Source organism: Brevundimonas sp. 2YAF1 (assembly GCF_052114745.1).
Taxonomy (GTDB): domain Bacteria; phylum Pseudomonadota; class Alphaproteobacteria; order Caulobacterales; family Caulobacteraceae; genus Brevundimonas.
The window spans coordinates 111054-165751 of record NZ_JBFRFI010000004.1 but is presented as its reverse complement, the minus strand read 5'-3'; the positions used below and the strand labels follow the sequence as shown (position 1 = coordinate 165751).

Genomic DNA, 54698 nt, shown 5'->3' with positions numbered 1-54698 from the left:
CGGGGGCTTTCTGGCGCTCGCGCTGTTGACGACGATCATTGCGGTCGCCGCCGATACGGCCAGGCTGAACGCGTTCGGTTCGGGTCGGTTCGTTGCCTGCGCGGCTTGCATCAGCGCCGGGTTGGTCCTGGGCGACGGCGAATGCGGGGCTCAAGGTCATGACGGCGAGGCCGGCTGCGATGCCCAATGCGCGGCTGAAACGTTTGATGGTCACGAAAAAGGGCTCCCTCGGCCTCTGCTGATGGCGAAAGCCTTGGCGGGGTCTTTCGGTTCGGTCAAGCGCCGCTACGCGTGACGCCTCTGGACCGGAACCGCGCAATCGGGTTTAACCTGCGAGGGTTGCGATTGGAGACGGACTTGGCGGACGGCGCGATAAGCGATGGGGCGGCGACGACCGCGCGCGGTCTGACCTATCCGTCAGGGCCGCCGCCGGAGGCGGGTCAGGCGGTCGAGGTCGCGCCGGGCGTGCTGTGGCTGCGGCTGCCGCTGCCGATGACGCTGAACCATATCAATGTCTACGCCCTGGCGGACGGCGACGGCTGGACACTGGTCGACACCGGGCTGAAGACCGAGGCGGCGAAGGCGGGCTGGGAGGCGGCGTTGGCGGGGCCGTTGGGCGGCAAGCCGGTCAAGCGGGTGATCTGCACCCATATGCACCCGGACCATATCGGCCTGGCGGGCTGGTTGTGCGCGCGTTTCAAGGCGCCCCTGCTGATGTCGCGGCTGGAGTATGTGACGGCGCGGATGCTGATCGCCGACGAGGGCCAACCCGCGCCGGATTCGGGCGAGCTCTTCTATCGCGCCGCCGGGTGGAACGACGAGCAGATCGCGCGCTGGCGGACGGGATACGGCGGCTTCGGCAAGGCGGTGGCAGCTATGCCCTCGGCCTATCAGCGGCTGTCCGAGGACGATGTGGTTCGCATCGGCGACGGCGACGGCGACTGGCGCGTGGTGATCGGCGAGGGGCATTGTCCCGAACACGTCTGCCTGTGGCGCGAGCGCGACGGCGTCATGTTGTCGGGCGATCAGATCCTGCCGCGCATTTCCTCGAACGTCTCCGTCTGGCCGACCGAGCCGGAGGGCGATCCCCTGGGCGAATGGCTGCGTTCGCTGGCGGCGCTGAAGGCGCGCTTGCCCGGGGACTTGTTCGTCCTGCCATCGCACGGCGAGCCCTTCTACGGCGTCACGACCCGGCTGGAGGCCTTGATCCGCGGCCACCAAGTCGCGCTGAAACGGCTGGAGCGGACGTTGAAGACGCCGTCGCGCGCCGTCGACGTCTTTTCCGCCTTGTTCGCGCGCCCGGTGGGCGACGAGGTGCTGAGCATGGCGACGGGCGAGGCCATCGCTCACCTGAACTATCTGGCCCGCGAGGGGCGGGCCCGACGAGACCGCGATGAGGCGGGCGTCGATTGGTGGACACTGACGGAGGCTGGACGATGAGCGAACACATCAAGGTCGATCTGGACGGCGGCGTCCTGACCGTCGCCTTCGATCGGACGGACAAGAAGAACGCCATCACCCAGGCCATGTACACGGCGCTGGCTGAAGCGACCGAGCGGGCCAAGGTCGACGACGCCGTGCGGGTGATCCTGTTCCGCAGCGAGGGGGATTCCTTCTCGGCCGGCAATGACATCGCCGACTTCATCGCCCTGGGCTCGCAGACCAGCGGCGATCTGGTCGAGATGGGCGTGTTCCGTTTCCTGAAGTCGCTGGCCGATCTGGACAAGCCGGCGGTGGCCGCGGTGCGCGGCCGGGCGGTGGGCATCGGCCTGACCCTGCTGCTGCATTGCGACATGGTGGTGGTGGCTGAGGACGCCCTGTTGTCTGTTCCCTTCGTCAACCTGGCCCTGGCGCCCGAGGCGGCGTCGTCCCTGCTGCTGCCGGCGACCATCGGCCATCAGCGCGCGTTCGAGCTGTTCGCTCTGGGCGAGGCCATCGACGGCAAGACGGCCCTGGCCTGGGGCATCGCCAACCGCGCGGTGCCGGCCGATCAGGTCGACGCGACGGCGCGTGAACTGGCGGTCAAGCTGGCGGCGCGCGCGCCCAACTCCATCCGCAAGACCAAGGCCCTGATGCGCGACGCCGAGACGCTGTGGTCCCTTATGCAGCGCGAAGCGCAGGCCTTCGGGTCGCAGATGCGCAGCCCCGAGGCGATGGAGGCCTTCATGGCCTTCAGCCAGAAACGGGCGCCGGATTTCTCCAAAGCCGGCTGATTCACGCAAACGCGATTGATTCGAGAGGGCAGGGGGTTTAGGCGCCGCAGATGAATGCTGTCGCCGCCCCAGTATCTGCTGAATCCGTAACGCCAGTCCGCATCGTGCGAGAACGATCGGGCGACGCCGCGGCCGTCGACGCCCTGGTGCTGGCGGCCTTTGGTCCTGGCCGCTTCGCCAAGACAGCCGAGCGTCTGCGCGAGGCGGCGGCCCTGGCGGCGGGCTTCTGCGCCTTTGAAGGCGAGCGCCTGATCGGCTCGGTGCGGCTGTGGTCGATCACGGTGGGCGAAGCGCGATCCGTCTTTCTGGGGCCGATCGCCGTGGACGCCTCCAGCCGTCGCGGCGGACTGGGCGCGGAACTGGTGCAGGCCTGCATCGAAGAGGCGAAGGCGATGAAGCTGGACGGCGTGCTGCTGGTCGGTGATCCGCCCTATTTCTCGCGCTTCGGCTTCCTGCCGGCACCCTACGCCGTCCTCGCGGGACCGGTGGATCGCCGGCGCGTAATGTGGCTGCCGATCACAGAGGTTGAACCGGTCGGCGCGGTCCATCCCGTCGCCTGAGGGCCTGTCCGGCCTTCCTTTGCCGGTCGGCGCGCCCCATAGTTCGCTTATGACGAACCCCGCGACATCGTCCGGCCTGTCCGGCGTCGCCGAGGCCGCCCGCCAGGCGCCGGGCCGCGGCTTGCCGCCGGTCCATCTGTGGCATCCCGAACATTGCGGCGACATCGACATCTTGATCCGCGCCGACGGCGTGTGGATGCACGAGGGCTCGCCCATCGGCCGGCCCGCCCTGGTGCGGCTGTTCTCGACGGTGCTGAGGAAGGACCTGGACGGCTATCATCTGGTCACGCCGGCGGAAAAGCTGAAAATCCGGGTCGAGGACCTGCCATTCCGCGCCGTGACCATGCAGGCGGCGGACGGCGTGCTGAGCTTCACGACCGATGTCGGCGACAAGGTCGAGGCGGGGGCGGAGCATCCCATTGTCGTTGAAACGGATGCCGTGACCGGTGAGCCGGCGCCGCGCGTCCATGTGCGGGCCGACCTGTGGGCGCGGATCGCCCGTCCGGTCTTCTATGAGATGGTCGAACGGGCCGAGGCGGTGGAAGGGGGGCTGGTTGTCCGATCCGGCGACGCGATCTTCGCCTTGGGACCGCCCGGACTTGGGTTAGAAGCGGCGGGGCTGGAATGAGCTGCGACAGTCTGAGGAAACGACTGGAGGGCCGTCTGGACCCGGTGGCGTCGTGGACGCCCGAACGGACGGCGATCCGGTCGGATTACGACCTGAACCCCAGCGCGGCCCGACCGGCGCGTGAGTTGCGGCCCGCCGCCGTCCTTGTGCCGATCATCGTCCACGCCGACGGGCCGACCGTGCTGATGACGCGGCGCTCGGACAGTCTGGCCAGCCATACCGGCCAGATCGCCTTTCCCGGCGGACGATTGGACCCCGGCGAGACGGCGGGACAGGCGGCGCTGCGCGAGGCGTTCGAGGAGGTGGCTCTGGACCCCGGCGTCGTGGAACTGCTGGGGCTGGGCGATCCCTATGAGACGGGGACCGGGTTTCTGGTCACCCCGGTGGTCGGCTGGCTGACGGCCCCGCCGCTGGTCGCGCCCTCGCCGGATGAAGTCGCCGAGGTGTTCGAGGTGCCGTGGGACTTCCTGATGGACCCGGTCAATCACCGTCGCGACTATTACGACCCCGAAGGCGGCGCGCGGCGTTGGTTCTGGGCCATGCCGTTCGAGGAGCGCTACATCTGGGGCGTGACAGCGGGGATTTTGAAGGGGTTGTTCGGACGGTTGTACGGCGACGAGACCGAGCCGCTGTCGGCGGCGGCCGAGGACGCGGCGTGAGCCATCCTTTGCAGGGGCGGGGGCTGGAAGGACAGGCCTGGCTGACAGCCTCGGCGACCCGCGCGGTCATGGCGGCGCTGGCGGCGGCGGGCGGGCCGGACTGCGCCCGCTTCGTGGGCGGCTGCGTGCGCAACGCCCTGATCGGCGCGCCCATCGACGACATCGACATCGCCACGACGCTGACGCCTGAGGCGGTGGTCGCGGCGTTGAAGGCGGCGGGGTTGCGCTCGGTTCCGACCGGGATCGAGCACGGCACGGTGACGGCGATTTCAGAGCGTCAGCCGTTTGAGATCACCACATTACGCCGGGACGTCTCGACCGACGGACGCCGCGCCACGGTGGCCTTCACCACGGACTGGGCCGAGGATGCGGCGCGGCGCGATTTCCGCCTGAACGCCCTCTATGCCAACGCGGACGGCGTCATTCTGGACCCGACGCGACAGGGGCTCGACGACGCCATGGCGGGGCGGATCGTCTTTGTCGGCGAACCGGAGGGGCGCATCCGCGAGGACTATCTGCGCATCCTGCGCTTCTATCGCTTCTACGCCTGGTACGGCCGGGGTGCGCCCGATGCGGCGGCGGTCGCGGCCTGTGCGGCCCTGGCCGAGGGCGTCGAACGCCTGTCGGCCGAGCGGGTGTCCAAGGAACTGCTCAAGCTGCTGGCCGCGCCCGATCCGCGTCCGGCGGTGCGGTTGATGGCCGAGGCGGGGGTGTTGGGGCGGGTATTGCCCGAACCTGCCGACCTGACGCTGCTCGAAGCCATGACGGGTCTGAGTGGCGATCCGGTTTTGCGCCTGTCGGCGCTGCTGCCCGCCGATCCGACGAAGGTGGCGGAAGTCGCCCGAGGACTGCGCCTGTCCAATGCCCAGCGCGACCGTCTGGTCGAAGCCGTGGCCGGAGACGCCCCGACGACGCTGACGGATCCGCAGGCGCGGGCGGCGATCTATCGCGACGGGCTTCAGGCCTTTGAAGACCGGGTCATGCGGGCCTGGGCGGCGGGCGGGGATGAAGCCGGGGCGCGGCGTCTTCTGGCCTCGGCTAGGGACTGGACGCGGCCGTCTCTGCCTGTCGGCGGGCGCGATCTGGCGGGGCTGGGGCTGACGCCGGGGCCGGAGACGGGACGGCTGCTCAAGGCCTTTGAGGACGGCTGGATCGCGGACGACTTCCCCGACCACGGTCACGAAGAGCGGCTCAGGGCGCTGTTGTCGCCGCCAGCGTAAACCGCGGATGACCGGGCGATGATCCGAGCCGGCCTTGCGGTCCGGTTTCGTTCCAGCAGGGCCAGATCGGGCGAGCGCCGGACCCGATCGATGGTCATGCCTGCGGGGGCAGGCAGGGCCGAGAGGCAGGCGCCGCGCCGGGAGCGGGCGCACGACGCGGATCGCCGCTTGGCGATATCCGAGCGGGGCGTCGTCTGTCGACGGCTCTGCGAGCCCGACACGAAACCTCGCGCGCAACCGGACGGGCCAATCCCGGGGATTTGCCGGGTTTGCCGCGCGCCGCCCGCCTTCAACACGCCGGGGCGCCGGGCCTGAGCAGACTGATCCTCCAACCTTTGGAGATCATTCGATGAGCGACGACGCCAGCGCGCGGCTGGGCCTGCCCTATCTGGCGGCGGGACAATTGCAGAAACATGTGACGCTGAACGAGGCGCTGACGCGCCTGGACGCCCTTACCCAGACGGCGGTCGTCAGCCGCACGACCGTCGCCGAACCCCCCGCGCCTGCTGACGGCGCCCTTTATATCCTGCCGTCCAAGGCGACGGGCACGCACTGGGGCGGGCGACCGGCGGGAAGTCTTATGCGCGCCGAAACGGGCGGGTGGGTCGTCGTGGCGGCCCCCGACGGCGTGCTGGCGGTGGTGCTGGACAGCGAGGAGGTGCTCGTGCGCCGGGGCGGAGCCTGGGCCCCCCTGTCTTCCGGCGCGACCGCGCCGGTCACGGCCCTGCAGAACCTGACCCGGCTGGGCGTGAACACCGAGGCCGACGCGACGAACGTGGTGGCTGCCCGGCTGAACAAGGCGCTTTGGACGGCGCTGGAAAGTGAGAGCGGCGGCGACGGCGACCTGCGCTTCACCTTTAACAAGCAAGGGGCGAGCCGTGTTCTATCCCTGCTGTTCCAGAGCGGATGGGGCGGGCGGGCCGAATTGGGCCTGGTCGGCGACGACGACCTGAGGCTCAAGGTCAGCGCCGACGGCGCGACGTGGCGCGACGCCTTCTCCGTGGACCGGACCACGGGGCGAATGACCTTCGCGCGCGGGGTGGCCCGAAGGGAGACCACGGTCCTGACGACCAGCGGAACCTGGACGCCGCCTGCCTGGGCGCGCTGGGTCGAGGCGGTTTGCGTGGGGGGCGGCGGCGGCGGCGGTTCAGGCGGGACGGGCTCCCTGGGAACTGCGCGTTTCGGCGGCGGAGGCGGCGGCGCGGGCGGCGTCTCCCGCGGGCGTTGGCCGGTCGACGGCCTGACGGGCGGCCTTGTCGTGGCGGTCGGGGGCGGCGGCGCGATGGGAACCGGCGTCGGCGGGGCCGGCGGCGGGGGGGCGTCGAGCACAGTGTCGCTGGGCGGCGCGACGATCCTGACGGGCGAGGGCGGCAAGGGCGGGAACGGCGGGGGGGCGTCGTCCGGGCTGGGCGGCGCGGGCGGCGCCGGGCTGGTCCGTTCCAATGCGGGCGGAGATTCTTCCAGCGTGGCCGTCGGCGAGGCGGGACAGGCGCTCAACCGGCCCGACGGTCCGGGCGGCGGCGGAGCGGGCGGGGGAATCACCCCGACCAACGCCCCGTTCAGCGGCGGTTCCGGAGGCGACGGCGCGGCCCTGCATGTGCGCGCCGCGGGCGGCCTGGGGCGCGCGACGGCTGGCCTGTCGGGACAGGCGTCGCCCGTGGCGGCGCTGTCCTGGGCGGGCGGCGGCGGCGGAGGCGGCGGCGGCGGCGATACCTTCGGCGCCGGCTCTGCGGGCGGGGCTGGCGGCCTGTACGGCGGAGGCGGCGGAGGCGGAGGCGCAGCCTTTTCGGCCTCGGGCGTCGGCGGCGCGGGCGGAGCCGGCGTCGTCTGGCTGACGGCGATCGGATGAACGCCATGACGCGATATTTCGACCGGATCGTTGAGGCGGAGCTGCTCGACATGGAGGTCTGGAGCGCGCCCGAGCGCCTGACCCCGGATGACTGTTTCGACCAGTTGGGCGCGGACTGGCGCAGGCCGACCGCCCCGCAGGATCAGGAGGAGGAAGGATGAGCGATACGAGCTTGGCCGAAGGCCGCTGGCTGTGGCGGCGGCTGTATGTTTTCGTCGCCAGCGCGGCGCTGTGGTTGTTGCTGGCGAGGGCGGTGGGACGCACGGCGCCGGCCGACCTGCCGCGCGTGGCGGATGGCCTGATGGGGCTGATCGCCCTGATGCTGGTCCTCTATCTGGTGGCGCCGACGGCCCAGCAGATGATCGCCATGCTGGCCAACCTGCACCTGCGCCTGGCGACGCGAGGGCGGCCATGACTTTCCGTCTGTCGCAGCGCTCGCGCACCCGGCTGCAGGGCGTCCATCCCGATCTGATCGCCGTGGTCGAGGAGGCGATCCGCCTGACCGATGTGGATTTCATGGTCACCGAGGGGTTGCGCGATCCGGCGCGCCAGGCGGCGCTGGTGAAGGCAGGGGCCAGCCGCACGCTGAATTCGCGGCATTTGACGGGACACGCCGTCGATGTCGCGGCGCTCATGGATGGAGAGGTGCGCTGGGACTGGCCGCTGTATGGCCGCATCGCCGCAGCCTTCAAGGCGGCGGCGCGTCAGAGGGGCACGCCCCTGACCTGGGGCGGCGACTGGACCCGGTTGCGCGACGGCCCCCATTTCGAACTGGATCGCAGAGTCTATCCATGAATCGGGCCGTTAGCTGGGTCATGACCTGCGGCGGATCATGCGAACCCTGACGCCCGCGGCATCTGGCCGGTCGTGCCGGAGCTGGCGGATCCGGAGGCCGCCTATATGCGCCGCGGCGGATTTTGCCGGGCGACCGGGCAATTTTTGCCGGTTTGGCGCGGCGAAGGCAAAAATTGCCGACCCATCCAGCATGGTTTATCAAAACTAACGACGTGAAAACAATGATTTATCGGGCCGGTGCGGGGCGGGCCGTTCTGGCCTCGTCCTTGCTCTTGGTACTGTCGAGCAGAAAGCTCCCGGCAGCCAAAATGGCGTCGGACATCGTCGAAGACAAAGGATGGCCAAAATGGCTAACAGCATCAACACGAACGCTGGCGCTCTCGTCGCTCTGCAAAACCTCAACGCGACCAGCCGTGACCTCAACGTCACGCAAAACCGCGTGAACACGGGCATGAAGGTGTCTTCGGCCAAGGACAATGGCGCTATCTTCGCCATCGCCACCAATCAGCGCGCCGAAATGGGCGCCCTGGACGCCGTCAAGCAATCGATGCAGCGCGGTCAATCGATGGTCGACGTCGCTCTGGCGGCTGGCGAGGTAGTCGTGTCGGCCCTTAGCGAAATGAAGGCGCTGGCCGTGGCGATCGAAGCCGGCGGCAGCACGGAAACCGTCGCGGCTCTGCAGGCGGACTATGACGCCATGCAGACGGAAATCGACAGCGCCCTCGCGGGTGCGAACTTCGACGGCTCGAACCTGTGGACGGCCGGCGAAAACGTCATCACTGACACCAAGGCGACCGCTTTCGCCATCGGCGGCGTCACGGCTGACGGCACCCCGGCCGGCGCGACCGCCGCTGAAGTTGAAGCGGCGATCACCGCCTTTACCGCAGACATGGCGAAGCTGGGCACTCAGTCCAAGTCGCTGGAACGCCAAGTGACCTTCACCAGCAAGATGCAGGACGCCCTGGAAGTCGGTATCGGCAATCTGGTGGACGCTGACCTGGCCAAGGAAAGCGCCAAGCTGACCGCCCTGCAAACCAAGCAACAGCTGGGCGTGCAGGCGCTGTCGATCGCGAACCAGTCGAGCTCGGTTCTGCTCGGCCTGTTCCGCTAATAAGACGTTGCCGGGGGCGGGCCGAAAGGCTCGTCCCTGTCCGCACGTCGGGAGACAGGAGGCGCGGCCTGGCCGCGCAATAGGGAAATGGCAGACAATGTCGCAAAAGTACCTGGAGTAGCCTTCATTAATCCTGACGCCCTGGGCCAGGGTGTCGAAGTTCAGCGGCCGATTCAGCACGACAACGACGCCGGACGTTACCGCCTCACCATCGAGGAGGGGCCGAACGGCTTCATCTACAAGACGCGGGATCGGATCACCGGCGAGGTCATTCGTCAATTGCCTCGCGAAGACGTCGTGAAAATGCGCCACAGCCCGGCCTATGGGCCGGGTGAGTTGATCAAGACCAGGGCCTGATCGCCAAGTGGCTTGGACCGCAGCGCCGCCGGCTTGCCGGACGGCGTCGCGTTCGTTTCTGCGCCGTTAACCATACGCTCAGGAATCAGCGACATTCTGGCGCTCAGAATTTGAACTGGGGCTAGAAGCCATGACCAACAGCGTTCTCACCAATGCCTCGGCGCTCATTGCGCTCCAGAACCTCAATTCGACCAATAACAAGCTGGCGATGACCCAGAACCGGGTGAACACCGGCCTGAAGGTCCAGGGCGCCAAGGACAACGCCGCGACATGGGCGATCGCCCAGAACCAGCGGGCGGACACCGGCGCTCTTGAAGCCGTCAAGACCAGCATGAACCGGGCGACGTCGTTGGCCGACGTGTCGCTGGCGGCGGGCGAGCAGATCTCGGACCTGCTGATCGAGCTGCGTCAGAAGGCGACGTCGGCCGCGGATCCGTCCGCCTCGGCCGCCTCGCGCAAGGCCTACGACGATGAGTTCCAGTCGCTGCTGAAGTCGCTTGATTCCTTCGCCAAGAACGCCACCTTCGACGGCGAGAACATTCTAGACGGCGCCAGCGCCACGCCTCTGGATTTCCTAGCTAACGTCGCCGCCACTGAAACCATCACCATGAACCGGCAGAACTTGTCTCTGGCTGGTCTGGGTCTGGGCGGCACTCTCGATCTGACCAGCGCCGCCAACGCCGAAACGGCGCGTGCGCTCGTTGTGACGGCGCTGGACACCGCCAGCGCCAGCCTGGCCGAACTGGGCGCCCAGGCCAAGCAGATCGAGAAACACACCACCTTCGTCGGCAAGCTGATGGATTCGCTGGAAGTCGGCATCGGCAACCTGGTGGACGCGGACATGGCGCGAGAAAGCGCCCGTCTGCAGGCGCTTCAGGTGCAGCAGCAGCTTAGCGCCCAGGCGCTGTCGATCGCCAACCAGGCGCCGCAGATCATCCTGTCCCTGTTCAAGGGCTGATCTATCTGAACTGGCGGGACGCGCCGTGCCCGAGTGAGATCGGGGGCGGCCCGCGTCGGCTGGGGCGTGGCATCAGCCCATACAGGCTGGCCAGTCTCAGGATCATCCAACGCAGATACGACATGGGCTCATACCCCTTGCCAGTGACCGGCGGATAACGTCGATCAACCGTCGCCGTTCCGGGGTGATCTTAAACAGTTCGTTACCGAGCGTACGGCACACTTCCGGCGGGAGCGCATCAGCCTGTGATCAACAACAGCTATCTTCTCGGAATGTACGGGCTGGCGCCGACGACCTCGGGTTCGTCGGGCGCGGCCTCGACCGTGAAGAAGCAGCCGACCGCGCCGTGGAACGCCTCGGTCAAGCCGCAGGCCCAGTCCGACCTGCTGCGCACAGCCCTAAGCGGACGACGCTTCATCAATGAAGCGACGACGTCGCTGGATATGCAGAGCGTCTCGTCGGGCGATTATCGCAAGATTTTCGCCATGTATCAGGGGCTTTCCATGCTGGAGGCCATCACCCAGCGCGCGGGTCAACGCGGCGTCAGCGCGTTGGAAAACGGTCAGCTTTCCAAACATTTCGATGCGGGCATGGCGGAACTGTCCGCCTTTCTTCGAGACTCGACATTTGACGGGCTGCGGATGGTCGAGGGGGTCTCGGCGACCAAGGCGCAGACGGGGGCCGGCGTCGCCCGCGACTCGGCGAAATACATCACCGGAGCGATTCATACCGGGGCCGTGACCGACGCGGTCGCCGCCTTCCAGGGCGACGTGCAGTTCAACATTACCGTGAAGTCGGTCGCCGGCGTCCAGACCATCGCCATCGACCTGGACGATATGGGGACCGAGCCGCGTACGCTTCAGTCGGTTGTGGCGCACATCAACGGCAGGCTGGAGGCGGCAGGGGTCCAGACCCGCATGAGCCGCGAATTGCTGCCGTCCGAACCCCGCGTCATCAAGGCCGGCGACAAGACCATCACCTTGCCCGCCGGCGCCGACAAATGGGCGTTGAGCGTTCAGGGCGTTTCGGCCGAGACCGTCAGCTTCGCGCCCGTGGCGTCGGCCGACGCCGTCTATGTGGTGCAGGGCGTAGGAAACGCCGGCGGTCATAATGTGCTGAAATTCCAGGAAGGCGCTGCCAATGCAACGGGCGCGGCCTTCTGGGTGGATGGGCAAATCGGGCAGTCATCCTTGCCGGACGGCGTTGAAATCGTCCGTGCCAGCGCTGTCGGTCCCGACGGCTCGATGTGGATTGTCGCCGACGTCAGCGCGGGGAACTCGACCCAGCCGATCAAGGGCCAGGGCGACGTCGTGCTGATGAAGCTGGATTCGGCCGGACAGGTGGTGATCAGCCGCGCGCTGGGCGCCGCGTCGACCGCCAGCGGCTACGCCATTTCCGTGGGCGCTGACGGCCGCGTGGCCGTGGCGGGCTCGGTCATCGGCGCGCTCGAGCCCGGCGCCGCGGGCGCCGCCGCCAATCTGGCCGACAGTTTCGTGACCGTGTTCGACGCCAAGGGCGTGGAGCAGTGGACCCAGCGCCGTGGCGCTAAGGCGGCGGACGAGGCGACGGCGGTGTCGTTCGGCGCTGACGGCCGCGTCTATGTCGCCGGACGTTCGCAGTCCGCCATGCCGGGCGCGATCGCCACGGGCGGCTGGGACGGCTACGTTCAGGCCTTCAGCGAAACGCAGGTTCACAGCCTGGCGCCGATCACGGCGACCGCCAGCGGCGTCACCCAGTTCGGCACGGCAGGCGACGACAACGTCCAGGCCATGACCGTCGACGGCGACAAGCTCTTTACAGCCGGGATCGAGAACGGCCGCATGGTCGTGCGCCGCTTCCAGATCGACGCGACGGGCGCGCCGACGTTGTTGTCCACCCGCGATCTGGGTTCGGCGGGCAGCGGTGAAATCAGCGGACTGTCCGTTGTGAACGGCCAGGTAGTCGTCGCCGGCGCCACGCGTAATCAGGCGCTGGATATCGGTCAGGTCAACAACGCCCATGCCGGGGGCTTTGACGCCTTCGTCGCGGTGATCTCCGATGGTCTGACGGCCTCGGCGAACGACCGGTTGACCTATTATGGCGGGGCGGGCGACGATTCCGCCGCCGACGTGAAGATCGTGGACGGCAAGGTTTGGCTGACCGGGGTCTCGGACCGCGCCATCGGCGCCAAGCCGGAGGACCCGACCTCGGGCTATCTGGCGCGTCTCGACCCGTTAACCGGCGCGGTGGAGTGGGAGCAGATCTGGTCGGGCGCCAACGGTCAGGCCGCGCCCATGACCATCGCCGTTGCGGCGGGCGGGGCCAGCGTGCTGGACCGCTTGGGTCTGCCGCAGGGCGAGATTCCGCATGCCGATTCCAAGAAGCTGATCGATGTGACGGCGCTGCGGACCGGTGACCGCTTCTATGTGACGTCGTCCAGCGGCCGCTCCGTCGCCGTGACCATCGACGCCAAGGAAACCCTGCAGACCCTGGCGCGCAAGATCGAGACGGCCTCGGGCCGATCCCTCAAGGTCACGGTCAAGACGGACAAGGACTACGCCACCGGCATGGATGGCGACGCCAAGGTCACGTCGGGCGGCGTTCAGCGCCTGTCCATCGCCTTTGCCGACGGCCGCGACGGCGCCGTGCTGCGGGCGGGCGAGGCGGGGCGCGACGCCCTGGCGGCCCTGGGCCTGACCCCAGGCTATATCGGCCCCAAGAGCAGCGACCTGAAGACCTTTGGCCTGGACCTGCCCACGACGCTGAATCTGCGCGACGCCGATGCGGTCAAGCGGGCAAATGACAAGCTGGGTGCGGCCATCGTCACGCTGCGGAGCGCCTACAGGTCGTTGGCGCCGAAGAGCGCGACGCACGCGGTCACGGGCGAGGCTCCCGCCTATCTCAAGGCGCAGTTGGCCAACTATCAGGCCGCGCTCGCACGACTCACAGGCTGAGCGAGAGGAACCGCGCTTTAGGTTGACGCGTGGCGCGTCGCCGGGGTTATTGGGGCCATCATTGGCGTTGAGTCCCGCATGGCCCTTCCTAAAGACAATCGTACAGTCCTGATCGTCGGGGGCGGCCTGGCCGTCGTCGCGGCCGTGGCGGCCGCCCTGGTGTTCAGCGGCGGACGAGGCAAGCCGACCGAGCCGCCGCCGGCGTCGCAAGGCGGTCTGACCATCGATCTGGCCGAGGCGCCGTCGCTGGAGCCGGCGCGCGAGCTGCGTTGTTTCGTCAATGGCCAGTTTGTCGGACAGGCCACCCTGGCGGACTGCGCCCAGCGCAACGGCGTCGCCACCAGCGCTCTGGACGTAGGGCTGGACGCCACCGGCGCCCTGGCCGCTGCGCCGACCGCCGCCTTCGCGCCGCCGCCCCAGCTTCCGGCCAATCCGGCGGTCGAGCCCGCGCCGACCGATCATGGGACCGAGGTCGTGGAATCCGGCCGCCCGGCGCCGGCCGCCGCCACGGCCTGCCTGCGTCATACGGGATCGGAGTGGCGGTCGATCGGCAACGGCATGAGCATGGGCGCCTGTGTTCAGGCCCTTTACGCCGGGACATGCCTGCGTCCGGGTGAGGCCGAGTATGGACGCTGGGGCGACACGAGCCTGCGTCTGGTCCCGCGTCGGGTCGAACAATCGAGCGACAACAGCCGCTTCCGCACCCTGGCCCAACAGGACCGCAACTGTCAGTTCCCGGAGCTGGGCCGATGAGCCGCAAGACCGTCGCTTCCGCCGTCGCCCTGGGCCTTGTGGGCCTGACCGTCGCCGCCTGCAGTCCGAAGGCCGTCCAGGCCCCGCGCGACGAGGGCGTCTGCTATCATGTCATCCCGGCCGAGGACGGCAAGTCCGCCCCCCAGATGAACGTCGTCGCCCGCGATCAGCCACAGATCGAATTCTGCGCCGCCCGACTTGAAGAAATGCGCCTGCGCTTCCTGCGCCTGGGCGGCAACAACCGCGACATGATCGGCGCCTATCAGGGGCAGTTCATCTTCATTGACCGGGGCGGGGTGGCCTTTGGCAAGACCCTGACGGGGCAGCGCTTCTTCGCCTTGACGCGGACCGGCGACGGCCGCCTGGCCATTCCAGGCGCCATCCAGCGCGAGATCGACGGTCGCCCCGTCGCCGTCGCCCCCAAATAGAATTCTCGCCCGCTCGGGCGTGAACAAAACTGGAACATTCCGTCGGGATCCGCTAGGGATCGGCGGCAAGAACATAAAAGGACATCGGTCATGGCGGGCAGCGTCAACAAGGTCATCCTCATCGGCAACCTGGGCAAGGACCCGGAAATCCGCACGCTGAACAGCGGGGATCGGGTCGCCAACCTGCGTATCGCGACCTCGGAACAGTGGCGTGACAAGGCCACCGGCGAGCGCAAGGAAAAGACCGAATGGCACGCGGTCGTCATCTTCAACGAGAACATCGTCAAGGTGGCCGAAAACTATCTGAAGAAGGGCTCGACCGTTTACATCGAGGGCTCGCTGCAGACCCGCAAGTACACTGACGCCCAGGGCGTCGAGAAGTACTCCACCGAGATCGTGCTGCAACGCTTCAACGGCCAGCTGACCATGCTGGGCGGCCGTAACGACAGCCAGGGCAACAACCAGGGCGGCGGCTATGGCAGCGGTGGCGGTCGCAACGACGACGACTACTCCTCGGGCTTCTCGACCGGCGGCGCCAACAAGCCCTCGGGTCCCAAGGAAAGCTACGACCTGAACGACGACATTCCGTTCTAAGGTCCGTTCGACCCAACGATCAGGCCGCGTCTTCCGAAGGGAGGGCGCGGCCTTTTTCTTGGCCACGGCGCCTTGGGGGCGCAGGATCGTCATGCTCCGCTCATCCCGGCGGACGCCGGGATCCAGTCCTTTGGCTCAGACTTGAGCCGTATGCCGACGTGGCGCGGGGGGCTCTCACTGGGTCCCGGCGTCCGCCGGGATGAGCGGTTGGGGGGAAGCCTCGGGCCAGTCTCGGTCAGCGGGCGAAGCGGCCCCGCGCGGCGGCGGCGCTCAGAGCCTGGCGGACGGCGGCGGTCAGTTCGGTCAGGGTCTGGACCTGTTTGACGCCGTAGGCCTGGGCCGTGATGTCGACGTTGCCCTTGCGCCAGAAGCCGTCGGGGGCCAGCACGATCAGCTTTCCGCCGCGCGCGTGCAGGCCCATTTCCAGCAGGCTGATGGGGCTTTGGGTGCCGGGCGCGAAATACATGACGATGACGTCTGCGGATTCCAGCGCGGCCAGTTCCCATTCGACCTGACGGTGGAACTCGGGTTCGTCCGCCTCGGGGCGCCAGTTCGGGTTCCAGTCGGGGCGGCGGGGGTTAAGGATCACCACGTCCATGTCGGCCAGGGCCGAGGTCATCGCCGCCTGCCAGTCGGGCGCGCCGCCCATATCGATACTGCCGCCCAGGAAGACCCGCGGGCGGCTGTCGTCGATGGGCAGGGGCTGGGGCGAGACCACGGCGGTCGGTCCCTTGGCGCTCTGCGCCAGCGCGGGCGCGGCGCTCAGGGCGGCGACGGTCATCATCAGGGCGGCCAGCGTGCGGTTCATCGATCCTGCCTCGTTTCGCGAAGTGGCGGGGGCATAGCATCCCGTCGCGCACAGGGCAGGGCGCCAGGGTGGAAATGGGGATGGAAAAGAGCGGTCATCGAACGTGACGGGCCTTTCGCGCCCGCCTGTGGCATCAGGTCGCGGTGTCCAGCCAACGTCATTCCCCGCTCAGCCTGCTCGAGATCGGCGCCATCATCGCGGTGATGCTGATCTGGGGCGTGAACAACGCCGCCGCCAAGGTCGCGACCGAGGTCATGCCGCCGCTGATGGTGGGAGCCTTGCGCTTCGCCATCGCCGCCGCCTGCCTAGTCTGGTTCGTGCGGCCGCCCTTCCCGAACTGGAAGAGTCTGCTGATCATCGCCGTGGTGGGCGGTCCGATCCACTATGGGCTGATCTATCTGGCCTTCTGGCTGGCTCATGACGTCAGCCCGGTGACGGTCTCGACCCAGTTGTGGATTCCGCTGACCTCGCTGTTCGCCTTCCTGATGCTGGGCGAGCGGATCTCCCGGGTGGCGACAATCGGACTGGTCATCGCCTTTGTCGGTGTGGCTTGGATGACGCTGGACCCCCACGCCTTGCAGGACTGGAAAGCCATCATGGTGGGCGCCGCCGGCGCCTCGGCCTGGGCGCTGACGACGGTGATCGCGCGGCGCACCACCTCCATACCGCCGCTGAAGATGCAGGGGCTCTTGGCCCTGATGGCCTTCCCGGCCCTGACGCTCGGGTCGGCCCTGTTTGAGACGGGTCAGTGGGAGGCCGCGCAGGTCGCGCCGCCTCTGGTCTGGGGCACCCTGGTCTGGGCGGGGCTGATTTCGTCGGTATTTGCGACCAGTCTGGTCTTCTGGCTGGTGCAGCGGCGCGAGGCGGGGCGGGTGACGCCCTACCTGCTGGGCTCGCCGATCGTGTCCATCCTGATCGGCTGGCTGTGGATGGACGATGTGCTGACGCCGCAAATCCTGACCGGCGCCGCCATCGCCTTGGGCGGCGTCGTGGTCGTGACCTTGGCGGAGCGCGGCCTGCGCGCGGGCGCCGCCAAGGCCTGACCGTCGATCTTACTGGGCGCCGAGGACCGCGCAGGCCACGCGGTCGCCCGCACCGCCGATGGGCTGGCTGCTGTGGTCGTCGGGATTGGCGTGGATCACCAGGGCCGAACCGTCGGCGTCCCACAGCCACTGGCCGGGACCGTCCTGGCTGATGCGAGCGCGGGTGGTGAAGAACTCGCCATAGGCCGAACCGTCGGCGGCGGCGTAGAGGTTGGGCAGGTCGCCGTCGTCAGGACCTTGGGGGTTCAGCAGGCCATGCGCCTTTTTCGGGTCGCCGTGGTTGATGTGGGCGCCGGCTGAGGTGAAGGGGGCCGCGCACTGGCCCGTGGCGTGGATGTGGATGCCGTGCCAGCCGGGCGTCAGGCCCGTGGCCTCGACCTTGATCAGCAGGCCGGTGGGCCCTTGCGTCAGGGTCGCCTGGCCGATTTCGACGCCTTGGCCGTTGATGATGACGGCCTGACCCGTCTGGCCCGGCGTGGCGCGCGCCATCATGGCGGCGTGGTCCATGCCGGTCTGGCCGTGGGCGGCGTGGTCCATGGCGGCGTGGTCATGAGCCGGTCCGGGGCTTTGCGCCGAGGCGCTTGCGGCGATCAGGGAGGCCGCGACGGAGGCGGCGAGGGCGGAGACGGTCAGACGCATGGTTTTCCTGTCCTTTTGGGCATGGGGATATCACCGGCGTTTCTTTGCCACCACGGTCCCCGGATGCTAGAAACCGGAATAGCGGATCACGTTCCGATTCCGGCCATTTAAAGCCTGATTTCCTTGACCGACGACAGCTACGACAACGCCGCACCTTCGGCGCCCGGCGACATCTCCATCATCACGATCGAGGACGAGCTGAAACGCTCCTACCTCGACTACGCCATGAGCGTGATCGTCAGCCGCGCCCTGCCTGACGCGCGCGACGGTCTGAAGCCTGTTCACCGTCGCATCCTCTATTCGATGCACGACCTGAACATGACGCCCGAGCGGTCGTATTCGAAGTGCGCGCGCGTCGTCGGTGACGTGCTGGGTCGCTTCCACCCGCACGGCGACGCCTCGGTCTACATGGCCCTGGTGCGGATGGCGCAGCCCTTCTCGATGGGTCTGATGCTGGTCGACGGTCAGGGCAACTTCGGCTCGGTCGACGGCGATATGCCGGCCTCCATGCGTTACACCGAGGCCAAGATGGCCCCGGCGGCGGTGGCCTTGCTGACCGACATCGACAAGGACACGGTCGATTTCCAGCCGAACTACGACGAGAAGGAATTGGAGCCCGTCGTCCTGCCGGCGCGGATTCCGAACCTGCTGGTCAACGGCGCAGGCGGCATCGCCGTCGGCATGGCGACCAACATCCCGCCGCACAACCTGGGTGAGATCGTCGACGCGGCCGTGGCGCTGCTGGACAACCCCGACATGGGCGACGAGGCCCTGCTGGACATCGTGCCCGGCCCCGACTTCCCCACGGGCGGCGAGATCATGGGCCGCACCGCGCCGCGCAATGCGCTGCGCGACGGGCGCGGCTCGGTCATCGTGCGCGGGCGCGCCACGGTCGAGGAGATCCGCAAGGATCGCGACGCCATCGTCATCACCGAACTGCCCTATCAGGTGAACAAGCAGACCCTGATCGAGCGCATCGCCGAAATGGTGCGCGAGAAGCGTCTGGAAGGCATTTCCGACGTCCGCGACGAGTCCGACCGTCTGGGCATGCGGATCGTCATCGAGCTGAAGCGCGACGCTTCGGGCGACGTCATCCTGAACCAGCTGTTCCGCTACACGGCGCTGCAAAGCTCGTTCGGCGTCAACATGCTGGCGCTGAACCACGGCCGTCCCGAGCAGATGGGCCTGCGCAAGCTGCTGGAGCTGTTCCTCGAGTTCCGCGAAGAAGTGGTCATCCGCCGGGTCAAGTTCGAACTGGCCAAGGCCCGCGACCGCGGCCACGTCCTGGTCGGCCTGGCCGTCGCTGTCGCCAATATCGACGAAGTCATTCACATCATCCGCTCTTCGGCCGATCCGGCGGAAGCGCGCGAGCGGCTGCAGGCCAAGTCCTGGCCCGTCGGCGACATGATCGCCCTGGTCGAACTGATCGCCGATCCGCGCTCCGTGCTGATCGACGGCGACAAGCTGAACCTGACCGACGAACAGGCGCGCGCCATCCTGGCCTTGACCTTGTCGCGTCTGACCGGCCTGGGCCGTGACGACATCTTTGGCGAGGCGCGCGGCCTGGCCGACACCATCCAGGGCCATCTGACCATCCTGTCGGACCGCGCCAACGTCATCGCCATCATTCGCGAAGACCTGCTGGTGGTGAAGGGGCAGTTCGCCGTGCCGCGTCGCACCCTGATCGGGGAAGGCGACGCCGAGATGGAGGACGAGGACCTGATCCCGCGCGAGGACATGGTCGTCACCGTCACCCACGGCGGCTACGTCAAGCGTGTCGCCCTGAACGCCTATCGGACCCAGCATCGCGGCGGCAAGGGCAAGTCGGGCATGACGATGAAGGACGAGGACGCCATCACGGGCGTATTCTCGGCTTCGACCCACACGCCGGTCCTGTTCTTCGCCACGAACGGCAAGGCCTACAAGCTGAAGACCTGGCGCCTGCCGCTGGGCAACCCGCAGTCGCGCGGCAAGGCCTTCGTCAACCTGCTGCCCATCGAGCCGGGCGACAGCATCATGAACGTGCTGCCGCTGCCCGAGAACGAGTCGGAGTGGGACAACTACGACATCATGTTCGCCACCCGGTCCGGCGACGTACGGCGTAACAAGCTCAGCGACTTCGCCACGGTGAACCGCGCGGGCAAGATCGCCATGAAGCTGGAAGACGGCGACCGCATGGTCGGCGTGGCCATCTGCAACGCCGAGGACGACATCCTGCTGACGACCCGGCTGGGCCGGGCCATCCGGTTCAAGGCGGACGACGTGCGGGTGTTCAAGGGCCGGGATTCGACCGGCGTTCGCGGCATCCGTCTGCAAGCCGGCGACGAGGTCATCTCCATGGCAGTCCTGGGCCGCGTGGACGCTTCGCCGGAAGAGCGCGCCGCCTACGTCAAGCACGCCAACGCCATGCGCAAGGCGACGGGCGAGCACGAAGACGAAATCCCGGTCGAGGCCGACGATGAAGCGGTGGCCGACGCCGCCCTCAGCGTCGAACGCATCGCCGAACTGGGCGCGGCCGAGCAGTTCATCCTGACGGTCACGGAAACCGGCTTCGGCAAGCGGTCCTCGGCCTATGAGTATCGCCGCACGGGTCGCGGCGGGCAGGGGCTGACGGCCCACGGCTTGGGCGGTCGTGCCGGCACGCGTCTGGCCGCGGCCTTCCCGGTCGAGGACTCGGACGACCTGATGCTGGTCACCGATGGCGGCCAGATGATCCGCACCCCGGTCAGCCAGGTCCGCATCGTCGGCCGGTCCAGCCAGGGCGTGACCATCTTCCGCACCGGCAAGGACGAGAAGGTCGTCTCGGTCGAACGCCTGCCCGACTCGGGCGCCGATGATGACGCCGACGGCGTGGACGAAACCGCGATCGAAGAGGGCGGCGAGGGCTGAGTCTAATCCTCCGCTCATCCCGGCGGACGCCGGGATCCAGTCCTTTGGCGTCAAGTGCGGCGTCGACCAAGGGCGAACGGCGGCGCGAATTGCTCTCACTGGATCCCGGCGTCCGCCGGGATGAGCGGAGGTTTGAGGTTTGCATGACGGCTGAAATGCAGATCGACGGCCGGCCCGCCAGCGCCGCCGACCTGGGCCATTTCGCCCTGTCCAACTACGGCGCCTTCACCTCGATGCAGGTGGAGGGCGGCGGGGCGCGCGGGCTGGACCTGCATCTGGCGCGGCTGGAGGCCGAGGCGGTCGAACTGTTCGGCGTCGCCGTGCCCGAGGCCACGCTGCGCGCCCGGATGCGGCAGGCGCTGGATGGGCGTTCGGGCCGGTTCAGTCTGCGGATCAACCTCTTCTCGGACGCCGTCAGCCTGCGTGCGCCCGGCGCGATGGTCGAGCCGCGCGTTCTGACGACCTTGTCGCCGCCCGCCGCGCCGCTCACCACGCCTCTGCGTCTCCAGACTCAGGTCTATGCGCGCGAAGTCCCGCATCTGAAGCACGCCGCCACCTTCGGCCTGACCCGCGCTCGGCGTCAGGCGGTTCTGGCTGGGTTCGACGACGCCCTGTTCGTCGACGCCGACGGACGGATTTCCGAAGGTTCCATCTGGAACATCGGCTTCGTCCAGGGCGATACGGTGGTCTGGCCCGAGGCGCCGATGCTGGCGGGGACGGGGCAGGCGCTGCTGGAGCGAGGGCTGACCGACGTCGGGTTGAGGTCTGAACGACGGGGCGTGAAGCGAAGCGACCTGGCCCGGTTTGACGGCGCCTTCATCTGCAACAGCGCCACGCCCGCCTGCGCGGTCGCCTCCATTGATGCCCACGACTTTGCGGATGACCGCAGCCTGGTTCAGCGATTGGCGACAACCGCAATCAGCCAACCGCTGCAACCGCTCTAACGCGTGTAGCTTGACCCCTGTCCTGTTCGTCCCATCATCATCGCGGGCAGGGGAGAAAAACGATGAGATCGGGACTTTGGCGCGGGTTGGCCTTGGCGGCGCTGAGCCTGGCGGGATGCCGAACGGCGCCGTCGCCGCCCGTCGTGGCTGAGGCGATCACCCCCTGTCCGAAGCTGGAGGCCAATGTGGTCTTCTCCTGCTGGTGGTCGGGCGATGATCGGCCGCTGAGCCACTGCGTACTATGGAAGGACAATGCGCCCGGTTGCGGCCTCGCGCCCAAGGCAGTCGCCTATTTCAATCGCGGCGCGCCGGGACACAGGGACGAGGGGTATCGTCCGGACGGAGGCTGGATGGGCATCTCCATCTTCGAAGATGAACTGGGGCGTGTGGGGCAGCGGTCGGAGAGGTCCACAGGTGAGCGTTTCCTGAGCCACCATTCGGAATCGCCGCTGATCGTCGCGGCTCGTGAACCCTTGCCGCCGCGCTGGCCACGTTGGCCGGCGGGACTGGAAGGCGGGCCCGAACAGCGGAGACCGCAATAGGGTCGACGTGGGGGTCGGCGTTGCTCGTTCAAAACCCGGTTATGACCGCGACGCTTGACCTGTTCCGGGTCCGTCGCACCTGCTAAACCGACGCGATGATGGGGAGCGACACCATGCGGATCGGGCTTTATCCGGGCACCTTCGACCCGGTGACCAACGGTCATATGGACATCATCGGCCGGGCCGTGAAATTGGTGGACCGCCTGGTGATCGGGGTGGCCCAGAATGACGACAAGGGGCCGCTGTTCACAACGGCCGAGCGCGTCGAAATGATGAAGGCCGAGGTCGCGCGTTTCGACGCCGATATTCAGGTGCGGCCCTTTTCCAGCCTGCTGATGCATTTCGCGGAAGAGGTGGACGCCAACGTCATCGTTCGGGGGCTGCGCGCTGTCGCGGACTTTGAATACGAGTTCCAGATGACGGCGATGAACCAGCGCCTCAACAGCGACATAGAGACCGTGTTCCTGATGGCCGATCCGCGCCATCAGGCCATCGCCTCGCGGCTGGTGAAGGAGATCGCCCGTCTGGACGGCGCGATCGAAAGCTTTGTCAGCCCGGCGGTCGCCGCCCAGGTTCGCGCCAAGGTGCAGCGCTAGATTTCAGGATACCGAATGAACCTCAAGATGCTTCTGGCCGCTGCTGCGGTCTCGATGATCGCGGGCGGCGCGGTCGCTCAAACCGCAGAATGGCGCACGGTTTCGCCTGACAATCTGCTGGTGATCGACACCTCCAAGGGCCGGGTTCTGGTCGAACTGGAGCCGCGCGCCGCGCCGAACCACATCGAACGCATCCGCACCCTGACCAATCGCGGCTTCTATGACGGGCTGAAATTCCACCGCGTCATCCCGAACTTCATGGCCCAGACCGGCGACCCCGAGGGCACCGGCGCGGGCGGCAGCGACCTGCCCGACGTCAAGGGCGAGTTCAGCTTCCGTCGCGGGCGCGACAGCGGCTTCGCGCCGGTCGAGAATAGCGGCCCGGGCCTGCGCGGGATCATGGGCAGCTTGCCGATCACGACCCAGCCGGACGCCCAGATGTTCGTCACCGCCGACTTCAAGACGACGGCCAGCGGCCTGTTCTGCCCCGGCGTGGCGGGCATGGCGCGGGCGGGATCGCCTGACAGCGCCAACAGCCAGTTCTTCCTGATGAGCGGCCAGAACGACAATCTGAACGGCGGCTACACGACCTTCGGCCGGGTGGTTCAGGGTCTGGACGTGGTCAAGGCGTTGAAGGCGGGCAGCGACGCCGAGGACGGCAAGGTCGCCAACCCGGATGTCATGACCAAGGTGCAACTGGCTTCGGCCCTGCCGGAGAGCCAGCGCCCGACCGTGCGCGTGGCCGTGCCCGGTTCGGCCGCCTTCAACACCGCTGTCGAGGCCGCCCGGGCCGCGCGCGGCGCCCAGTTCGGCATCTGTGACGTGCAGCCGGTCGTGCAGATCGCCGGCGGCTGAGTTTTCTGATCGGGGAGGGACGGCGATGCGCTTTTCAACGGGTCTGGCGGCGGCGGCCGTCATGATGCTGGCCGGTCCGGCGGCGTGGGCGCAGGAGGCGGCGCCGGCTTCGACCGCGACCTTCGCCGCGACGGAGTGGCGCACAGTTGCGGCCGAGAACCTGCTGGTGATCGACACCAACAAGGGCCGCATCCTGGTTGAACTGGCCCCCGAGATCGCGCCGGGCCATGTCGAGCGCATCCGCCTGCTGGCGGGGCGCGGCTTCTATGACGGCCTCGTTTGGCATCGGGTGATCGACCAGTTCATGGCCCAGACGGGCGATCCCCTGGGCACGGGCGACGGCCAGAGCCCCTATCCCGACCTGAAGGCCGAGTTCACCTTCCGCCGCGACGGTCAGACGCCGTTCACGGCCGTGGCCGCGCCCGCCGGGGCGGCGCTGGGCTTCCTCCATTCCCTGCCGGTTCAGACCCAGCCCGACGCCCTGATGGCCACAACGGCGGATCACAAGGTCCACGCCTGGGGTCTCTACTGCCCGGGCGTCGCCGGCATGGCCCGCGACGAGGCGCCCGACAGCGCCAACAGCCAGTTCTTCCTGATGCGTCAGCCCTACCCGGCGTTGGACAAGCGCTACACCATCTGGGGCCGCGTGGTGGCGGGGCTGGACGTGGTGCGGGCGCTGAAGGCCAGCCCCAATCCGGACGGCATCGTCACCGGCCCTGACCGCATGACGCGGGTGCGTGCGGCGTCCGACCTGGCCGAGGCCGAGCGGCCGACGGTTCAGGTGCTGGATACGACCTCGGCTCGGTTCCGCGCATTGGCGGACGCGGCGCGTCAGGCCAAGGGCGCGGACTTCTCGGTCTGCGACATCGACCTGCCGGTTCAGGTCGCCGGAGCGGCCGCCGCCTGATCGGCAGAGCCGGAGCGGCCCCGGCGACGGCGTCGGCGGGGTTTCTGCCGGTCTTCGCGCATCCGTTGCAGCAGCAGACCTTCGCGCAGGCCCCGGTCGGCGACCCGCACGCGCTCGCACGGCCAGGCGCGCTGCACCGCTTCCAGAATCGCTGCGCCCGCCAGGACCAGATCGGCGCGGTCAGGGCCGATGCAGCTTTCCGCCGCCCGTCCCGAGGGACCCAGGCCCTTTAGCCGCAGAGCCGCCGCCTCGCAGTCGCCGCGCGTCATCCACAGGCCGTCGACCAGATCGCGCTGATAGCGGCGCAGGCCCAGATGGATGCCGGCCAGGCTGGTGATGGCCCCCGACGTGCCGACCATATGCACCCGCCCGCTCTCGAACAGGGGGCGCACTGAGGCGTCGTTCGGTCCCCCGGCGGCCAGATGTGCGCCGACGTCGGCGACCATGGATTCGTACCAGGTCTCGGTGTCGTCGGACGGCTCAGGGTGGCGTTCGGCCAGGGTGACGACGCCCAGCGGCGCCGACATCCAGCCCTTGCTCTCAAAGCCCCGCGCGCCGCGCTTCATCCAGGACAGTTCGGTCGAGCCGCCGCCGACGTCGATGACCAGAACCGCCTCGGCCTTGGGATCGAACAGGTTCAGGCAGCCGGCGACCGATAGGCCGGCTTCTTCCGCCGGGTCGATGATCTTGAGTTTTAGCCCGGTGCCGCGACGGACCCGTTCGATGAAGGCCTGGCCGTTGTCGGCGGCGCGGCAGGCCTGGGTGGCGACGGCGGTCAGGCGGCTGGCCTCCAGACCCTTGCGGGCCACCCGCTCGGCGCACAGGGCCAAGGCGTCATAGGCCCGGTCCATGGCGCGGTCGTCCAGTCGGCCGGTGCTGGACAGGCCTTCGCCCAGACGCACGATGCGGCTGAAGCTGTCGACCACCCGAAACCCGTCGCGCGCCGGGCGCGCGATCAGCAGGCGGCAGTTATTGGTCCCCAGGTCGAGCGCGCCATAGAGGGGCGCATCACGACCGGAAGCCCCCGAATCGCGGGACTTCGTGGGCTGGGACCTCGCGTCGCGCCGTGCGGGCGCGCCAGGGGTCTCCGGCATGGGCCGAGCTTTCATGTGGGCGGTCCAAAACGGCGCCCGTCCCGATCAGCGTAAACCGGGAGCAACGGCCACGCCAAGTCCTTCCTGTCGGAAAGATGAACGGATCGCGATGCATCCGCTTCAACTTGCGGAGCGTATTGGATGCAGCATGACCCAGGTTCACACAGCCCGGTTCGGCCTCGGACAGATCGTCCGGCATCGCGACCACGCCTTTCATGGCCTGGTCATGGATGTGGACGCATCCTACGCAGGCCCGGCCGAAGAGACCGGCGTGGTCGCCAGCGATCAGCCCTTCTACAGCATCCTCGTCGCCGACGCGGCAGGCGGCCTTATCGCCTATGCCGCCGAAGAGGCGCTGGAGGCCAGCCCCGAGTCCGAGCCGCTGTCCCCCGACGACGAGCGACAGTGGTTCACCATCGACTCGCACGGTCGCCACGCGCCACGCTCGCAAACGCTGCAATAGCCGTGCGTGACGGCGGCGGGATCGCGCGCTAATCTGCCCGTAACGGCCGTTAGAGCCGAGAGGAGCGTTCCCATGTCCGATTTCGAACACGTCTTTGAAGCGCCGCCCGAAGGCGCCGCCGCCGACTGGACCATCCCCCAGAACTGGGCGGCTTACACCGACGTCGAGCACGAGACCTGGAACACCCTCTACGCCCGGCAGATGAAGATCCTGCCCGGCCGGGCCTGCGACGCCTATATGCGCGGGCTTCAGGCCCTGGACCTGAACATGGGCGGCATCCCCGACTTCGCGGTGATGAACCCCAAGCTGCAGGCCCTGACCGGCTGGACCGTGGTCTGCGTGCCCGGTCTGGTGCCTGACGATGTCTTCTTCGACCATCTGGCCCATCGCCGCTTCGTCTCGGGCCAGTTCATCCGGAAGCCGGATCAATTGGACTACCTGCAGGAACCCGACATCTTCCATGACGTCTTCGGCCACGTGCCGATGCTGACCGACCCCGATTTCGCCGCCTATATGGAGGCCTACGGCAAGGGCGGGCAGCGAGCGGCGTCGCTGGGGATGCTGGACAAGCTGGCCCGGCTGTACTGGTACACGGTCGAGTTCGGCCTGATGCAGGACCCGGCCGGGCTTCGCATCTATGGCGCGGGCATCGTCTCCTCGGCGACTGAGAGCGTCTTCGCCCTGGAGAACGCCTCGCCCAACCGCCTGGGCTTCGACCTGGAGCGGGTGATGAAGACCCTCTATCGGATTGACGACTTCCAGCAGGTCTATTTCGTCATCGACAGCATTGACGAACTGAAGGCCGTGACGCTGCAGGATTTCGGTCCGATCTACGCGCGGCTGAAGGGGGCGGAGGACCTGCCGATCGAGGCGATCCTGCCGAGCGACAAGGTCTTCACGCGTGGGACGCAGGCCTATGCGGCCAAGGGCGGGCGGTTCGCGGCCTGACGGCGGCTTTCAGAAAAACAGGGTCTGAATAGTCTGAATCGTCTGAAATCCTCCGCGCCGCTGCCTGAGGGGTCATGATGGCGCGGGGCGGGAGGACGGCGAGGAAATGCGTTCAGGACGCACGCAAACCCCATGTTTTTTAGGGATTGCGACGCCGAGTTATGACGCCTTGGTGTTCCTTCTCCCCTCGGGGGAGAAGGTGTCGTGCGGAGCATGACGGATGAGGGGGCCATAGGCCTCAGGCTGAACCTCGTGTCCGTATCGAACCTACCCCTCATCCGAGCGGCTCCGCCGCCCACCTTCTCCCCCAAGGGGAGAAGGGTTTCAGCCGCGCTGGAACGGATAGAAGTCCGGGCCCAGCGCCAGGATTCCCGTCAACTCGTCCAGGGCGCCGCGCGTCTCGTCCAGCAGGGCGGGGTCGGCCAGGTCGCTGGCCGTCAGGGTCTCGCGATACCAGCGCGTCGCCCAGGTCGAGAGGCGGGCGTGCAGGGCGTCGGTCATCCGCATGGCGGGGTTGGTCGCGGCCAGTTCCTCGTCGGTCAGGACGACGCGCAGACGCAGGCAGGCGGGGCCGCCGCCGTTGCGCATCGACTGGCGCACGTCGACGTATTCCACACGACCGATGGGGCCGTTGGAGGCGGCGAGGCGTTCGGCGACTGCGTGGCTGCGGGCGTTGTCGCGCGTCTCGGTCGGGCAGATCAGGGTCAGGCGATCCTCGCCCGGAATCTGGATCAGCATGGAGTTGAACAGATAGGAGCTGATGGCGTCGGCCAGCGGCAGGTCGGCGGTCGAGACCTCGACGAACTGCGGCTCGAACAGGCCGTCGGCGGCGCGGCGGATGGCGGCCTTGGTCGCGTCCGTGTCTTCGAAGGCGAGTTCGTGGAAGAAGAGGGTGTCCAGGGCGCCGACGCAGACCACGTCATTGTGGAAGGCGCCCCCCACGATGGCGGCGCGCGACTGCTGGGCCAGAACCGGGCGACCAGCTTCGTGGCGGCGGACGACGGCTTCGGACGCTTCGCGCGTCTGCCGGGCGGGGAAGCGGCCGTCCCAGGGCGCGAAGGCTTCGCGGCCCCAGACCAGCAGATTGACCCCGCGCGCGCCGTGGGAGGCGCAGAGGCGGACGTGGTTGGCGGCGCCCTCATCGGCCAGATGGGCCACGGCGGGCAGGGCGTCATGGACGGCGAACCGCGTCGCGTCGGGGAAGAGGGCGTCCAGCGAGCGCTTCGTCTGGTGATGCTCCAGCGAGCGGTGCAGGTTGGTATGCAGGTTGGCGGGGGTGAAATGCACCCGGCCGTCGGCGGCGTCGGCGCTGGGCGTCACCGTCGCGGCGTTGGCGGCCCACATGGGCGAGGCCGAACAGGCGGCGGCGGCAAACGCCGGGGCATCGCGCCAGGCCTTGGCCAGGACGGTCTTGTCGGAGCCGGTGAAGCCCAGGTGGCGCAGGAAGGGGACGTTCGGCCGTTCGTGCGGCGGCAGGACGAACTGGGGCAGGCCCAGGTCGGCCAGCCGCTTCATCTTGTCGAGACCCTGCAACACCGCCGCGCGCGGGTTCGACGCCTCGCCCTTGTTCAGGCTGGAGGCGAGGTTGCCCGGCGACAGCCCCGCATAGGAGTGGGTCGGCCCGATCAGACCGTCGGCGTTGGCTTCGATGGCCTTCATGCGTCCTTCTCCCCTTGGGGGAGAAGGTGGGCGCTGAAGGCGCTCGGATGAGGGGGGACGGCGGCGCCATACCTAATCATCCGGGACCTTGAGTTCGACCTATCAAACATGGCGCTCACACCCCTCATCCGTCTCGCTCCGCGAGCCACCTTCTCCCTCAAGGGGAGAAGGAAGTTAGCGCAAGCCCTTGATCTCGCTTTCGATGTTCTTGACCGCGCCGGCCTCGAAGCTGGCGACCGGGTAGGCGCAGTAGTCGGCGGCGTAGTAGGCGCTGGGGCGGTGGTTGCCGCTGGCGCCGAGGCCGCCGAAGGGCATGTCGCCGGCCGCGCCGGTGGTCGGGCGGTTGAAGTTGACCACGCCCGCGCGGATGCGGTTGATGAAGCGGTCCCAGTTCTTCGCATCGTCGCTGACCAGACCGGCGGACAGGCCGTATTTGGTGGCGTTGGCGGCGGCGATGGCGGCGTCGAAGCTCGGGACGCGGATGACCTGCAGGAAGGGGGCGAACATCTCTTCGTCCAGCACGTTCAGGCCGGTCACGTCGATGATGGCGGGGCGGACGAAGGCGCCGGGCAGATTGTCCACGGGGCCAGAGGCGCGGATGACCTTGGCGCCCGCGTCGATGCGCTGTTGCAGGGCGGCGAGGGCGTTGCTGGCGGCCGTTTCCGAGATCAGCGGCCCGGCGTAGGGCTCGGGATCGCTGTCCCAGGGGGCGAAGTTCAGGCGGTCGGACAGGGCGGCGACGGCCTCGACGACAGCGTCGCCGGCGGCGCCTTCCGGCAGGATCAGGCGGCGCGCGCAGGAGCAGCGCTGGCCGGTGGTGACGAAGGCGGACTGGACCACGATGCCGGCCACAGCCTCGGCGTCACGTGCGTCCCAGACGACCAGCGGGTTATTGCCGCCCAGCTCCAGCGCCAGGATGACGTGGGGATCGTCGGCGAACTTGCGCCGGAAATGCGCGCCTGCCGCGCCCGAGCCGGTGAACATCAGGGCGTCGATGGGCTGATCCAGCAGGGCGGCGCCGGTGTCGCGTCCGCCTTGAACCAGGTTGAACACGCCCTTGGGCAGGTCGGCGGCGTCCAGGCATTCGGCCATCAACTGGCCGGTCAGGGGCGTTTCCTCGGACGGCTTGAACACGACCGTGTCGCCCGCCAGCAGGGCCGGGACGATGTGGCCGTTGGGCAGGTGGCCGGGGAAGTTGAACGGGCCGAGCACGGCCGAGACGCCGTGCGGGCGGTGGCGCAGGGTGGCGCGACCGAAGGCGGTGTCGCTGCTGCGTTCGCCAGTGCGTTCGTCATAGGCGCGGATCGAGATGTCGACCTTGCCCGCCATCGAGGCCAGTTCGGTCTTGGTCTCCCACAGGGCCTTGCCGGTTTCGCGGCTGATGGCCTCGGCCATTTCGGGCGCGCGCTCTTTCAGCACGGCCTGATAGCGTTTGACCGCGTCGATGCGGTCTTGACGCGGGCGGTCGGCCCAGTCGGGGAAGGCCGCGCGAGCGGCCTCGACGGCGGCGCCGACCTGTTCGGTGGTGGCGGCCTCGCCTTCCCAGACGGTTTCGCCGGTGGCGGGGTTGGTGGAGGTGAAACGGGTCATATCAATATCCGCTCATCCCGGCGGACGCCGGGATCCAGTGCTTTGGCCGCATCGAAGCGGCCGGAGAGGTGACGAGGTCGAATTGGCAGAGGAAGCGTGCGGGGCTCTCACTGGATCCCGGCGTCCGCCGGGATGAGCGGGAAACCCCGAGGATTACGACTTCACCCGAACCGTGGCGCCGTCCTTGATATTCAGGGCGGCGGCGACGTCGGGGGTCATGCGGGCGAGATCGCCGTCGACCAGGACGCGGGCGCGGACGGCGCGGAAGGCGGCGACGCTGTCGGTCGAGACCAGGCTGGGCAGGTCGACCTCCACCGCCTTCTCGATCCGGGCGGTCAGGACGCGGGCGTCGCGGACGGTGCGGATGTTGTCGCGGCCGCAGGCCACGGTCGGGCCCGCGTCGAAGATGTCGATCAGGCCGTTGGGGCGGAAGCCTTCGCTTTCCAGCAGGGCCATGGCCGGCACGCCTTGAGGGTGGACCTTGCCGATCACGGCGCGGGCGGGCTCGGGCAGCAGTTCGACATAGATGGGGTGGCGCGGGGCCAGATCGAGGATGAACTGCTTGTCGGTCGAGCCGGTCATGCGGTCGGCGTCGTCGAAGTCCATGGGGAAGAACTTGTGCGCTACATGGTCCCAGAAGGGGCAGTAGCCGTCGGGCGTGAAGACGCCGCGCAGCTCGGCCAGGACGTTGTCGGCGAACAGGTCCGGCTCGGCGCCGATCAGCATGTAGCGCGACTGGGCCAGCAGGCGCCCGGCGCCGCCCTTGCGCCGGTCGGCCTTGAGGAAGAGAGAGCCGACCTCGGTCCAGCCGGTGCACTCGTTGACCAGCACCAGGGTCTGTTGGGTCATCTTCACGCCCAGCGACGGCGACTGGACGGTGTTGTTGACCACGCGGAACGAGAAGAAGGGGCGCTTCAGCCCCACGGTCGCCTTGACCGAGCCTATGCCGTCGATGTCGCCCGTGTCGCCGTCTTCCAGCATCAGGGTGTACCAGGCTTCCTGCGGTGGGACGCGCCCCTCGAAGCTCTTCTGGCTCAGCTCCAGCCGCTCGCTCAGCACGTCGGCGTCTTCCGGCAGGCTGGTGAAGCCGGGGCCGGACAGGATGGCCAGTTCAAGCAGGTGATGGAGGTCGGCCGGGCCGGCGGGGCGAACAACGAGCATCGGTTACAGGGTCTCCAGTCGGAGCTGCTTCAGTTTCAACGCGTCGATCTCGCCCGAGGCGATCTTGCACAGGATCAGGGCGGACAACTGGGCGCGCTCGACGAAGCTGGCGGGCCAGGCGAACTCCTGATCCGAGTGGATGTCGCCGCCGACGACGCCCAGGGTGTCGACATTGGGCAGGCCCGCGGCGTGCAGGTTGTTGCCCTCGCACACCCCGCCCGAAGGCTTCCAGGCAATCGTCTGGCCCAGCAGTTCGCCCGCGTCGCGGACGGCGTGGAACAGGGCGGTCTGGCTGGCGTCCATCGGCTTGGGCGCGCGGGTCATGCCGCCGTGCAGGTCCAGGGTCAGGCCGGGGAAGGGGGGCTCGGCGGCGATGGCGCGCACCGTGGCGTTGATCCAGTCGGAGGCCGCCTGATCCGGCACGCGGACGTTGAAGCGGACCACGGCGTTGTCGGCGACGACGTTCAGCGGGCCGCCGCCGGCGATCCTGGCGACGTTGACGGTGACGCCGTCGCGCTGGCCGTTCAGGGCGTGCAGACGGGCGGCGATGATGGCCGCGCCCGCAACCGCGTTGGCGCCCTCATGGAAGGCGCGGCCCGCGTGGGCGGCGCGACCGGTGACGATCAGGTGGAAGTTGCCGCTGCCCTTGCGCTCCCCAGCCAGCGTCCCGTCCGGCAGGGCGGGCTCATAGGTCAGGCCGACATGGCCGCGCGCGCCGAGGTCAGCCAGCAAAGGGGCCGAGGCGGGCGAGCCGATTTCCTCGTCGGGCGACAGCAGCACGGTCCAGCCGACGCGGGCCTTGTCCGGGTGGGTCTCGAAGGCTTCCAGCGCGGCGAGCATGACGCTGATGCCGCCCTTCATGTCGGCCACGCCGGGACCGTTCAGGGCGCCGTCGGCGCGGGCGACGACGGTCTGGAAGGCGCTGTCGGCGGGAAAGACGGTGTCGTAATGGCCGGTCAGGACGACCTGGATCGGAGCCTCGGGCCGGGCGGTGATCTTCAGACAGTCGGCGTAGGATTCAGGGATCACGGCGCCGCTGTCGGCCACGGTGGTCGAGGCCTGGGTCGGCACGCGCACCACCTCGGCGGGCAGGCGACGCGCCTCGGCCTCCAGCACGTCCAGCATCCGCGCCAGACCGGCGGCGTTGCGACTGCCGGAGTTGATATTGGCCCATGCGATGGTCCGCGCGACGATCGCGTCGCCGCGCGCCGCAACATGGTCGAGCACGGCCTGGTCGTGGGGTTCGATCCGCATAACAGCGACCCTAGACGCGGCCAGACCAAAGGTGAAGGCGAGGCTGTTTCTCGCTCACGGGCTTGGGAAATGGGGGCGGCGCGGGATAGGTTTGCCGCCGCATTCTAGGAGTCGCGCATGAACCGTCGTTTCGTCTTCCCCAATCCGTTCGGTCCCGTCGATTCGGGTTCGACGGCGGCGGCGATGGCGCGCCTCAGCGGCTGGGGCTTCTGGCTGTGGGCGGCGGTAGGGCTGATACAGGCGGCCCTGGTCTGGTTCAGCCCCGACACCGGCCAGGCGGCTTTCCGCGGGGCGACGACGGGGTTCGCGGTCTTCTTCGCCGGGGCCGCCGCCGTTCTGGGCCTGATGCAATGGCGTCATCCCAACCGAGTCATGCCGGTCTTCGGCCTGGCCTGGGCGCTTTATGAACTCAGTTCCTTCGGCGTCAGCCTGCTGGTCGGCGCGCCGCTGGGCGTGGCGGGCGTGCCGGTATGGGGCAGCGCGGTGGCGGCCGTCGCCATGCTGGTCTGCGCCGTCCTGCACGTCGGCGGCCTGCGAGGCTCGGCGGCGCTGGCGCGGCACGACCTCAAGGCCTAGGTGAGGGCTTCAGACAGGAGCTTCGCCATGACCGTGACCATCTTCCACAATCCGAAATGCGGCACCTCGCGCAACGTGCTGGCCATGATCCGCGAGAGCGGCGTGGAGCCGACGGTGGTCGACTATCTCAAGGCGGGGTGGGAGCCGGCGACGCTGGAGCATCTGGCCTCGGCTTCGGGCGCGGGTCTGAAGGGCCTGCTGCGCAAGAAGGAAGCCAAGGCGGCGGAACTGCTGGCCTCGGACGCCGACGACGCGGCCGTCCTGGCGGCCATGATCGAGAACCCGAACATCGTCGAGCGCCCGATTGTCGAGACGCCGAAGGGCGTAGCCCTGTGCCGTCCGTCGGAAGCAGTCTTCCCGCTTCTGGACAACCCGCCCGCTCGATTCGTCAAGGAAGACGGCGAGGTCGTCGGCGGCTGATCAGTTCGAGTTGCGGTTCCGGTTCGGACGGCGGTCGCTACGGTCGCCGCCGGGGCGGTCGCTTTCGCGGCGCCAGCGGATCGACAGGCTGGCGTCGCCTTCGCCGCCGACCTTGGAACTGACCGCCAGATTGCGGCGCACCTGCCATTCGACGTTGACCGCCGCCCCGCCCTGGCCGCCGCCGATGACCTCCAGATAGACGTTATCGGTGATGTAGCGGCCGCCCGCGACCGTCAGGCTGGACGCCTCGCCGCCGAAGGACAGGCGGTCCAGTCCGGCCAGTTCGCGCAGGTTGCCGATGACGTCGAAGCCGCCGCCGCCAGCCAGCGACGCCACGGCCGAGGCCAACTGCGCCGCCTCGAAGCCTGACAGCTGAGACGCCGAGCGGCCGAAAAGCACCTGCGACAGAATCTCGTCCTGGGGCAGGGAGGGGGTCGAGGTCAGCTCGATCTTGGGCGCGGCGGCCGTGCCGGTGACCTTGATGGTCGCCGTCAAGGTCGGATCCTCGCGCACCGCCGCCAGGTTCAGGCGGATGCGGGCCGGATCGGTCGAGAGGGTCACCGAGCCGGTGTCGTCGAAGACGAAGCGCTTGCCCGCGAAATCGTAGTCGCCGCGCACCACGTTGGCGGTGCCGGTCAGCAGCGGCTGGGCGATGGTGCCGCGCACGCGGGCGTCGGCGGTCAGTTCGACGTTCAGGCCGCGTCCGCGCACGTGGATCTGGCGCCCGGTCAGGTTCAGGTTCAGGCCGATCTGCGGGCCGCGCGACCTGGCCTCGACCTCGACCGAATCACCGCCGGGTCGGTTGATCTCGACCACGTCCATCTTCACCACGCCATTCGAGCCGGGCAGGTTGGGCGAGATGTTCGCCTCGTCGATGTTGAGGTCGCCGCTCAGCTGGATATTGCCGTCCGCGCCGCGCACCGCCGTCAGCACCCCGTTGGCGCGCGCCTCGGCGATGTCGTTGTCGATGACGCGGAAGCGGGTCAGCTCCAGCCGCAGGGTCGAGCCCGAGCCCTGACGCAGGCCGAGATTGCCGTTGCCGGTCACCGCACCCTTGAGGCCGTCGGTCGCATCGAACCGTTCGATCACGGCTTGGGTGTCGTCGAAACGACTGGCCAGGGTGACGTTTTCCAGGCGCAGTCCGGTCGAGCCGTCGCGGAAGGCGCCCTGAGTCAGGTCCAGCCGCCCGTTCAGGCGCGGTTCGTTCAGCGTGCCGCCGAGAACGGCGCGCGCGGCAACCTGACCCGACAGCGACTGGGCGCCGCCCAGGAAAAGGTCCCAGATGGGCTGGATCTGGCCGTTGATGGCGATCTGACCCGACATATCGCGGGTCCGGGCGACGGCTAGGCGCAACGGAGCGGCGGAGGCTTCGACCGGCAGGCTGACGTCGGCGGAGGCCTGAACCGCCGTGCCGTCGTTGGCCTGGGCCCGGACGCGCAGGACATTGTCGGTCAGGCTGGCGTTCAGAGTGCCGTCCACGGCCAGGCCGCGCGGGGCGTCGATGCTGCGCAGTTGCTTCAGATCGACGTTGGCCGAGCCGTTCAGCCTGTCGCCCGAGCCCTGCAGCGAGACGCGGCCGGTGACCTGACCGCGCAGGTCGGGGGCCAGCGAGCCCATTTCGATATTGGTCAGGTCGGCCTGAATGGCGCTGCCGGCCTTGTCCTGACGCAGTTCGCCGGTCAGGACGCCGCCGCCGACGCCGAGGTCGACGCGCACCACCCGGCCGTCGCCATTCAGGGCGACGATGGCGGGGGCGCGGGTGGTGAAGGCGACATCGCGCACGCGGCCGCCGCCGCGCAGGGTGACGCTCTGAGCCGGGCCTTGGCGCGAATATTCGCCCGTGCCGTTGAACTGGACCGGCGTGGCGCCGCCGACGTCGGCCGCGAGGGTGAAGGGCAGGCGTTCCAGCGTGCCCTGACCCTTGAGCGCCAGGCTGCGCACGACCCAGGTCGAGCCGGAGAAGCGCACGTTGCGGCCGGTCACGTCCAGAATGGCGCTTTGGTCGCCGCCGCCGTCGCTCAGGCGCACGCGGCCGTTGGCTTCGCCCGACGCGAGGAAGGCCCCCTGACGCGCGGTGAAGGTCAGGTCGGCGCTGGAGGGGAAGTTGTTGGACAGGGCGATCGCGCCCTGGGCTGTCACGCCGCCGGCGTTCACGTCCACCTCGGTCAGGCGGATGCGCTGGCCGCCGAGGAAGAAGTTGCCGGAAGCGCGTGCGGGACCGTAGTTCGAGCCGGAGTTGAGCACGATGCGACCGTCCGAGGCGTCGGCGCCCTGGCGGAAGCTGAGGATCAGGTCGGCGTTGGTCAGGATCAGGCCGCTGGCCGAGACCTTGTCGAAGGCGGCGCGCAGGTCGGCGCGCGGCTGGGCCAGGGTGCCGGTCAGGGCGCCGTTTCCGCTCATGGCGCCGTCGATGGCGACCGGGCCGACGCCGAACGGGCCGCGCGCGTCCCAGTCCAGCGCCAGACGCATCTGGCCGCCCTCGATCAGACCCTTGGCGCCCATGCGGCCGGCAGCGCCGGTCAGTTCGCTGCTGTCGACGGAGAGCACGCCGTGGCGCCATGATCCGGCGGCCTTCAGGCGCGGGGTCTGGCCCAGCAGCCGGTCCAGCTCGTCCATGCCGATCGTCATGTGCGAACCGCGCCCGTCGAAGCTGAGCGTCCACGGCGTGTCGCCACGGGCCTTTCCGGCCTGGATCGGGCCGCTGAACGAACCCTTGGCGCCGGGGCGGATGCGCGAAATGTCGGTGATGTCGGCGTCGCCGCGGAAGCTCAAACCCCCGGTAATGCTGCGTCCGCCCGAACCGGTCAGGGTCAGGGCCTGGCCGCGCCCGTCGATCCTCTTCAATAGATAGGCGCCGTCGGCGGTGCGAGAGCCCTCCAACTGCGCGCGCGGCGTCGCGCCGAGCAGGGCGCCGATGATGCCGGCGGTCGAGCCGCCGACGGCGCGCGCGTCAGTCGAGGCGTCGAACCGTCCCTTGCTCCGGCTCAGGCTGAGGGGCCCAAAAACGCGGGCGGCGCGATAGCTGGCGATGTCTGCGTCGTGAAGGTCGGCCGCACCCTGCAGCGTCCAGGTGCTGGCGTCGCCCCGGAACACGCCCGCATAGGTCGTCGGCCCGGCCAGGGTGAACCCGACCAGACGGCTGAGCGAGGGGGTCGCGAGGTTCAGGTTCACGCCTTCGGGCGCGGTGCGATCCTTGAGGTTGATCAGGCCCTGCGCGCGCGTCGTGAGGTTCTCGGCGGTCAGGGTCCAGGCCATGCCCTGAACGTCGTCGCGATCCCGCACCGGAAGGCTGGCGAAGCCGAAACGGGCGGTCGTGCCGATCCGCCGGGCGAAGGGCTCCAGCAGGTCCGAGCCGGAGAAGTCGGCATTGCCGCCGATGCGCGCGCCGGTCTTGCCGTAGCGGCCCTTGACCGACAGGGGGGTGAAGTCGCCCGTCTTGACCACGACATCGACCACCTCTCCGTTGACCACGGCGACGGCCGAGAAGGGCTTGTTCGTGGAATAGCCCAGGGCTCCGGCGATCGGCCCGCCCTGGGCCTCGCCGGCGCGCAGGTTGACGCGCAGGTCCTCGGGCTTCTTGCCGATGACGGCCTTCAGCAGCAGGTGGTCGCCCTTGTGGTCCAGGCTGAAGGCGTTGACATTGATTTTCTTGTCGCCCTGACGCGGGACTTCCGCGTCGCCGCTCAGGGTCCAGCGACCGTATTCCTTGGAGAAGTCCTCCATCAGCTCGACGTTGGCGCTGAACTTGTCGATGTCGACCGATAGCGCCTGCGGACCGCTGGGCTCGATCTTGGGCTCCAGCAGGGGGCGGCGGATCACGCGAATCTGGTCGGCGGTGATCTCGGTGGCGTGGAAACGCCGCATCAGCAGCGGCCAGTAGGACCAGTCGACGCGGACGTTCGTCGCTTCCAGCCAGACCCCGTTCGCATCGGTGACCGTGACCCGGCCCAGGGTGAAGTCGTCGAACAGGTCGCCCTTCAGCCCCTCGACGTGGATGTAGCCATAGCGGCTGATCTTCTTGCCGGCGACGAAGCTGGTGATCAGTTCGCGGCCGGAATCCGAGACCAGATACATCCGTCCGCCGACGGCCAGAACGATGGCCAGGGCCAGGAGAGCCGCGACCACCATCCCCGAGAGGAAGCCGATCAGTTGCAGGCGCGTGCGTTTGCGCTTCGCCTTTTTCGCCGGCGTTTCGGCGGCGGTTTCCGCTTCGGAGTCGTGAGGCGGAGTGTCGGTCAAAACGCCTGGCCGATGCTGATGTAGAGCTGGAAGTTGGCGTCGCCTTCACGCCGGTCCAGAGGAACGGCGATGTCGGCCCGCACCGGACCGAACGGCAGTTTGTAGCGCACGCCTACGCCTGCGCCATAGCGCATGTTGTTGAAGTTCGGCGTCGCCAGAAAGCCGACCGCGCCCGAGTCGACGAAGGCGACGGCCTGGAATTTCTCGCCGATGTCGTGGCGCACCTCGATCGAGGTCTCGAACAGCGACAGGCCGCCGCGGGGCTTGTTGTTCGGCAGGCGCGGATTGATGCTCTGATAGGAATAGCCGCGCACCGAACCGCCGCCGCCGGAATAGAAGAGGCGGTCCGACGGCACCGTCAGCTCCTGACCGCCGATGATCGAGCCCAGCCGGGCGCGACCGGCCAACACCGTTCGGGCACCGTCCTGCAAGGGCAGGTAGCCGGTCGCCTGGCCCTCGGTGCGCAGGAACAGAATCGTGTCCTCGCCCGTCACGGCGGTCGGCTGGGCCGAGAGATAGAGGCGGAAACCCCGGGTCGGATTCAGCGGATCATTGGAGCGATCCATGTAGGCGGCGCTGCGCGCGGTCAGGAGGGCGAGGTCGCGGTCGAAGGTGATCGGCGCCTGGGTGATCGGATCGAAGCGGTTCTCGGTATAGCGGCCCGCGTCGAGGCCCAGGCCGTAGGTGAAGAAAGAGGTCTTGCCGATGCGCTGCGTCAGATCGGCGGCCAGGGCGACGGCGCTGCGGTCGTAGGCGTCGGTCCGTTCGCGGACGAGATAGGACGACAGTTTCAGCGTCCGCCCGGGGCGGCCCCAATGCGGCAGGCTGGCCTCGCCGCCCAGGCGGCTGTCGATACTGGCGAAACGGAGCCCGTATTTCAGCGTCGCCGCGCGGCCCAAGCGGTTGTAGCGGGTCTGGAACACGTCCACGCCCGCGCCCTCGGCGGTCGAATAGGTGGCGCCGGCTTCCAGCAGGCTGCGAGGGCGGTCGGACAGGGTGACCATGACGGGGCGCAGACCTTCGGGCGTGACCTGGTCCAGCGGGGCCAGCGCAACGCCGACGCCGTCATAGACGCCGGTGTCCAGAATCCGACGCTCCAGTTCGGCCACGTTCTCGGGGTCGTAGCGGTCGCCCGCCTTCCACGGGGCCAGTCCGGCGACCCATTCGGGATTGGTCGGTCCACGCGTGCGCACCTGGACCCCATCCAGCCGCACCAGGGCGCCGGAGGCGATGTTGAAGGTCGGCTGCACGGTGAAGGCGGCGTGGTCGACGACGACCCGACGGGGCTCGGCCTTGGCGTCGGCATAGCCCTCGCGCGTCAGGCCTGCCACGACCCGCCCCTCGGCCGCCAGGATGTCGGCGGCCCGGCCCGGATCGCCCGGCTTCAGCGAAATGTCGGCGATCGCGACCGTTTCCGTCACGGAATCGGGCACGGGGGCGATCCAGTTGACCTTGGTTTCGCCCAGTTCGAAACGGTGTCCGGGCGTGACTGTCACGACGGCGACGGGCTTTTCCTCGCCCTCCACGTCATCCTGCAAGGTCGGTTGATAATAGCCTTCCGAGCGCAGAAGGGCCTCGGCCGATTCCATCGCGGTGCGCGCGCGCCGACGGGCCTCGAACCGGGTGGAGGGGGCGCCGTCCACGTCGCCGACGGCGCGTTCCAGTTCACGACGCAACTCGGCGTCGATGTCGCCGCGAATCTGGGCGCGCGGCTCGGCGGCGACCGGGTGTCCGCTGACAGCCCAGAGCGCCATGCCGGCGAGAAGGAGATGTGGCCTCGACGTCAAACTGCAACCTTGGCTCAGGGCGCGGGAATGGGGCGCGGGTACGGGCGCGAACGAGGGACGCGAACGCCGCGCCGACGGAATCAGTAGAACAGCGTATCGCTTTCGGGCTGAACCGTCTGTGCCGAGGTCCGTTGTTCGGCCGGCAGCGCGTCGACGGGCGGCGGAGCGTCCGCCGCGGGCGCTTCGGCCACGGCGGGAGCGGCCGATTCTTCGGCTGCGGGCGCGGTCGTGTCCTGAACCTGGACTTCAACCGTCTGAGCCTCGGCGGGGGGCTCGTCGCAAGCCGATGTCGCGGCGGCGGCGCCCAGGGCCGCGATCAGCAGCAAACGGTTCAGATTCAATCGGTTCATCGGATAATCCCCCTTATGGGGCAGCAAACGTCATCCGGGGAGCCCGGTTCCCTCTCTTGTTGAACGATCCAAGGTGAACCGCAACTGACCGCGAGGGTTGTTCTCATAAAATACGTGTCTTGCGGCGCCGTGGGCCTTGACCTCCCGACGCGAATGAACCAGAAACCGCCTCCGCAAACCGGCGACAAACTGGTTGGCGGAGAAGCGACCTAACAGGTTGATTCTAAAGCGTGCGCCCCTAGCTCAGTTGGTTAGAGCATCTGACTTTTAATCAGAGGGTCCTCGGTTCGAGCCCGAGGGGGCGTACCATTTTCCCCTTCATAAACAATGACTTGTTCTGGGCGTGTGGAGCCTGGATTTCGTCGGTTGCGTTTTGGGGCACATATGGGGCACAGCCGGTCTCCATTTTTTGACGCGTTTCAGCGCGTTTCAGCGCGTTTTTTTGCCCGCATGCCGGGCTGATTTGCTCGACCATCAGGGACGCGGCTCGCAGAAGGATGCCCGCCCTTCAACTTCATTCCACACGATGATCGGCGTGCGAGCGATCTTGCCTCCAATGCCGACGAGTCGATTTCGGCTATGAAGGAGGCGGGCGGATAAGCTGGCTGGGTGCTCTCGACTCCTTCGATAATATGCTTGGAGTTAGGACTGGCGCGCCTGTCGCCAGACGTCGGTCTGTGGCCGAACTCCTCACTGGCGCACACTCGATTCCTTGCGCCGCTCCGCCGGGGTGAGGTGGTGCGACAGGAAACGGCGTTGAGCAACATGCGCCTTGGGCCCAGCCAGTATTTCCGGAGGGCGGGATCGTCGGCGAACATGACCACGTTGCCGGCGCCGTTGTGCGCCGTCTGGGCCCAGACCGCGCCCGTCAGATTGCGGCAGTCCCTTTGGCAGATAGCGATTTTCGCTCCTTATGACGGCGGCGCTGATCTCTTTCTGCGGGGGGCGGCAAGCGGACATTGAGCGACAGAGGGCCCCGCCCAGCTGTCGGGAGATGCCCTTACTCAGCAGTGGTCGGGTCGATTACCGCCCTCACCGGCAAGATGCTGTTAGCAGGAAAGCCAGCCTGCTCCGCATGCTGCCGGATCATCTGCTCGTCAGGGGCCCGGTAGATGCAATAGATTTTGTCGTCAGTTACATAGCTTTGAACCCACTGGATTTCTGGTCCGAGGTTCCTGAGGACGGAACAAGATGTCTGAGAGGCGTCTCTGAGATCCCCTGGGCCGAGTTGACCGACATCCGGCATTTCTCTCTCGATGACGAACTGGGGCATCCTGTCACTTCCCTGTCTGATTAGATGGTTTGCTGGCCCGGTCCCCCGGCAGTCGGGTCACGCAATAAATCACGTGGGGCTCGCTTTGAAAAGACGCCGTTCGTCGAAGTGGCGCGGACGCTTGCCCGCTGACGAAGCCTTAGTCAGGCGCCGACATCCGTCGCAGATCGGTTCCCAAGTTCGGTAATCGTTCGGTTTGCGAATTAGGCGCTGGGCAGTGTCCGCAGAGCGGTTGATCGTCGGCTTACTAATCGGTTTCGGGGGACGGCTAGGCTAGGCCCTGCGTTAGATTTGGCCGCGGAGCGAATCGGGGGCTCCGGTGTTGTATCGGCGCGGCGGATTCAAGCGCGCCGGGAGACCCGTATCATGGCGTATCGACCCACCTGGCAGGGACACCTGCGACTGTCCCTCGTGACCTGCCCGGTCGCGCTTTACACCGCAACCAACCCGGGCGGCGAAGTCCACTTCAACCTGATAAACCCCGAGACGAACAACCGAATTCGGATGGTGACGACAGACCCCGATACCGGCCCGGTCGAGCGGTCTTCCCTCGTGAAGGGCTATGCCGTCGCCAAGGACGAATACATCCTTCTCAGCGATGACGAGATCAAGTCGGTCAAGCTGGAGAGCACCAAGACGATCGACATCGAGCGGTTCGTTCCGGAAGAGGAGATAGACCGTCTATACTGGGACAACCCCTATTATCTCGCGCCCGCGGGTGCGATCGCGGAAGAGGCGTTCGCGGTGGTACGCGAGGCCATGCGGTCCGAAGGCAAGATCGCACTGGGCCGGGTGGTCCTGTCGACCCGCGAGCGTCTGCTGGCGCTCGAACCCCGGGACCGGGGCATTCTCGCCTATTCGCTGCGCACGCGCGGGGAAGTCCGTGACGCGCGGGACGTGTTCGGCGCCATATCGGACAAACAACCCGATCCGGCCATGATCGACATCGCTAGGCGCATCATCGAGCAGCAGGCCGGCCCCTTCGACCCCGACCAGTTCGTCGACCGCTACGAGGAGGCGCTTAAGGCGCTGATCGCCGCCAAGCAGAAGGGCCAGAAACCGGTGCGAGCGGCCGAACCGGAAGACACCCCGGTCGTGGACCTGATGGCGGCGCTGCGCGCCAGCCTTCAGGGCCCCGCGCCGCGAACCGGGGGACGCGGCCGGGCGCCGAAGCTCGCGGGGGCTCCGACCAAGGTCAGCCGTGCCTCGCCGCGACGTCGCGCAAGTTGACTCTAGCAAGGCAACGCACGATCTGGTTACGCCGGACGGTCGAGCTTCGCCTCCGGGGCCGGCTGTAGCGGCGGTACTTCAGCGCAGGGGAACGTCAGGCTAGTCCAACGGGCCTCACCGAATTTCACTCAGGTCCATTCGCGATCTGCTGACGTCAGGACCGGGCGCCGCAGTTCGGGTTTATAGCGCGCGGATTGGAGGCTGCAGCCCAACTGGGACGAGCGCGTTGACGGACCATGATCTCTGAAGACGCAAAATCCCTGGCTGTACGCGTCATCAATCGCCTGCGCGGCTACGGCATCGTCGTCTTCGAGAGGGATGGCCACATCACTCGCTGGCTGGCCGACGCCACAGCCGTGACGGGGTTCGTTGACGATGAGATTATCGGGCAGAGTATCGCGACCATATTCACCGAAGCGGACGAGGCCGCGGGGATCCATCGTCAGGAGATCGAAACGGCGCTTCGCCGGGGGTCCGCTGAGGACAGTCGTTGGCACCGCCGCAAGGACGGTACGCTCTTCTGGGCAAACGGGGCGACCTTGCTGCTGCAGGACGACGGCCAGGCCTTCGTAAAAATTTTTCGCGACGAAACCCACATCAGGCAGGCGGAAGAGCACCGCCTTCTTCTGTTGAACGAACTCAACCACCGCGTGAAGAACACGATCGCGACCGTCCAGTCGGTCGCCGAGCAGACCCTGCGGAGCGCCGGCGTGGCGGCCGAGGTGCGCCGCGACCTCTCCAATCGCTTCATCGCCCTGTCCCGCGCACATAATGTGCTGGTCGATCAGAATTGGGCGGGCGCCGATCTCAATGCACTCATCGCCGAGGCGGTCGCGCCTCACGACCAGCAACCCTCGCCGTTCCGCATCCAGGGCCCCAAGGTCTGGCTTCACCCCTCGCAGGCGGTCGCCTTGTCCCTTCTTCTCCACGAACTGATCACCAATGCGGCCAAATACGGCGCGCTCACCTTGGCTTCGGGCTGCGTGGACGTCAGCTGGAACGTCGGCGCCGATGGCGAGGGCCGCCGCTCCCTGGTTCTTCTTTGGCAGGAGACAGGAGGGCCTCCGGTCTCGCCTCCCGTCCGTCGGGGCTTCGGCACCCATCTTATCGAGAAGAGCTTTTCGGGGGGCGAGGGCGGCGCTCGACTTTCCTACGAATCCGGAGGCTTGAGGTGCGTCCTGACTATCAGTCTCATTGACGAGTGAGGCGGCTCAGGCCGCGAGATTCTGGTCGCTGAAAGTGGACGGAAGGAATGGGGAGCCTTTGGGCTCGACGCACGATCAGTCCCGAACTAGCGCAAGATGGGAAACTGCCGGCGAGGTGCCATAGTCGCAATCCGACCCTGAGCAGACATCCCGCTATTGGCATAGAGGATGCTGCGAGAGCGCAGAACGAGATCATCAACTGCCCTCCGGCTGGACAGGTCTCGAAGCGACGTGCCGCCATTCCGTTCCATACGAACGGCCGGCTGCGGCAAGACTGCCGAGTAGCATCGCCGAGTCGAAAAACGGACCGTCTGGAACCCATCGGCCTGTTCCGATCTGACTGTCGGATTCAGGAGGTTCCGATGCCGAAAAAGATCCTGCTGCGTTCCCGCGCCGGCGTGCAACTGGAGCGGCTGCCCCGTTCACCGAAGAACGGAGACGATCTTCCCCGCTTCCGGGTCTCTGACGCTCGGAGCGGCCTCTTGCTCATGATCCACGATGAAGGCGAGGCCCATCGCGCCTTTGCCAGGGCGGTAGCGGCACGTCTGCAGGCGCGCCCAATCGTCCCGAAGACCGCCCCGACGGCGGCAGGATTTTGATCGGATTCCACCGCCGTCGGGCTGTGACAGGTTCCGGTCGGAACAGCAGAGCCATTCTCCGGTTCACCAGCCGCATTCTCCCGCAAAGGAGCTTTGCTCGCTGGCACGGCCGCCGCGCCCGCCAGAGCCCCGGTAAACAGGCGGGCAACCAAACCCGGTAGGTTTGTCCGGTCCGGCGCCGAGGCCATCTTGTCGCCAGCCAACTCCCCGGCCGCCAGGATGGCGGAGGCAGCGACCAGGGGACTCCATAGTAGGGGCGGAAGCCCGTGACCGATGGCGATGCGGCCGCTGGCGGCAGACAGGGCCGTCGCCGCCACGGGGGTCATCGAGCGCTGTCCAGCGACCAGGCCGATAAGCAGGGATCTGATCAACGTCTTCTCCTGATGCTTCCGATGAACATGACAATCAAGCGCATGGACGAGACTGTCGTTGCCGATCGACCCGTGACAATGATCAGTCAGCCGGGTTGAACGGAACCCGCGCCGGCCGGATAGCGGGCATCGGCGCAGAGCGTGCGCAACTGGGCCCATGTGGCCTTGCCCTCGAGCTGGAACAACTCCGCCTGGGTATATCGCTTCTCCACTAGGGCCCTGCGCACCTCGCTCGGCACGCGATATCGACCGCTTCTGGCGAGTTCGAAGGCTTCTTCAATCACAGGCCGCCTGTTGGTCATCACGCTCTTCCTCCCGAAAGCTGGATCGGATGAACGCGTCGTCCCGCCAAGGTTTCCGAGTGTCCGCAAGCGGTCTCAAGCTCTTTGCGGACCAGGAATGCGGGCGCGAAGCAGGCGGCGACCAGCGGAACCGGGCTCGGCCGATCGGTTGACCGCAGGTGCGACGACGCAGGCAGGGCAATGCTGACTGGCTCGTCGGCAGTGGCCGTCCACGCCTTCAGCGACCGACTCAAACGCTGGCGAGGTCGACCTGGCGGATGTGCAGATAGCGACGGTTGAAGGCGGCGACGTCCCTGCAGCCTTTCCCAGGAAGGGAAGCTGATAGTCCGCTTGTTGCGCAGGATCAGCCCGTTTGCTCCAGCGCCTTCAGCGTCCGGTTGACGTGAACGGCGGTCGTGCCAGGGGCGTCCGCAAGCTGTTCCTGGGTGATGGGCAGCTCATAGCCTCGGCCGTCAGCCAGGCCCTGGCCTGCATTCGCACCGCGAACTCGCAACGCAGATGGGCCATGCGGGTCTTGGCGTCCGTGCGGCGGGCTCCGCTCGGCGGCCCCAGGCGAACCCAAGGTCGGTCTCGGCGTTGCAAGGCCATGGAACGTCTATTTGTGAAATTCTCGAACGCCGCCGCCAGCCTTGCCGGTCGGCCTTGGACCTTCGTCGTCTGTCTCGCCCTGGTCCTGATCTGGGGCCTCACGGGACCGCTTTTTCATTTCAACGAGAGCTGGCAGTTGGTTATCAACACCGGGACCACCATCGTCACCTTCCTCATGGTGTTCCTCATCCAGAACACCCAGAACCGCGACGGAGCGGCGATCCACGCCAAGCTGGATGAACTGATCCACGCCGTGGAAGCTGCGGACGAGCGGTTCATCGGCCTGGAGCGCCTGACCGACCGAGATCTCAAAATCATCCTCCAGCAGGTGGAAGAGCGCGCCCGGCGGTTGCAGGGCAGCGGACTGCCGGCTATTCGCACCCGCGCCGAGGACGGGGGGGGCGAAGAGTCTGGAGCAGCGACGGACCCTTCGCAGCCGCTCGAAGAGGGACCTCTAGGGGAGAACGTCCGCCACCATGGCGGCGGCGACCCAACGCTCTCAGGCGACGGCGAGAAGCGCCAGAGCGATAATGACAAGGGGCGGACGACGGGCGGACAACATCAGCGACGCTCCTGATCACGGCCTGGAGGGGGCTTGTCGCAGCCATACCCGGCGTAACGGGCGCCAACTCCTCCGCCTGGGTCTTGGGCGGAGGTCCGTCGGCGTGCTGACGACGGTCGCCCAGAACCTCCCGCATCGACTGAATACTTTCCTGCGGGCGCATCAGGGGAGCTGAGGCGTCCGCGGCCTGGAACTCGGAGAGACGACGCGCAACTTCCGCTGCGGGCCGCTGTCGCTGCCGTCAGGCGCGCTTCGATGCCAAAGAAGGGTGTGGCCGTGAAGAGACTTGCCCAGGTCCCGGACAAGGCGTGCGTATTCCGCCATGCGGAGGTGATCCCCCAGTTCAACTCCATCTCGGGGACGATACTTGAACACTCCTTCGCCAGGTGCCTTGAACCGTCGAGTCAGCCCGGATCTCGGAACGAAAGGCGGCGGAGCCGAAGAAAAGTCCGGCTGCGCTGGCAAGCTTGTGCAGGGGCCGTCGGGGCGCACTCCAGGCCAAGTTCGGGCGAAGCGCGATGGCTCCGCTTAACTCAAGCATACGGCGCCGGCTAAACGCTGCGTGGCTTCGGAAGACAGGAGAATATGTGCGCCGGCTCATGTCGGGCCAGGTTGTCCTGGGCTTCACGCCCCCGGCTTCGCCTTGAAGGTGTCGCCGATCAAGGTGGCGTCGGGGCCGTCAGGACCGGCGGCGCGTCGGGATTTCAGGCCGGTCCGTTTGACTGCCTCGTCGGATGTGGTGACGTCTGGCCTTCCCCCGGGCGCCGCCCCGTTGTCCTCGCGGCCCTTCGTCTGCTTACGATCCATCTTTTCTTACCTTTCCGCAGTATGGCCAGGGCCAAGCCCTCCTGGTTGTGGCGACCGCCGAAAGACAAAAAGCTCGACGATAGCGACGCGGCGCGGGAGCAGGCCTTCGGTCCCTACGGGAGGATGCCTGCGTCTCGTCATCGGACTGTGGCGCCCCCCGGCGTTCTCATGCGTTGATCGGCTTCACCGGAGGCGATCTTGATCGAAAGGCCAGATCTGACATCGACGACTGAAGCCTTGCAGGCGCGCGCCGGCGCAGCCTGGGCGCGCGTGAGACGCAAGGCGAACGCGCTGAAAGAGCACGTCGTGACCCGAGATCCCGTGTGGCTCGCTGTTCGTCATCCCGGACGCCCAGAGTTCGTGGCGCTGGGAATCCTCCTGACCGTGACGGCCGCGTTTCTGGTTTTTCTGATCTTGTTCGACTGGAACTGGCTGAGAGGACCGATCGGACGATCGGCGTCGGCATCGACCGGCCGGGAGATCGCGCTGAACGGCGATCTGGACGTGAAGCTGTTCAGTTGGACGCCGTCGGCGACGGTGCGCGGCCTGAGCATCGGCGGTCCTGCCTGGGCGCGGGAGAAGAAGACGGCCGAGGTGTCGCGGCTGGACGTCTCGGTGCGGCTGCGACGACTGTTCATTGGCCAGGTCGAAGTGCCGTCCCTGACGATCACGCGCCCGGTGGTCCATCTGATCGTCGACGAGCAGGGGCGACGCAGCTGGGACCTGAATCCGGACCGGCCGGACGACGGCCGGGGCGCGAAACTGCCGGTCATCCAGCGGCTGGTCATCAACGAGGGCCGCCTGACTCTTGACGAGCAGCGACGCGGGATGAAGCTCGACGCCACGGTCACGGCGCGCGAGGCTCGCTCCCCTGAGGACGGCGAAAGCGGCTTTCTGCTCGACGGCAAGGGGACCATGAACGGAGAGCCCCTGACGCTGCGCGTGACGGGCGGTCCCTTCATCAACATCCGTCGCGACAGGCCCTACGACTTCACGGCCGACCTGGCGGGCGCCGGGACCAGGCTGAAGGCCGACGGGTCCGTCACCCGACCTTTCGACCTGGGCCGTTTCAACGCCGTGCTGGAGCTGGAGGGGAGGGACCTGGCGGACATCTATCTGCTGACCGGAATCACCGCGCCGAACACCCCGCCCTACAGGCTGCGCGGGAGCCTGAGCCGGAACGGCTCCCTGTTCCGCTTCGCCGATTTCAGTGGACGGGTCGGGTCGTCGGACCTGTCGGGCGTGGTGGAGGTAAAAAAGGCCAACGACCGTCGTCGCGTGGATGCTCAGCTGGCCTCGCGCTCGCTGGACATCGACGATCTGGCGGCGGTGCTGGGGGCCCGCCCGCAGGTCACGAGCGGCGGCACGGTCGCGACCTCGGGCAAGCCCGGCAAGCTTTTGCCTGATGCGCCGCTGAGAACGGAGCGACTGCGCACGATGGACGGGACGCTGTCCTATCGCGCCGGTTCTGTGAAAGCCAATGCGCTGGACATCCGCCAGGTCCGGCTGGGCGCCGACCTGAAGGATGGAATTCTGAAGCTTGACCCGGTTTCATTCGCCTTCAGTCGGGGAGAACTCAACGGGACAGCTCGGATCGACGCCACCAGGGACACGCCCTACAGCGCCGTGGATTTTCGACTGGGCGGCTATCCTCTGGAATCGATCATTCCGGCGCGCGGCGGCGCGCCGACGGTCACCGGCCGCGCCCTTGGCCGGGCGAAGCTGGAAGGGCCCGGCGCCTCGATCCATGAACTGGCGGCCAATTCGAAGGGGACGATCAGCCTGGTTGTGCCTCATGGCCAGATGCGTTCGGCTTTCGCCGAGTTGCTGGGCATCAATGTCGGGGCGGGTCTGGCCAAGCTGTTGTCGGGAGACCAATCGAGCTCGGCGATCCGGTGCGCCGTCGCGAATTTCAGCGTCGCGGGCGGAACCGCCACGGCGAGCACTTTCGTGATCGACACCGACGTGGTCCTGGCGCAAGGGACGGGGACCATCGATCTGGGCGCCGAGACGCTGAATCTGAGGATCGACGGCAAGACCAAGAAGCCGCGACTGCTTCGGATCTGGGCCCCGATCACTGTCAACGGGCCGCTCGTGTCCCCCCGGCTCGGCGTGGACATTGCCGCTGTGGCGGCTCAGGGGGGAATCGTCGGGGCGCTGGCGACCCTGATCAGCCCGATCGCGGGACTGCTGGGCTTCGTCGACCCGGGCCTGGCGGAAGACGCCGACTGCGGAGCTCTGATCGCCGGCGCGCGCTGAGATCAAAGAGCTGCGGCGCTTCCTTCACTCGGTGCATCGGACCGCAAGGCTCTGCCCGGGTGCTGATGCCCTGTCACAGGCGATCACGGGTCTGAAGGACGTAGAGGGCGCGCAGACCCACCGCTCGTGGTGGGTGGCGCGTGCGTCCCTCGCAGGCGTGGTCGAGGACGGACGCAAGCTGCGGCTGCGGCTGACCGATGGTCTGGAGGCTCCGGTCTCCCGCGCGCGAGTCGGGGTCTTGCGTGAAGAGGGCTGGTTAACTGCGACGTCGGCGAATGATCCCGGCTGGTTAGAAAGTCGGCTGAGGGTCGCGTGCAGTCCTGGGCTCGACGATCTGCAGTCGATACCGGCCTGCCAGGAAGCGGATGACGGAAGCGTCAGCCTGGATTTAGGCCGATGTCGCGTTCCGGTGCTGGCGCCATGACCGCTCATGGCGCACACTGCCGACTTCTTGCTGCGACCGCCCCTGCCTCAAAACGCCGCCGCACGCGATGCGCGGCTTGGTGAGGCGGCGTCTGACTCACTCGGCACATGAAAGAGCCAGAAGGTCGCAGACGTGGGTGACGGGCGTCGAAGCTTGTTCTCGACGGCGCTACGCCGACCTGAGCGAACATGTAGTCTGATCGCTGGCGGCGTTACTACAACTTCGATTATGAGGGGGGCCGGGGGACGAGGAACGCCCCAGCTGGACCCGGCGGTCGGGTCGCTAACAGATTTAAGCGCTTTCCGATTTTCCTGGCGCGGCCTTCTCTCCTGAAGCGGCGCCCCGTATGGTCAGGCTGGCGGTCGTGGTGTCGCCGTGAGGAGGGGTGGGCGGATCAGAATGGCGAAGTATGATCCCCTTGCTCGATACCTGCGCCGCCAGAAGGCGGCGGCGGTCGAACTGAGTTTTCGTGACATCGAACGGATCGTGGGCGGCCTTCTGCCGAAGGCTTCGGCCGACCTCAAGTGGTGGCGGGTCGTGGATGCCCCTTCGGCGCTTCCGCAGCAGCGCGCCTTCGCCCAGGCGGGGTTCACGCCTGAACCGGATTTACGGGCTGAGCGTGTTCGCTTTGTGCGTATGGGCCTCCATGTGCAGGCCTATGTCTGAGCTGCGCTGAACATGAACGCCCTGTGCATGAGGCGCACATGGGGCGTATCCGGTTCCAGGCGTCGCAAAAGCAGGAAAAGCGCCCGACCCCGAAAAGCGAGGGGCTAGTACGTGTCGGGCGGGAGCAGCGCCGACACCGAAACGTTCAGCACCCGAGAGGCCGTCAGTAGAGTTTCGGCAAAGATCTTGGCCTTGCCGGCTTCCATAGCGCGAAGCCCTTGGAGATCCACTCCCAGCAGGCTTGCGAGCCGTTCCTCGGTCAGGGCCGCAGCTTCGCGTATGTCCGAAATTCTACGGCCGACATAGGCGTCGATCTCGTCCAGGGGTTCGACGTCGATCACGCCTTGTTCCTCCCGAACGCACGGAGCCCCAGGCGATAGCACTCAGGACGCCGAAGAAGAGCAGATAGGAGGTGGACAGATAGGCCCTGCTCAGGATGTCCAGATTGAGGGCGTAACCCACGTGGGTGACGACCGTGATCAGCTGGAACGCTGCGGCCCAGGGAATCCAGGAGCGGCCGAAAAGCCAGGCGAGCGCCGCGAATGCAATGAACAGCAGAACATCCACGATCATGATGCCCCACTGGGGGGCGTTGAAGTTTGATGTGTTCTGAACGAGCGGCGAAGCAAGGCTGGCGACGATCAGTGCGATGACGGCCAGACGCTCGGGTCGACCGCCGCGCCACAAGGCGAAACCGGCGATGATGACTAAGAGAACGGTCAAGCCGATCTGGACTGGGGTTTCGAGGCGCTGCATGGCCCAGCATGGCCAAGCCGTGGCGGACGATCAAGTCCGACATCATGCAATTCGGCGAAGGCGGCCGGCGGTGCGCACTTCGTCCGTTTCGGGCTTGCCGGTCATAGGTCCCGCCAGTTCGACGTTGTGGCCGACGAGCCATGGAGCAGCCTCTGCCAAGGCATGGTGGGCGGTCACCAGCCGGCCGCGCGCTTCACCGAAGGCGCGAACCGCTTCTGTCGCCGCAGAGAGAGCATCGGCGCCCAAGACGGCGGATAGGCGGTTATTGAGGCGGGCGCTGGTCAGAGTATTGATCAAATTGCTGGCGTCACGGAGCGAAATGTCGGCGGAATCTTCAGCCTGAAAGAGGGCGTCGGCGATGGTTTGGGCGAGTTGGCGTCGTTGCATGAGGGGTCCTTGCCGCCGGGCAGACCCGGCAAACGGAAAATTAGAGAAACACGGATGGGGTAGGGTTCGGGTCAGCGACCTGACAGAAGGCGGTCGACGGCCTGGACGGCGAGTTGCAACTGCACGCCGCCGCCCAGCAGGGCGGCCAGCAGGACGGATGCGGCCGCAGCGATGACGAGGATCGACATCATCCGCTTGAGGGGAGAGGGCGTCTCTCCCGATCGGGCCTCTCCGGCGGTCGATCGTTCCCGCAAGGGAGAACGAGCGCGATGCAGAAAATCTCGCGCATCAAGTCGAGCGGTGAAAGGTTCTGGGCCGCCAGCCGTGTCATCGACAGCAGTCTTAGAGCCTGGTCCCTCTGCTCGTTCGTCGCCGCCAGCTCGTCGAATATCGCCTCCATCTCCTCCCAGGTCAGAGAGGGGAGACGTGCGAGCGTTTGCGGCATTCGCACCTCCTTTCGTGACGCCATCTGGGGCGCCGATGATCGGGAGGGCCATGGGGAACGGCGCCTCTACGACGTCATTCCGTAGAGGGTTCTGAGCGAGCAAAAGACGAGCAGCATGGCGTCTGTTCGGGACGCCCAGTTTGCGACAGGCGTTCTCGATATGCTTGTCGATGGTCTTCGGCGCCCTGCCGGTGAGTTCGGCGATTTCCTTGGACTGGAAGCCCTGGCCGACTAGCGACAGGCATTCCCGTTGGGTGGGAGTGAGGCCTTCGCCCCTGCCCAAAGATGGCTGCGTGGACATGGATCACTCTGTCTTACGGGCGTCCAGGGTCTGGGCCATCGCGAGCAAACCTTGCCGGTGAGCGGCGTTTCGAATGCCGCTGTAGGCATGAAGCAGGTCCAGTGCGCCGGGGGTTTCAAGCAGGGTCTTCGGATCGTCGCTCTTCGGTCCGCTCACTTCACCGAGCAATACGGCGCCGCTCGTGCCCAGTTGTTCGGCGATATGCATCAACCGGGAGACGGAGATGCGATTCTGGCCGCGCTCGTATTTCTGGATTTGCTGGAAGCTGATGTCGATCAGACGCGAGAGATCGTGCTGGGACAGCCCGGCGGCTTCGCGATAGGCGCGGACGCGAACGCCGACTTCGACATCAATGGGATTGGGGGCCGCTGCCATAGGGATTCGTTTACAGGCGGCCATCTCGATTGGCGAGGTTTGCGAGATCTTTGTTGCAGGACGGCCTCGGGGCGAGGTTTCTGGCCTGACGATGCCGTGGGTTCGAGGCAAGCCCTGCCTAGGAGCGCTTGGTCCGGAGCGCAACGCCGGAAGAAGTCGGATCAAACATCGCGGCTACGCCCGCGGGCGATCAGGTAAACGCCGCAACCGATCTGGGGCGGTTGCGGCCGGAAGCAGGAGGGCCCCATGGCGGGCTCGACGATCATGTCTGCACTACGTAGCGCCAGTTCTCTTCATGTTTTTCAAAACCGCGTCCGGACGCAGAACACGGTTGCGCGGCGGTGAAAGATTCATCAACCTACAATAGATGAATCTTTCTCCTTTAAAGGGTGTTTGCTAGTGTCTGACCTGTTTCGCCATGAAGCGGTTCGTCACGCGACTCGTCGTCTTTCAGGCGAAGCGGCGCTGGCGTCGTCGGTAGCGTCACGCCTGATTTCGGTCACTCTGGTCACGATCCTGCTTTTGGCTGCTGCTTCCGCGAGCATGGTCGCCTTCGCCCGAAAGGAAACCATAGCAGGGTGGGTCGCGCCGGTTGGCGGGATATGATCAGGCTAGAGGCGCGGCAAGGCGGCGTCATTGAGGCGCTTCGCGTGCCGGAAGCCGAGGTGGGTCACGCCGGACGAGCCATCGCTACGCTGAAGCTGTCTCATGCCCTTGGCGGGGGCAGCGACAAGGCGCTCGGCCAGAGCCGGGATGCGCAAGCCGCGGCAGTCGCCATTCGGGGGACAGTCCCTCAAGCGACACCGGATGCCGAGCGAAGACAGTTTGTGGCGCGACGGGAGGCGATGACGCGCGAACTGGCTCAGACCCGGCGCGGGGGCACCCTGCAGGACGACCGTCTGAAGCTGGCCCGGGCCGAAATCCAGAGAGCCGAGACAATTGCCTGGCAGGGTTTCTTGCCGCGACGCGAGTTCGAGCTGAGGCAGGCCCTGGCGGTAGAGCAGGAAGAGGCGGCAGGGGCCGGAGCAGCCCTGTCCTATGAACGCGAGATCGGACAGGTGAGGGCGCGCCTGGCCGTCATTTCCATCGATTTGGATGCGGCGGGGGGCGACGCCGCCTTGGCCCGGGGGAACCTTGAACAACAGCGAGCCCAGGTCGAAACGCAACCCGCTGTCGGTACGGAACGTCTCAAGCCGTCCGCGCCTGCCCGTCATCCAAGCCGCCGATTGCGGCTTGGCTTGCCTGACGATGATCGCGTCAAAAGTTGAGAAGAATGAGCTTGAACGGGGGCTGCCTACCAGAATGAGGAGGCCTAAATTGAACGGATTGACGAACTGGTCCCTGTCCTTCGCATGCCTCGGGTCGGCCTGTCGGCTGGCGTCGATGTTGCGATCCGCGCCCGAGGCGCTGAGGGCGCATCTCGGCGTGCTGAGCGCAGTTCTTCTCGTTATGGCCCTTCTCGTCGGAACGCTCGCGGTCTGGGTCGCCCTTGTCGATCGAACCCCCAAAATGCGGTCCACAAAACGCCGCGGCTTTTAACGCGAAGCAGGGTGTAAGGGTGGTGAAGTTCTTTGGTCGATGAATTTCTTCGATCGAGGTCGCGCCGATCTTAGCCGGGGCATCCTGGGGGCGCTGAACGTGAGTTGGGCGAGACGACGGCATATGTCTGCCCCACGGCGCGCTTGCTGTTGCTCTAGTAGAGATGCAGCCTCCGGATTCAGGCGCCGCGGGCATCCTCTCTTCGCGGATCACAGCTTGACGGAACGCTGCGACCCGTCGGGGCGTTGTTAAGCTGCATTCTCCGGGCTGAGGAGATTTGCTGACGGCCCGGTTCGCATCAGCCCCCCTGCGGCGCGCCGGGCCGTTCCTGCTGGCCGCAGAAAAACGATCGTTGCTCTATTTGCGTGGCAGTTGGCTCGCCCTGAGGAGCGATCACTGGCCTGTCAGCATGCAATCCAACATTGGCTTTGTGTCGATTGGCCAGGGTCGGTTTGTGGAAGATGCGATGGAGCGGTCTGACTCGACGTCCGCCAGAAGGGCGGGCGATGTCCGTTCGATCGTCGACGTCTGTTCCCGATCTTCTTGTCCGGGGAGGTTCTCCCGGCGATTTCAGTCGATCACGCCCGCCAGCGAGGCGGCTTCGGTTGCGTAAAGGTCATCCATGGTGAAGCGCCGCGCGACGATGTCCTGCCCGAATCTGCCGCCGATGCAGTCCCCCGAGAGATGGGTCGCTCCGGCGGCCCACGCGGCCAAAGCCAGGCTGCGCGTGTTGACGCCATAGAGGCTGGCGCCCATGCCGATCTGGGCGGCGCCGGTGATCATGCGA

58 protein-coding genes, 1 tRNA gene and 1 pseudogene (2 of these 60 cut by a window edge) are annotated in these 54698 nt (G+C 67.3%); 38 read left to right on the top strand and 22 right to left on the bottom strand.

Annotated features, from left to right (window positions below; all coding sequences use genetic code 11):
• A protein-coding gene (locus tag AB4Y68_RS07690) for a hypothetical protein (RefSeq protein ID WP_441454924.1) crosses the window boundary here: on the bottom strand, positions 1-214 show its 5' end (the start). The gene continues 758 nt to the left of window position 1, outside the view; the window shows 214 of its 972 coding nt (coding positions 1-214); its start codon is at positions 212-214; the stop codon falls past the left edge of the window.
• 143 nt (positions 215-357) lie between these two features.
• Here AB4Y68_RS07690 and AB4Y68_RS07685 point away from each other — a divergent pair, with 143 nt between their 5' ends.
• From AB4Y68_RS07685 to ssb, 17 genes are all read left to right on the top strand, one after another.
• Positions 358-1440, top strand: coding sequence for an MBL fold metallo-hydrolase (locus AB4Y68_RS07685; RefSeq protein ID WP_441454923.1), 1083 nt, complete (start codon positions 358-360; stop codon positions 1438-1440).
• On the top strand, positions 1437-2213 hold the full coding sequence (locus AB4Y68_RS07680) for an enoyl-CoA hydratase (protein WP_441454922.1): 777 nt from the start codon (positions 1437-1439) through the stop codon (positions 2211-2213). The genes AB4Y68_RS07685 and AB4Y68_RS07680 overlap by 4 nt, the downstream gene beginning before the upstream one ends.
• A gap of 50 nt (positions 2214-2263) precedes the next feature.
• Positions 2264-2773 (top strand): GNAT family N-acetyltransferase, encoded by a 510-nt coding sequence (locus tag AB4Y68_RS07675; RefSeq protein WP_441454921.1) that lies wholly within the window; start codon positions 2264-2266, stop codon positions 2771-2773.
• Between the two features lie 49 nt (positions 2774-2822).
• The gene (locus AB4Y68_RS07670; protein ID WP_441454920.1) at positions 2823-3401 is read left to right on the top strand and encodes a DUF1285 domain-containing protein; all 579 of its coding nucleotides are present in this window, start codon (positions 2823-2825) and stop codon (positions 3399-3401) included.
• Positions 3398-4060, top strand: coding sequence for a CoA pyrophosphatase (locus AB4Y68_RS07665; protein WP_441454919.1), 663 nt, complete (start codon positions 3398-3400; stop codon positions 4058-4060). Before AB4Y68_RS07670 ends, AB4Y68_RS07665 begins: the two co-directional genes overlap by 4 nt.
• A complete protein-coding gene (locus tag AB4Y68_RS07660) occupies positions 4057-5280 on the top strand; it encodes a CCA tRNA nucleotidyltransferase (RefSeq protein ID WP_441454918.1) in 1224 nt (407 codons plus the stop codon). The genes AB4Y68_RS07665 and AB4Y68_RS07660 overlap by 4 nt, the downstream gene beginning before the upstream one ends.
• A 349-nt stretch (positions 5281-5629) precedes the next feature.
• Positions 5630-7129 carry a DUF2793 domain-containing protein gene (locus AB4Y68_RS07655; protein WP_441454917.1) on the top strand — a complete coding sequence of 500 codons (1500 nt, stop codon included), beginning with the start codon at positions 5630-5632 and terminating at the stop codon, positions 7127-7129.
• A gap of 5 nt (positions 7130-7134) precedes the next feature.
• Positions 7135-7290, top strand: coding sequence for a hypothetical protein (locus AB4Y68_RS07650; RefSeq protein ID WP_441454916.1), 156 nt, complete (start codon positions 7135-7137; stop codon positions 7288-7290).
• Positions 7287-7544 carry a hypothetical protein gene (locus AB4Y68_RS07645; RefSeq protein WP_441454915.1) on the top strand — a complete coding sequence of 86 codons (258 nt, stop codon included), beginning with the start codon at positions 7287-7289 and terminating at the stop codon, positions 7542-7544. Before AB4Y68_RS07650 ends, AB4Y68_RS07645 begins: the two co-directional genes overlap by 4 nt.
• A complete protein-coding gene (locus AB4Y68_RS07640; RefSeq protein WP_441454914.1) occupies positions 7541-7924 on the top strand; it encodes a M15 family metallopeptidase in 384 nt (127 codons plus the stop codon). Before AB4Y68_RS07645 ends, AB4Y68_RS07640 begins: the two co-directional genes overlap by 4 nt.
• Positions 7925-8270: 346 nt before the next feature.
• The gene (locus AB4Y68_RS07635; protein ID WP_441454913.1) at positions 8271-9035 is read left to right on the top strand and encodes a flagellin; all 765 of its coding nucleotides are present in this window, start codon (positions 8271-8273) and stop codon (positions 9033-9035) included.
• A gap of 87 nt (positions 9036-9122) precedes the next feature.
• Positions 9123-9392, top strand: a complete 270-nt coding sequence (locus AB4Y68_RS07630; RefSeq protein ID WP_441454912.1) for a flagellar protein FlaG — start codon at positions 9123-9125, stop codon at positions 9390-9392.
• A 130-nt stretch (positions 9393-9522) separates the two neighbouring features.
• Positions 9523-10350: a flagellin gene (locus AB4Y68_RS07625; RefSeq protein WP_441454911.1), complete on the top strand. Its 828-nt coding sequence runs from the start codon at positions 9523-9525 to the stop codon at positions 10348-10350.
• Between the two features lie 245 nt (positions 10351-10595).
• Positions 10596-13283 (top strand): transcriptional regulator, encoded by a 2688-nt coding sequence (locus AB4Y68_RS07620; RefSeq protein ID WP_441454910.1) that lies wholly within the window; start codon positions 10596-10598, stop codon positions 13281-13283.
• Between the two features lie 78 nt (positions 13284-13361).
• Entirely contained in the window at positions 13362-14036 is a 675-nt protein-coding gene (locus AB4Y68_RS07615) for a hypothetical protein (protein WP_441454909.1), read from the top strand.
• Positions 14033-14464 (top strand): hypothetical protein, encoded by a 432-nt coding sequence (locus AB4Y68_RS07610; RefSeq protein WP_441454908.1) that lies wholly within the window; start codon positions 14033-14035, stop codon positions 14462-14464. Before AB4Y68_RS07615 ends, AB4Y68_RS07610 begins: the two co-directional genes overlap by 4 nt.
• A gap of 90 nt (positions 14465-14554) precedes the next feature.
• Positions 14555-15058, top strand: a complete 504-nt coding sequence (gene ssb, locus AB4Y68_RS07605; protein ID WP_441454907.1) for a single-stranded DNA-binding protein — start codon at positions 14555-14557, stop codon at positions 15056-15058.
• 235 nt (positions 15059-15293) lie between these two features.
• On the opposite strand, the gene AB4Y68_RS07600 is transcribed toward ssb, so the two are convergent.
• Positions 15294-15866 (bottom strand): nucleoside 2-deoxyribosyltransferase domain-containing protein, encoded by a 573-nt coding sequence (locus AB4Y68_RS07600; protein ID WP_441454906.1) that lies wholly within the window; start codon positions 15864-15866, stop codon positions 15294-15296.
• Between the two features lie 143 nt (positions 15867-16009).
• Between AB4Y68_RS07600 and AB4Y68_RS07595 the strand changes: the two genes are divergently transcribed.
• Positions 16010-16909: a DMT family transporter gene (locus AB4Y68_RS07595; RefSeq protein ID WP_441454905.1), complete on the top strand. Its 900-nt coding sequence runs from the start codon at positions 16010-16012 to the stop codon at positions 16907-16909.
• 9 nt (positions 16910-16918) lie between these two features.
• Here AB4Y68_RS07595 and AB4Y68_RS07590 read toward each other — a convergent pair whose 3' ends face one another.
• Positions 16919-17446 carry a superoxide dismutase family protein gene (locus AB4Y68_RS07590; RefSeq protein ID WP_441455009.1) on the bottom strand — a complete coding sequence of 176 codons (528 nt, stop codon included), beginning with the start codon at positions 17444-17446 and terminating at the stop codon, positions 16919-16921.
• Positions 17447-17671: 225 nt separating this feature from the next.
• Between AB4Y68_RS07590 and gyrA the strand changes: the two genes are divergently transcribed.
• The 6 genes from gyrA (at position 17672) to AB4Y68_RS07560 (ending at position 24281) form a co-directional block, all read left to right on the top strand.
• Complete coding sequence (gene gyrA, locus AB4Y68_RS07585) at positions 17672-20437, top strand: DNA gyrase subunit A (protein WP_441454904.1); 2766 nt, start codon at positions 17672-17674, stop codon at positions 20435-20437.
• A gap of 143 nt (positions 20438-20580) precedes the next feature.
• A complete protein-coding gene (locus tag AB4Y68_RS07580) occupies positions 20581-21381 on the top strand; it encodes an aminotransferase class IV family protein (protein ID WP_441454903.1) in 801 nt (266 codons plus the stop codon).
• A 62-nt stretch (positions 21382-21443) separates the two neighbouring features.
• A complete protein-coding gene (locus AB4Y68_RS07575; RefSeq protein WP_441454902.1) occupies positions 21444-21923 on the top strand; it encodes a hypothetical protein in 480 nt (159 codons plus the stop codon).
• A 113-nt stretch (positions 21924-22036) separates the two neighbouring features.
• Entirely contained in the window at positions 22037-22519 is a 483-nt protein-coding gene (gene coaD / locus AB4Y68_RS07570; protein WP_441454901.1) for a pantetheine-phosphate adenylyltransferase, read from the top strand.
• 15 nt (positions 22520-22534) lie between these two features.
• Entirely contained in the window at positions 22535-23374 is an 840-nt protein-coding gene (locus tag AB4Y68_RS07565; protein WP_441454900.1) for a peptidylprolyl isomerase, read from the top strand.
• 25 nt (positions 23375-23399) lie between these two features.
• A complete protein-coding gene (locus tag AB4Y68_RS07560; protein ID WP_441454899.1) occupies positions 23400-24281 on the top strand; it encodes a peptidylprolyl isomerase in 882 nt (293 codons plus the stop codon).
• Here the strand turns inward: AB4Y68_RS07560 and AB4Y68_RS07555 are convergent.
• Positions 24254-25375 (bottom strand): Ppx/GppA phosphatase family protein, encoded by a 1122-nt coding sequence (locus AB4Y68_RS07555; RefSeq protein ID WP_441454898.1) that lies wholly within the window; start codon positions 25373-25375, stop codon positions 24254-24256. The genes AB4Y68_RS07560 and AB4Y68_RS07555 overlap by 28 nt on opposite strands.
• A 148-nt stretch (positions 25376-25523) precedes the next feature.
• Here AB4Y68_RS07555 and hspQ point away from each other — a divergent pair, with 148 nt between their 5' ends.
• On the top strand, positions 25524-25838 hold the full coding sequence (gene hspQ, locus AB4Y68_RS07550; RefSeq protein ID WP_441454897.1) for a heat shock protein HspQ: 315 nt from the start codon (positions 25524-25526) through the stop codon (positions 25836-25838).
• 72 nt (positions 25839-25910) lie between these two features.
• The gene (gene phhA / locus AB4Y68_RS07545; RefSeq protein ID WP_441454896.1) at positions 25911-26786 is read left to right on the top strand and encodes a phenylalanine 4-monooxygenase; all 876 of its coding nucleotides are present in this window, start codon (positions 25911-25913) and stop codon (positions 26784-26786) included.
• A gap of 324 nt (positions 26787-27110) precedes the next feature.
• Here the strand turns inward: phhA and astB are convergent, their stop codons facing one another.
• The 4 genes from astB to AB4Y68_RS07525 form a co-directional block, all read right to left on the bottom strand.
• On the bottom strand, positions 27111-28445 hold the full coding sequence (gene astB / locus AB4Y68_RS07540) for an N-succinylarginine dihydrolase (protein ID WP_441454895.1): 1335 nt from the start codon (positions 28443-28445) through the stop codon (positions 27111-27113).
• A gap of 174 nt (positions 28446-28619) precedes the next feature.
• Positions 28620-30035, bottom strand: coding sequence for a succinylglutamate-semialdehyde dehydrogenase (gene astD, locus AB4Y68_RS07535; protein ID WP_441454894.1), 1416 nt, complete (start codon positions 30033-30035; stop codon positions 28620-28622).
• A 153-nt stretch (positions 30036-30188) separates the two neighbouring features.
• The gene (locus AB4Y68_RS07530) at positions 30189-31196 is read right to left on the bottom strand and encodes an arginine N-succinyltransferase (protein ID WP_441454893.1); all 1008 of its coding nucleotides are present in this window, start codon (positions 31194-31196) and stop codon (positions 30189-30191) included.
• Between the two features lie 3 nt (positions 31197-31199).
• Positions 31200-32450: a hydrolase gene (locus AB4Y68_RS07525; protein ID WP_441454892.1), complete on the bottom strand. Its 1251-nt coding sequence runs from the start codon at positions 32448-32450 to the stop codon at positions 31200-31202.
• Between the two features lie 117 nt (positions 32451-32567).
• On the opposite strand from AB4Y68_RS07525, the gene AB4Y68_RS07520 reads away from it, so the two are divergent.
• Together AB4Y68_RS07520 and AB4Y68_RS07515 are read left to right on the top strand one after the other, a co-directional pair.
• Positions 32568-33026 carry a hypothetical protein gene (locus tag AB4Y68_RS07520; protein WP_441454891.1) on the top strand — a complete coding sequence of 153 codons (459 nt, stop codon included), beginning with the start codon at positions 32568-32570 and terminating at the stop codon, positions 33024-33026.
• Positions 33027-33053: 27 nt separating this feature from the next.
• Positions 33054-33446: an ArsC/Spx/MgsR family protein gene (locus AB4Y68_RS07515; protein WP_441454890.1), complete on the top strand. Its 393-nt coding sequence runs from the start codon at positions 33054-33056 to the stop codon at positions 33444-33446.
• Here AB4Y68_RS07515 and AB4Y68_RS07510 read toward each other — a convergent pair whose 3' ends face one another.
• The 3 genes from AB4Y68_RS07510 to AB4Y68_RS07500 form a co-directional block, all read right to left on the bottom strand.
• On the bottom strand, positions 33447-37685 hold the full coding sequence (locus AB4Y68_RS07510; protein WP_441454889.1) for a translocation/assembly module TamB domain-containing protein: 4239 nt from the start codon (positions 37683-37685) through the stop codon (positions 33447-33449). It abuts the gene before it with no gap.
• Complete coding sequence (locus tag AB4Y68_RS07505) at positions 37682-39439, bottom strand: autotransporter assembly complex protein TamA (RefSeq protein WP_441454888.1); 1758 nt, start codon at positions 39437-39439, stop codon at positions 37682-37684. The genes AB4Y68_RS07510 and AB4Y68_RS07505 overlap by 4 nt, the downstream gene beginning before the upstream one ends.
• Before the next feature lie 113 nt (positions 39440-39552).
• Positions 39553-39822, bottom strand: a complete 270-nt coding sequence (locus tag AB4Y68_RS07500; RefSeq protein ID WP_441454887.1) for a hypothetical protein — start codon at positions 39820-39822, stop codon at positions 39553-39555.
• A gap of 232 nt (positions 39823-40054) precedes the next feature.
• Between AB4Y68_RS07500 and AB4Y68_RS07495 the strand changes: the two genes are divergently transcribed.
• Positions 40055-40131 (top strand) — tRNA-Lys (locus tag AB4Y68_RS07495).
• 691 nt (positions 40132-40822) lie between these two features.
• Here the strand turns inward: AB4Y68_RS07495 and AB4Y68_RS07490 are convergent.
• On the bottom strand, positions 40823-41095 hold the full coding sequence (locus AB4Y68_RS07490) for a DUF4242 domain-containing protein (protein ID WP_441454886.1): 273 nt from the start codon (positions 41093-41095) through the stop codon (positions 40823-40825).
• A gap of 366 nt (positions 41096-41461) precedes the next feature.
• On the opposite strand from AB4Y68_RS07490, the gene ku reads away from it, so the two are divergent.
• The 3 genes from ku to AB4Y68_RS07475 all read left to right on the top strand — a co-directional run bounded on the left by ku (position 41462) and on the right by AB4Y68_RS07475 (position 44129).
• Entirely contained in the window at positions 41462-42325 is an 864-nt protein-coding gene (gene ku, locus AB4Y68_RS07485) for a non-homologous end joining protein Ku (protein WP_441454885.1), read from the top strand.
• 236 nt (positions 42326-42561) lie between these two features.
• The gene (locus AB4Y68_RS07480; protein ID WP_441454884.1) at positions 42562-43530 is read left to right on the top strand and encodes a sensor histidine kinase; all 969 of its coding nucleotides are present in this window, start codon (positions 42562-42564) and stop codon (positions 43528-43530) included.
• A 362-nt stretch (positions 43531-43892) separates the two neighbouring features.
• Positions 43893-44129, top strand: coding sequence for a hypothetical protein (locus AB4Y68_RS07475; protein ID WP_441454883.1), 237 nt, complete (start codon positions 43893-43895; stop codon positions 44127-44129).
• 457 nt (positions 44130-44586) lie between these two features.
• Here the strand turns inward: AB4Y68_RS07475 and AB4Y68_RS07470 are convergent, their stop codons facing one another.
• Both AB4Y68_RS07470 and AB4Y68_RS07465 read right to left on the bottom strand, forming a co-directional pair.
• Positions 44587-44802, bottom strand: a complete 216-nt coding sequence (locus tag AB4Y68_RS07470) for a hypothetical protein (protein WP_441454882.1) — start codon at positions 44800-44802, stop codon at positions 44587-44589.
• 343 nt (positions 44803-45145) lie between these two features.
• Positions 45146-45295, bottom strand: a complete 150-nt coding sequence (locus tag AB4Y68_RS07465; protein ID WP_441454881.1) for a helix-turn-helix domain-containing protein — start codon at positions 45293-45295, stop codon at positions 45146-45148.
• Between the two features lie 12 nt (positions 45296-45307).
• Here AB4Y68_RS07465 and AB4Y68_RS07460 point away from each other — a divergent pair, with 12 nt between their 5' ends.
• Positions 45308-45967, top strand: coding sequence for a low affinity iron permease family protein (locus AB4Y68_RS07460; RefSeq protein WP_441454880.1), 660 nt, complete (start codon positions 45308-45310; stop codon positions 45965-45967).
• A 609-nt stretch (positions 45968-46576) separates the two neighbouring features.
• Here AB4Y68_RS07460 and AB4Y68_RS07455 read toward each other — a convergent pair.
• Positions 46577-46759: a hypothetical protein gene (locus AB4Y68_RS07455; RefSeq protein ID WP_441454879.1), complete on the bottom strand. Its 183-nt coding sequence runs from the start codon at positions 46757-46759 to the stop codon at positions 46577-46579.
• A gap of 306 nt (positions 46760-47065) precedes the next feature.
• Here AB4Y68_RS07455 and AB4Y68_RS07450 point away from each other — a divergent pair, with 306 nt between their 5' ends.
• The 3 genes from AB4Y68_RS07450 to AB4Y68_RS07440 all read left to right on the top strand — a co-directional run bounded on the left by AB4Y68_RS07450 (position 47066) and on the right by AB4Y68_RS07440 (position 50108).
• Entirely contained in the window at positions 47066-49018 is a 1953-nt protein-coding gene (locus AB4Y68_RS07450; RefSeq protein ID WP_441454878.1) for an AsmA family protein, read from the top strand.
• 31 nt (positions 49019-49049) lie between these two features.
• Complete coding sequence (locus AB4Y68_RS07445; protein ID WP_441454877.1) at positions 49050-49442, top strand: LytTR family DNA-binding domain-containing protein; 393 nt, start codon at positions 49050-49052, stop codon at positions 49440-49442.
• A 399-nt stretch (positions 49443-49841) separates the two neighbouring features.
• Positions 49842-50108: a DUF7662 domain-containing protein gene (locus AB4Y68_RS07440; RefSeq protein WP_441454876.1), complete on the top strand. Its 267-nt coding sequence runs from the start codon at positions 49842-49844 to the stop codon at positions 50106-50108.
• 104 nt (positions 50109-50212) lie between these two features.
• Here the strand turns inward: AB4Y68_RS07440 and AB4Y68_RS07435 are convergent, their stop codons facing one another.
• The 6 genes and pseudogenes from AB4Y68_RS07435 to AB4Y68_RS07410 form a co-directional block, all read right to left on the bottom strand.
• Entirely contained in the window at positions 50213-50449 is a 237-nt protein-coding gene (locus AB4Y68_RS07435) for a helix-turn-helix transcriptional regulator (protein WP_441454875.1), read from the bottom strand.
• On the bottom strand, positions 50400-50864 hold the full coding sequence (locus tag AB4Y68_RS07430) for a hypothetical protein (protein WP_441454874.1): 465 nt from the start codon (positions 50862-50864) through the stop codon (positions 50400-50402). The genes AB4Y68_RS07435 and AB4Y68_RS07430 overlap by 50 nt, the downstream gene beginning before the upstream one ends.
• A gap of 42 nt (positions 50865-50906) precedes the next feature.
• On the bottom strand, positions 50907-51251 hold the full coding sequence (locus AB4Y68_RS07425) for a hypothetical protein (RefSeq protein WP_441454873.1): 345 nt from the start codon (positions 51249-51251) through the stop codon (positions 50907-50909).
• A 187-nt stretch (positions 51252-51438) separates the two neighbouring features.
• Positions 51439-51696 (bottom strand): hypothetical protein, encoded by a 258-nt coding sequence (locus tag AB4Y68_RS07420; RefSeq protein WP_441455014.1) that lies wholly within the window; start codon positions 51694-51696, stop codon positions 51439-51441.
• A gap of 115 nt (positions 51697-51811) precedes the next feature.
• Positions 51812-51997 (bottom strand): annotated as a pseudogene (locus AB4Y68_RS07415) (helix-turn-helix transcriptional regulator); the annotation flags it as partial.
• A 3-nt stretch (positions 51998-52000) separates the two neighbouring features.
• On the bottom strand, positions 52001-52372 hold the full coding sequence (locus AB4Y68_RS07410) for a helix-turn-helix domain-containing protein (protein WP_441454872.1): 372 nt from the start codon (positions 52370-52372) through the stop codon (positions 52001-52003).
• A gap of 399 nt (positions 52373-52771) precedes the next feature.
• On the opposite strand from AB4Y68_RS07410, the gene AB4Y68_RS07405 reads away from it, so the two are divergent.
• Both AB4Y68_RS07405 and AB4Y68_RS07400 read left to right on the top strand, forming a co-directional pair.
• Positions 52772-52978, top strand: coding sequence for a hypothetical protein (locus tag AB4Y68_RS07405; RefSeq protein WP_441454871.1), 207 nt, complete (start codon positions 52772-52774; stop codon positions 52976-52978).
• On the top strand, positions 52975-53640 hold the full coding sequence (locus AB4Y68_RS07400) for a hypothetical protein (RefSeq protein ID WP_441454870.1): 666 nt from the start codon (positions 52975-52977) through the stop codon (positions 53638-53640). The genes AB4Y68_RS07405 and AB4Y68_RS07400 overlap by 4 nt, the downstream gene beginning before the upstream one ends.
• Before the next feature lie 841 nt (positions 53641-54481).
• Here AB4Y68_RS07400 and AB4Y68_RS07395 read toward each other — a convergent pair.
• Positions 54482-54698 carry the final stretch of a hypothetical protein gene (locus AB4Y68_RS07395; protein WP_441454869.1) on the bottom strand. It continues 1073 nt past the right edge of the window, so 217 of the gene's 1290 nt are visible here — the last part of the coding sequence; the start codon falls outside the window, past its right edge — the gene reads right to left on this strand; it ends in the stop codon at positions 54482-54484.

Excerpts from the sequence above, each read along its gene's own strand:
- AB4Y68_RS07680 (WP_441454922.1), top strand. The coding sequence starts at position 1,437 with ATGAGCGAACACATCAAGGTCGATCTGGACGGCGGCGTCCTGACCGTC.
- AB4Y68_RS07675 (WP_441454921.1), top strand. The coding sequence starts at position 2,264 with ATGAATGCTGTCGCCGCCCCAGTATCTGCTGAATCCGTAACGCCAGTC.
- AB4Y68_RS07670 (WP_441454920.1), top strand. The coding sequence starts at position 2,823 with ATGACGAACCCCGCGACATCGTCCGGCCTGTCCGGCGTCGCCGAGGCC.
- AB4Y68_RS07665 (WP_441454919.1), top strand. The coding sequence starts at position 3,398 with ATGAGCTGCGACAGTCTGAGGAAACGACTGGAGGGCCGTCTGGACCCG.
- AB4Y68_RS07655 (WP_441454917.1), top strand. The coding sequence starts at position 5,630 with ATGAGCGACGACGCCAGCGCGCGGCTGGGCCTGCCCTATCTGGCGGCG.
- AB4Y68_RS07650 (WP_441454916.1), top strand. The coding sequence starts at position 7,135 with ATGACGCGATATTTCGACCGGATCGTTGAGGCGGAGCTGCTCGACATG.
- AB4Y68_RS07645 (WP_441454915.1), top strand. The coding sequence starts at position 7,287 with ATGAGCGATACGAGCTTGGCCGAAGGCCGCTGGCTGTGGCGGCGGCTG.
- AB4Y68_RS07640 (WP_441454914.1), top strand. The coding sequence starts at position 7,541 with ATGACTTTCCGTCTGTCGCAGCGCTCGCGCACCCGGCTGCAGGGCGTC.
- AB4Y68_RS07635 (WP_441454913.1), top strand. The coding sequence starts at position 8,271 with ATGGCTAACAGCATCAACACGAACGCTGGCGCTCTCGTCGCTCTGCAA.
- AB4Y68_RS07630 (WP_441454912.1), top strand. The coding sequence starts at position 9,123 with ATGGCAGACAATGTCGCAAAAGTACCTGGAGTAGCCTTCATTAATCCT.
- AB4Y68_RS07625 (WP_441454911.1), top strand. The coding sequence starts at position 9,523 with ATGACCAACAGCGTTCTCACCAATGCCTCGGCGCTCATTGCGCTCCAG.
- AB4Y68_RS07615 (WP_441454909.1), top strand. The coding sequence starts at position 13,362 with ATGGCCCTTCCTAAAGACAATCGTACAGTCCTGATCGTCGGGGGCGGC.
- AB4Y68_RS07610 (WP_441454908.1), top strand. The coding sequence starts at position 14,033 with ATGAGCCGCAAGACCGTCGCTTCCGCCGTCGCCCTGGGCCTTGTGGGC.
- ssb (WP_441454907.1), top strand. The coding sequence starts at position 14,555 with ATGGCGGGCAGCGTCAACAAGGTCATCCTCATCGGCAACCTGGGCAAG.
- AB4Y68_RS07600 (WP_441454906.1), bottom strand. The coding sequence starts at position 15,866 with ATGAACCGCACGCTGGCCGCCCTGATGATGACCGTCGCCGCCCTGAGC.
- AB4Y68_RS07590 (WP_441455009.1), bottom strand. The coding sequence starts at position 17,446 with ATGGACCACGCCGCCCACGGCCAGACCGGCATGGACCACGCCGCCATG.
- AB4Y68_RS07580 (WP_441454903.1), top strand. The coding sequence starts at position 20,581 with ATGACGGCTGAAATGCAGATCGACGGCCGGCCCGCCAGCGCCGCCGAC.
- AB4Y68_RS07575 (WP_441454902.1), top strand. The coding sequence starts at position 21,444 with ATGAGATCGGGACTTTGGCGCGGGTTGGCCTTGGCGGCGCTGAGCCTG.
- coaD (WP_441454901.1), top strand. The coding sequence starts at position 22,037 with ATGCGGATCGGGCTTTATCCGGGCACCTTCGACCCGGTGACCAACGGT.
- AB4Y68_RS07565 (WP_441454900.1), top strand. The coding sequence starts at position 22,535 with ATGAACCTCAAGATGCTTCTGGCCGCTGCTGCGGTCTCGATGATCGCG.
- AB4Y68_RS07560 (WP_441454899.1), top strand. The coding sequence starts at position 23,400 with ATGCGCTTTTCAACGGGTCTGGCGGCGGCGGCCGTCATGATGCTGGCC.
- AB4Y68_RS07555 (WP_441454898.1), bottom strand. The coding sequence starts at position 25,375 with ATGCCGGAGACCCCTGGCGCGCCCGCACGGCGCGACGCGAGGTCCCAG.
- hspQ (WP_441454897.1), top strand. The coding sequence starts at position 25,524 with ATGACCCAGGTTCACACAGCCCGGTTCGGCCTCGGACAGATCGTCCGG.
- phhA (WP_441454896.1), top strand. The coding sequence starts at position 25,911 with ATGTCCGATTTCGAACACGTCTTTGAAGCGCCGCCCGAAGGCGCCGCC.
- astB (WP_441454895.1), bottom strand. The coding sequence starts at position 28,445 with ATGAAGGCCATCGAAGCCAACGCCGACGGTCTGATCGGGCCGACCCAC.
- astD (WP_441454894.1), bottom strand. The coding sequence starts at position 30,035 with ATGACCCGTTTCACCTCCACCAACCCCGCCACCGGCGAAACCGTCTGG.
- AB4Y68_RS07530 (WP_441454893.1), bottom strand. The coding sequence starts at position 31,196 with ATGCTCGTTGTTCGCCCCGCCGGCCCGGCCGACCTCCATCACCTGCTT.
- AB4Y68_RS07525 (WP_441454892.1), bottom strand. The coding sequence starts at position 32,450 with ATGCGGATCGAACCCCACGACCAGGCCGTGCTCGACCATGTTGCGGCG.
- AB4Y68_RS07520 (WP_441454891.1), top strand. The coding sequence starts at position 32,568 with ATGAACCGTCGTTTCGTCTTCCCCAATCCGTTCGGTCCCGTCGATTCG.
- AB4Y68_RS07515 (WP_441454890.1), top strand. The coding sequence starts at position 33,054 with ATGACCGTGACCATCTTCCACAATCCGAAATGCGGCACCTCGCGCAAC.
- AB4Y68_RS07505 (WP_441454888.1), bottom strand. The coding sequence starts at position 39,439 with ATGGCGCTCTGGGCTGTCAGCGGACACCCGGTCGCCGCCGAGCCGCGC.
- AB4Y68_RS07500 (WP_441454887.1), bottom strand. The coding sequence starts at position 39,822 with ATGAACCGATTGAATCTGAACCGTTTGCTGCTGATCGCGGCCCTGGGC.
- AB4Y68_RS07490 (WP_441454886.1), bottom strand. The coding sequence starts at position 41,095 with ATGCCCCAGTTCGTCATCGAGAGAGAAATGCCGGATGTCGGTCAACTC.
- ku (WP_441454885.1), top strand. The coding sequence starts at position 41,462 with ATGGCGTATCGACCCACCTGGCAGGGACACCTGCGACTGTCCCTCGTG.
- AB4Y68_RS07480 (WP_441454884.1), top strand. The coding sequence starts at position 42,562 with ATGATCTCTGAAGACGCAAAATCCCTGGCTGTACGCGTCATCAATCGC.
- AB4Y68_RS07475 (WP_441454883.1), top strand. The coding sequence starts at position 43,893 with ATGCCGAAAAAGATCCTGCTGCGTTCCCGCGCCGGCGTGCAACTGGAG.
- AB4Y68_RS07470 (WP_441454882.1), bottom strand. The coding sequence starts at position 44,802 with ATGACCAACAGGCGGCCTGTGATTGAAGAAGCCTTCGAACTCGCCAGA.
- AB4Y68_RS07460 (WP_441454880.1), top strand. The coding sequence starts at position 45,308 with ATGCGGGTCTTGGCGTCCGTGCGGCGGGCTCCGCTCGGCGGCCCCAGG.
- AB4Y68_RS07455 (WP_441454879.1), bottom strand. The coding sequence starts at position 46,759 with ATGGATCGTAAGCAGACGAAGGGCCGCGAGGACAACGGGGCGGCGCCC.
- AB4Y68_RS07440 (WP_441454876.1), top strand. The coding sequence starts at position 49,842 with ATGGCGAAGTATGATCCCCTTGCTCGATACCTGCGCCGCCAGAAGGCG.
- AB4Y68_RS07430 (WP_441454874.1), bottom strand. The coding sequence starts at position 50,864 with ATGCAGCGCCTCGAAACCCCAGTCCAGATCGGCTTGACCGTTCTCTTA.
- AB4Y68_RS07425 (WP_441454873.1), bottom strand. The coding sequence starts at position 51,251 with ATGCAACGACGCCAACTCGCCCAAACCATCGCCGACGCCCTCTTTCAG.
- AB4Y68_RS07420 (WP_441455014.1), bottom strand. The coding sequence starts at position 51,696 with ATGCCGCAAACGCTCGCACGTCTCCCCTCTCTGACCTGGGAGGAGATG.
- AB4Y68_RS07410 (WP_441454872.1), bottom strand. The coding sequence starts at position 52,372 with ATGGCAGCGGCCCCCAATCCCATTGATGTCGAAGTCGGCGTTCGCGTC.
- AB4Y68_RS07400 (WP_441454870.1), top strand. The coding sequence starts at position 52,975 with ATGATCAGGCTAGAGGCGCGGCAAGGCGGCGTCATTGAGGCGCTTCGC.